Consider the following 45,102-nt stretch of genomic DNA (forward strand, 5'->3'; position numbering starts at 1 on the left):
CGCTACGGCGCTATGGGAAAGCGCGCGTGCGGCCAGCGGGGCTACCCGTCAGCTACACCACCGGCGGGGAAACGACCCTGACGGCCCTGACGATGATCGCGGAAAACGGTGGATCAGCACATGCGATCATGGCTTGGGGCGGTCACAAGACGCTCGCCGAGGCGCAGCGCTACACCCAAGCGGCAGCGCTTAAGAGGCTTGGTTTTGGGAATGGAACAGGACCAGAACGAAGCAAACCCGGCCCGGATTCCTGTAAACCGGCGATAAATCGCAGCACAAACAAAACTTTACACGGCGGATGGTAGGCCCGGAGGGACTCGAACCCCCAACCAAGGCGTTATGAGCGCCCTGCTCTGACCAATTGAGCTACAGGCCCGCCGTCCATGCCGGGTTAATCCGGCCGCGCAGGCGGGTCAAGCACCTCAGGCGTTGCCCCGCCGTCCGGCTTGGGCTATCGCGTGCGAAACTCAGCCGGGGGCCTCCATGACGAAGAACGGGATCAGCTATCGCGACGCAGGTGTCGATATCGACGCGGGAAATGCGCTGGTCGAACGGATCAAGCCGGCCGCCGCCGCGACTCGCCGCCCGGGCGTGATGGATGCGCTTGGCGGGTTCGGGGCGCTCTTTGATCTCAAGGCGGCGGGCTATGACGATCCGATCCTTGTGGCCGCGACCGACGGCGTGGGCACCAAGCTTCGTATCGGCATCGACACCGGCCAACTGGATGGGCTGGGGCAGGATCTGGTCGCCATGTGCGTCAACGATCTGGTCTGCCAGGGGGCAGAACCCCTGTTCTTTCTGGACTATTTCGCCACCGGCAAGCTGTCGGTCGATGAGTGCGCCCGCGTCGTCGAGGGCATCGCGCGGGGCTGCAAGGCCGCAGGCTGCGCGCTCATCGGCGGCGAGACGGCCGAAATGCCGGGCATGTATCACGACGGCGATTTTGACCTTGCGGGCTTTGCCGTCGGCGCGATGAATCGCGGTGCGGCGCTGCCCTCGGGCGTGGCCGAGGGGGATGTGCTGCTGGGGCTCGGCTCGGACGGGGTCCATTCGAACGGCTATTCGCTGGTCCGCAAGGTTGCGGAACGCGCAGGGCTGGGCTGGGCGGACCAGGCGCCTTTTGCCGACGCGACCCTGGGTGAGGCGCTGCTGGTGCCGACCCGGCTTTACGTCAGGCCCGTTCTGGCCGCGATCCGTGCAGGGGGCGTGCATGGGCTGGCCCATATCACCGGCGGCGGCCTGACCGAGAACCTGCCTCGTATCCTGCCCAAGGGTCTGGGCGCCGATATCGACCTTGGCGCCTGGTCGCTGCCGCCGGTCTTTGCCTGGCTTGCGCAGGCGGGCGGAATCGAACAGGCCGAGATGCTCAAGACCTTCAACAGCGGCATCGGCATGGTCCTTGTGGTCAGCCCCGACCGTGCGGACGCGCTGGCCGCGCTGCTGGCCGAGGCGGGCGAGAGCGTGCATCGTATCGGCCATGTCACGCTGGGCGCGGGCATCCGCTATTCGGGTCGCCTTGCGTGAAGCGCGTCGCCATCATGATCTCGGGGGGCGGCTCGAACATGCTGCGCCTGATCGAGGACATGAACGGCGCCCATCCCGCGCGCCCGGTCCTTGTGTTGTCGAACGATCCGCAGGCGGGCGGGCTGGCGCGGGCGCGCGCCCTGGGCGTACCGGTGGCAGCCGTCGATCACCGCGACTTTCCCCGCGACCGTGAAGGCTTCGAGCGCGCGATGCTCGGCCCGCTGCTGGCGGCCGAGCCCGACATCATTTGTCTGGCAGGGTTCATGCGGATCCTGACACCGGGCTTCGTGCAGCGTTTCGCGGGGAGGATGCTGAATATCCATCCCTCGCTTTTGCCGAAATATCCGGGGCTGGATACCCATGCCCGGGCCATCGCCGCGGGCGATGCCGAGGCCGGGTGCAGTGTCCATGAGGTCATTCCCGAACTGGACGCGGGCCCGATCCTTGGTCAGGCCCGCGTTCGGATCCTGCCGGGCGATGATGCGGCCAGCCTTGCCGCGCGGGTGCTGGTCGAGGAGCACAGGCTTTATCCTGCCGTGCTGCGCCGCTTTGCGGCCGGGGACCGCACGCCCATCCTGATCGGTCCCTGAAGGCGAAACCGCCCGCGTTTTCAGGCGGGCGGTTCGGTTCGGCATGACGGATGATCCCTGAGGTTCCTCGGATCAGGTATCCCGTTCAGGCGCCCTTGTAGATATCGACCAGCTTCTGCAGCATCTCCAGCGCATCCTCGCGCGAACGCTGGAAGCTGTTGCGGCCGATGATCGAGCCATTGCCGCCGCCGTCGCGGATCGCGCGGGCATCGTCATAGACCGCATCCGCGCCCTTGGCCGCCCCACCCGAAAAGACCACGATGCGGCGGCCGTTGAAGCTGGCCTCCATGCAGTGGCGCACGCGAGCGGCCGGGCTGGCGATGTCGATGCCCTTCTCCTCATAGACCTTCCTGGCCTCGGGCAGCATCAGGTGGTCGGTGGGCAGCTTGATCTTGATGATATGCGCGCCGATCAGGGCCGCGATCTGGGCGGCGTAAGCGGCCACGTCGATGGCGGTCTCGCCGTCCTTGGTGATCGCCTCGCCGCGCGGATAGGACCAGATCACGGTGGCCACGCCCTTGGCGGCGGCTTCCTTGCGCATGGCGACGATCTCTTCGAACATGTCCAGCGCCATGTCCGACCCCGGGTAAATGGTAAAGCCGATGGCTGCGCACCCCAGGCGCAGCGCATCATCGACCGAAGCCGTGATCGCCTGATTCTTGCCCGCCGTGCCCGACATCAGGCTGTTGGCGCTGTTGACCTTGAGGATGGTCGGGATCTGACCGGCGAATGTGTCCGCGCCCGCCTCGATCATGCCGAGCGGCGCAGCATAGGCGTTAAGCCCCGCGTCGATGGCCAGCTGATAGTGATAATGCGGATCATAGCCTGCCGGGTTCGGCGCAAAGGACCGCGCCGGGCCATGTTCAAAGCCCTGATCGACGGGCAAAATGATCATCTTGCCGGTGCCCGCCAGCTTGCCGGTCATCAGCATCCGCGCAAGCTGCGCCTTCACGCCCGGCGTCTCGCCCTCGTAATTGGCCAGGATGCGGCGCACCGTGTCGGTCATCTGCATGAAATCTCTCCTCTGACGTTGCGGCTGGATAACATGCGCGTCCCTTGTCGCAATGCTGGTTACGCTAACAGAATCAGCGGATTGACCCATGTTGCGCGATTGCCCGATGCCCACCGGCGCAGCAGTCGGGCGCTATCATTAAAGTGCTCATCATTTGGCGTTAGAAATATTGGCATTTTCTTAACATATCCGATGCGAGGGCCATATTCGAGAAAGGAGATGTCATGTTCATGACCACTACCCTCGCCCATTACCAGTTGCCGCTGTTCGGCATCGCCTCGCCCGCGCTCCAGACCGAGATCGGCGCTGATCAGCGCAGCCTGTTCCTGCGCCCGATCACCGCAATCGGGTCGCTGGCCGAACCGGCGGGGGCCAAGGTGATCTCGGACCCGCAAGAATCCATCCCTGCGGCGGAGTTCCGCACATGGCTGAAATCGTTGCAACGATACGAGAACAGCGCACGGAAATCCGACGACGGCTCCAAGCCTGCCGAAGCTGTTCCCTCAAGTTCCGGCGAGGACGGGGCAGAACCTCGGCACGATGCGGCTTCCCCGACTGCGTCAGCCCAGTCCGAGGCGGCATCCCGGCAATCAGCCAGATCAGAGAGCGCACGCCCCGCCGAGGAAGCCGCGCCCGCCCCGAACGGCAGCAGCCAGACCACATCGAGCGGCGAATCACCCCAAGGGCAACCCGGCCTTATCGGCCGCGTCATCCGCTTCTGAACGCACAAGGGGCGGGTCTGTGCCCGCCCCCTCTGCCCTTGACACACGGCCTCAGCAGCGGCCTCAGCGGCGCGCCGCTTCCAGCGCGGCAACGCCGGGCAGAATCTTGCCCTCCATCCATTCCAGGAAAGCGCCGCCCGCTGTCGAGATGAAAGTGAAATCCCCGGCCACACCCGCCTTGTTCAGCGCCGCGACCGTATCGCCGCCCCCCGCCACCGAGACCAGCGCGCCCGCCATCGTCAGATCGGCCGCCGTCTTCGCCGCGGCATTGGTCGCCGCATCGAAGGGATCGATCTCGAACGCGCCAAGCGGGCCGTTCCAGATCAGCGTCTTGCAGGCAGTCATGGCCTGGCGCAGCGCCTCGACCGTCGCGGGTCCGGCATCCAGGATCATCGCGTCGTCAGGGCATTCACCGACCGGCAGGGTCTGGCTTTCGGCGCCCGCCTTGAACTCGCGCGCGACGACGATATCGACGGGCAGATGGATCTGGCAGCCGGTTGCCTCGGCCTTGCCCAGAATCGCGCGGGCCGTGTCGGCCATGTCGCGTTCGGCCAGCGACTTGCCGACCTCGATTTCTCGCGCCACAAGGAAAGTATTCGCCATCCCGCCGCCGATCACCAGATGATCGACCTTGTCCACAAGGTTCATCAACAGGTCCAGCTTGGTCGAAACCTTGGCCCCGCCCACCACCGCCATGACCGGGCGCTGCGGATTGCCAAGAGCCGCGTCCAGCGCCTTGAGCTCGGCCTCCATCAGCCGGCCGGCGCCTGCGGGCAAGAGCCGCGCCAGCGCCTCGGTCGAGGCATGAGCCCGATGCGCGGCGGAAAAGGCGTCATTCACATAGGCCCCCCCAAGTGCTGCCAGCGAGGCCGCAAAGGTCGCGTCGTTCTGTTCCTCGCCCGCGTGAAAGCGCGTGTTCTCCAGCAGCGCCACATCCCCCGGTTGCAGAGCAGCCACCGCGCGCTTTGCAACGCCACCGATGCAATCATCGACAAAGACGACGCTCTGGCCCAGAGCGGCTTCCAGCGCGGGGACGATCTGGCGCAGGCTCATCGACTCGACGCGCTGGCCCTTGGGGCGGTCGAAATGCGCCAGAAGGACCGGGATGCCGCCTGCGGCCTGGATGTCCTTGACGGTGGGAACGATCTTGTCGATCCGCGTCGTGTCGGTCACCTGGCCATTCTCGACGGGGACGTTCAGATCCACACGGGTCAGCACGACCTTACCCTGCAGTTCCATGTCGTCGATGGTGTTGAACTTGGCCATGTCGCATCCTTCCGGGCAATGAGGGCGTTGTCTGATGGCTTGTCCCGCATGGCGGGCGGCGCGTCAACAGCGGCGAAAGCCTGCCGGGGCGCGCGGTCGGGCAGCACGTCACGGTTTCGCGCGTTGCCCTTGGGCGCGTCAACGCCTAGATCATGGGGCAAACCAGGCAAAGGAGGGCCGCATGGCCGAGATCAAGGATCCTGAAAACACCATCATCATCGAGTTGAAGGACGGTCCCGTCGTCATCGAGCTGCTCAGCGATGTGGCGCCCAAACATGTCGCGCGGATGAAGGAACTGGCCCGCGCAGGTGCCTATGACAATGTGGCCTTCCATCGCGTGATCGAGGGTTTCATGGCCCAGACTGGCGATGTGGCGCACGCGAACATGGAAAGGAATTTCGACATCCGCCGCGCCGGAACCGGCGGGTCGGATCTGCCGGACCTGCCGGCCGAATTCTCGAAGCTGCCGCATGACCGCGGCACGCTTGGCGCTGCGCGCTCACAGAACCCCGACAGCGCGAACAGCCAGTTCTTCATCAACTTCAAGGACAATCATTTCCTGAACGGCCAATACACTGTCTATGGCCGCGTGATCTCAGGGATGGAGCATGTGGACAAGATCGCCCGCGGCGAGCCGCCCGCCAATCCCGACCGCATGATCAGCGTCAGGGTGGCCGCCGATGCGTAAGCTCGCCCTGATTCCCGCCGTCCTGACCCTGACCGCCGGCATGGCGCTGGCCCAGACGAACCCCGAGGTCGAGGATGGTCCCGGACCGAACCTGGTGATTGAACTGGCCGATGCCGAGGGCAATCCCAAGGGAACGATGGTGCTGGACCTTTTCGAGGACGTGGCCCCCGCCCATACCGAACGCCTGGTCGAACTGGCGCGTTCGGGCGCCTATGACGGCGTCGTGTTTCACCGCGTGATCGAGGGCTTCATGGCCCAGACCGGCGATGTGCAGCATGGCCGTCAGGGCGGTGACATCTCGATGGCGGGCACCGGGGGTTCGGAACTGCCCGATCTGCCGGCCGAGTTCAGCGACCTTCCCTTTCAACGCGGCACGGTGGGCATGGCGCGTGCGATGGACCCTGACAGCGCCAACAGCCAGTTCTTCATCAATTTCGATCGCACGCCCTTTCTTGACGGGGAATACACGGTGGTCGGCCAACTGATCGAAGGCTGGGAGGTTCTGGACCAGATCCGTCTGGGGGATCCGTCCCGCGCGGGCAATGGCCGGGTCGATTCGCCCGACTATATGGCCAGCGTTACGGTCGTTGAAAGCGCCGAGTAAGACAACCTGCTGAAAAGACAGGTATAAGGGGGCTGCAGCCCCCTTATTTCGCAGTTGCGGCATGACCGGCGCCTTCGCTAGACTGCCGCGTCATGGACACGCGCATCACATCCGAGATCACCCTGATCACCCCCTCGGCCGGGATCGTTCGTGCGCGGCACGGATGGCGGGCGAAATGCCTGCAGCGGCTGATCCGCATGGATCTTCCGGTCCCGCGCAGCTTTGCCCTGCCCTGCGAGACGGTTAGCGCCATCGCAGCGGGTCGTCCTCTGCCGATCGCGGATCTGGGCAGGATCTTCGAGGAGGGCAGCGGGCTGGTCAGCGTACGCCCCTCGGCGGTCATGCCGGATTGGGGCGGGCCGGGCACGGTTCTGAACGTGGGCATCAACGATGCGCTTCATGCCGACCTGGCCGCGCGAATCGGCCGCGCCAATGCCGATGCGCTGTATCTGTCCTTCGTGCAATCCTACGCCATCAACATCGCGCGGCTTGATCCCGACATGTTCCATCACGAGGGCGAGGGCGCTCTGTCCCGCGCCCTTGCCGCCTTTGAATCCGAGATGGACGAGCCCTTCCCCCAGGACCCCGCGCGCCAGCTGGCCGAGGTTCTCCGCTCGATGGCGCGGGCCTGGGACGGGCCGACCGCGCGGCTTCTGCGTCAGGCCAAGGGGGCGCCCGCCGATGCGCCGCTTGGGTTGGTAATCCAGGACATGGCGCTTGCGCTTGGGCCGGGTCTTTGCGGGTCGGGCACGATCCAGTTCGCCGATCCGGTCACTGGCACGCCGCGCGTGACCGGCCGCTTCCGTGGGCAAAGCCACGGCACGACCGTCGGCACGGGCGCCGAGACGCTGTATCTGACCCGCGACGAACGCGGCCCTTCGCTCGAGGAGGTCTCGCCCCAGACCTTTGCCGATCTGATCCGCTTCGGCATTGCCGCGCGCGAAAGGCTGCGCGAAGAAATGCTGATCGAATTCGTGGTGACGGATGGCCGCGTCTCGGTCATCGACGCGACACGGCTGGCGCGCAGCTCGCGCGCAGACGTGCGCATCGCCGTCAGTCTGGCGCGCGACGGCGTGATCCCGCCCGAAGAGGCGCTGATGCGGATCGAGCCGCGCGCACTGGCCGATCTGCTGCATCATCAGGTCGATCCGCGCGCGCCCCGCGATCTGATCACGCGCGGGATCAATGCCAGCCCCGGCGCCGCGACAGGCCGGATCGCGCTGACCGCCGCCGCTGCCCAGGCTGCCAGTGCCCGCGGCGAGCCCTGTATCCTGGTGCGCCGCGAGACCGTGCCCGAGGATATTCGCGGAATGCACGCCTCGGTGGGGGTGCTGACAGAACGCGGCGGCACGACCAGCCACGCCGCCGTGATCGCGCGTGGTCTCGGCCTGCCCTGCATCGTGGGCGCGACCGGTATCCGGATCGATCTGCGCAACCGCACGCTGATGGCGGGCGGGCGCGAATTCCGCGAGGGCGACGAAATCACCATCGACGGCAGTTCGGGCGAGGTGCTGGCGGGCGCTGCTGCCCTGCTGCCCCCGGCGCTGGACGACAATTTCACCCAGCTTCTGGCCTGGGCCGACGAGGCGGGCGGGATCGGCGTGCGCGCCAATGCCGACACCCCCGAGGACGCGCTGGTCGCCCGCCGGTTCGAGGCGCAGGGGATCGGGCTCTGCCGGACCGAGCACATGTTCTTTGACGGCGAACGCCTGCCCGCCATGCGCGAGATGATCTTTGCCGACAGTGCCGACGACCGGCGGCTGGCGCTGGCGCGCATCCTGCCCATGCAGCGCGAGGATTTCACGCGCCTCTTCGAGATCATGGCCGGTCTGCCGGTGACGATCCGCCTGTTCGACCCACCCTTGCACGAATTCCTGCCCCATGACCGCGAGGGCCTGCGCGAACTGGCCGAATCGATGGACATGCCCTTGTCGGACGTGACCCGGCGGGTCGAGGCCCTGTCCGAATTCAATCCGATGCTGGGGATGCGCGGCGTCCGTCTGGGCATCACGATGCCCGAAATCTATGACATGCAGGCTCGCGCCATTTTCGAGGCCACGGTCGAGGCCAGCCGCAAGGGCGATCCCGTCGTGCCCGAAATCATGATCCCCCTGGTCAGCGCCATGCGCGAGGTGGAACTGGTCAAGACCCGAATCGACTCGGTGGCCTCGGCGGTGCGCAATGAAAGGCGGGCCGATTTCACCTACAAGCTGGGCGTGATGGTCGAGACACCGCGCGCGGCGTTGCGGGCGGGCGATATCGCGGCACATGCCGCCTTTCTGTCCTTTGGCACGAACGACCTGACACAGATGACTTATGGCCTGTCGCGCGATGATGCCGGGCGTTTCATGGGCACCTATGTCAATCAGGGCGTCTATGCCGAAGACCCGTTCCACGTGCTGGATCAGGATGGGGTCGGGGAATTGCTGCTGACAGGGGCGCAACGCGCGCGGCGTCAATCGCCCCATATCACCATCTCGGTCTGCGGCGAGCATGGCGGCAACCCCGAATCGATCGCTTTCTGCCACGAGGCGGGCTTCGATTACGTGTCCTGTTCGCCCTTCCGCGTGCCGATCGCGCGGCTGGCGGCGGCACAATCGGCCATCAGGGCTCGCTTGACGGGCGCTCTTGATTGATTCTGGCTGCAACAGCCTGAAAAAAGGTCCGAAATAGGCTCTATACAGGACCGGGCAGGCCAAAACCTGCCTTTTTTGCTGAAAAGGATTGGCGGATTCCCGCCGGTTTTCTCGCGAAACCGCACTTCAGCCCGACTCACGCCGATGTGGGATGGCCCATGCAGCCGCGAAAAACCTAGTCAGTCCCCCCGATACGGTGCCGGGGCTCTGCTCGTCCCGGTGACGTGTTCACGACCTGTCAACAGGTTGACGCTATACAGGACTGACCATGCCAAAGCTGCTTGAACGGCTGGCTTGCGCGCTTTTATGCGCCATAGCCGCCTTGCCACTTACGACAGAAAGCGCCGCCGCAGGGGGAAGCGGTTCGCTCTTCACATCCGATGCCGCGCTGTTCGGCCCCTCCGCGTCTGCCACGATGGCCGCGATCCGACTCGAAGCCTCGGCCCGTTCCCCGCTCCTATACGCCAATAGCGATGCTGTGAAGGTGAAAACCACGCCGTCCGCCAATCCCGAGGAACTTTCTCTGGCCAGTGCCGGGCCTGCTGTCCGGACAGTGTCCCAAGCCGATCTGGAATGCATGACCGAGGCGCTTTATCATGAAGCGCGCGGCGAAGGCGCGCGCGGCCAGCAGGCCGTCGCCGAGGTGATCCTGAACCGCGTGGACAGTCGCGCCTTCCCCTCGTCGGTTTGCGGCGTCGTGCGCCAGCCCAGCCAGTTCAGCTATCGCAATCGCGGCGTTCCGCCGATGAACAACCGCGCCGCCTATCAGCGCGCCCGCGCCATCGCCGAGGCCGCCCTGTCGGGCCAGCCCCGCACCCTGACCGGCGGTGCGACCTACTTCCACACACCCTCTGTGCGCCCCGCCTGGTCGCGCCGCTTCGAACGGACGACCCAGATCGGCAGGCACATCTTTTACCGCGACAATGCACGGCTGGCCTCGAACTGAGGTTGCGGCGCGACAGGGCTTGCCGTGGCGCCGGATTTGCTGTGAATGGCGGGTATGGAGCATCCCGACCGCATCTTTCTGCGCGATCACGTCGTTTCGGCCGAGATCGGCGCCTTCCAGTCCGAGCGTGGCCGCCAGCAGCGGCTGCGCTTCAACCTGCTGGTGGACCTGCGTCAGACGGTCAGCGGCGCCGACGATCATGTGGACGCGGTCCTGTCCTATGATGTGCTGACCCAGGCGGTCGCCACGGCGCTTGCCGATCAACGCTACAACCTGGTCGAGACGCTGGCCGAACGCATCGCCGCCGAGGTTCTGGCGCATCCCCGCGCCGCCCGGATCGAGGTGACGGTCGAAAAGCTGGACCGCGGCCCCGGCGCGCTAGGCGTCTCGATCACGCGCGATGCGGCACGGGTCTCGGCCACCGGCACCAGGACTGCCGCGCGTGTTCTTGTCTGGCTGGCGCCCGCGCCCGAACGCGACTCGCCCGCGATCCCGCGCCGGGGCGAGGCCGCGATCATCGTGCCGGACGCGCCGGGCCTGCCGCTGCCGCAGGGGGGCTGCCCCCGCCGGATCGCGCTTCTGGCGATGGACCAGGCTGCCTGGGCGCTGGCCGGCCTGACAGGGCTGGAGGTTGCGGGCACGCGGACCGAACTGGACGCCGCAATCCACGCGGAAATGCCCGTGATCTGGGCGCCTGCCAGGCTGGCCGCCGACACCCCCGAGGCCGGTTTGACGCCCGCACAGCTTGGCTTCTGGCTGGCGCGACGGATCGAGGCGCAGCGCGTCGATTTTGCCCTGCCGCCCCACACCTGCCTGCCTGACCCGCCCGACGGCGCCAATACGCCGGTCGGCCGGATCACGGTCTGAGCCGGCCCCGCGATGCGACGGGAATATTTCCGCCCCATACCCCAATCGCGGACGGGACGCTGGCGCCTTGCAGGGGGCTGGACGCATTTTGATCGGTTCGAGCGTCTTTGCCGTGACGCGCCCCCCCGGATCGTGGACGACGCGCCAGAGGATGTGATCGCCGCCCTGACCGCCCCTCGCGCGTCGCTCATGGGGCTTGCGATGGACCGGCCCCGTATCATGGGTATCGTCAACGCCACGCCCGACAGTTTTTCCGATGGTGGCCGCTATGATCCGGTCAGCCATGCGCTGGCGCTGGCCCGCGCTGGCGCCGACATTCTGGATATCGGCGGCGAATCCACCCGGCCCGGTGCGCTCGAGATTCCTGCCAGCGACGAAATCGCCCGCATCATGCCAGCAATCCGGGCCGCATCGGCGGTGGCGCCGGTCTCGGTCGATACGCGCAAGGCGGCCGTCGCCGGCCCCGCGCTCGAGGCGGGTGCGGGAATGGTCAACGATGTGTCAGGGCTTGATTTCGATGCGGCCCTTGCGCCTCTGGTCGCCGATCGGGGCGCGGCACTCTGCCTGATGCACGCGCAGGGTCTGCCGCAAACGATGCAGGATGACCCGCGCTACGGCGACGTGCTGCTGGACATCTATGATGCGCTGGCCGAACGGATTGCGCGCGCCGAAGCGGCGGGCATCCCCCGCGCACGAATCCTGGTCGATCCCGGCATCGGTTTCGGCAAGACAGAGGCGCATAATATTGCGATCCTGCGGCGGATTTCGCTGTATCATGGGCTGGGCTGCCCGATCCTGCTGGGCGTCTCGCGCAAGCGTTTCATCGGCACGATCGGCGGGGCCGCGCGGGCCGAGGATCGCGGGCCGGGCACGCTGGCGCTGACGATGATGGCGCTGGAACAGGGCGTGCAGCTGCACCGGGTGCATGACGTGGCCGATCACGTGCAGGCGCTGCGGCTTTGGGCTGCGATCAACGACGAAGAAGGAGCAGGCGCATGAGCCGGAAACTCTTTGGCACCGACGGGGTGCGCGGGCGGGCGAACAGCCATCCGATGACCGCCGAGATGGCCCTGCGCTTGGGCGCCGCCGCCGGGCGCTATTTCCGCCGGGACGGGCGGAACCGCCATCGCGTCGTGATCGGCAAGGATACGCGGCTTTCGGGCTACATGCTGGAGAACGCGCTGACCGCAGGCTTGACCAGCACGGGGATGAACGTGCTGCTGCTGGGCCCGTTGCCCACGCCTGCGGTGGGATTTCTGACGCGCTCGATGCGGGCGGATCTGGGGATCATGATTTCGGCCAGTCACAACCCGGCCGAGGATAACGGCATCAAGTTCTTCGGCCCCGACGGCTTCAAGCTGTCCGACGAGGCCGAGGCCGAGATCGAGGCCATCGTCGCAGGCGAGATCCAGCCCGCCCAGCCCGCCAATATCGGCCGCGCGAAGCGGATCGAGGACGGGCGCGGGCGCTACATGGAATATGCCAAGACCACTCTGCCCGGCGGGCTGCGGCTGGACGGGCTGAGGGTGGTTCTGGATTGTGCCAATGGCGCGGCCTATCGCGCCGCCCCCGAAGTGCTGTGGGAACTGGGCGCCGACGTGATCCCTCTGGGTGTCGAGCCGGACGGGTTCAACATCAATGACGGCGTGGGCAGCACCCACCCCGAGGCCTGCGCGGCGGCCGTGCGCGACCGTGGCGCCGATCTGGGCATCAGCCTTGACGGTGACGCGGACCGGGTGGTGATCGTGGACCAGCATGGCGCGATTGCCGATGGCGACCAGATCATGGCGCTGCTGGCCGGGCGTTGGGCCGAGCAGGGGCGGCTGGCCCGTGGCACTCTGGTCGCCACGGTGATGTCGAATCTGGGCCTGGAGCGGTTCCTGAACGGACGCAACCTGCGGCTGGAGCGCACGAAGGTCGGCGACCGCTATGTGGTCGAGCGGATGCGCAAGGGCGGCTTTAATCTTGGCGGCGAGCAATCGGGCCATATCGTGATGACCGACCATGCGACGACGGGCGACGGTCTGATGGCCGCAATGCAGGTTCTGGGCGCGATGGCCGAGACAGGCAGGGATGCCGCAACGCTGGTGCGGCAATTCGATCCCGTGCCGCAGATGCTAAGAAATGTGCGCTATGCGGCAGGGGCCGATCCGCTGGCGGCCGATCCCGTGCGGCGCGTCATCGCGGATGCCGAAGCGCGGCTGGCCGGGTCTGGGCGTGTGCTGATCCGCCGCTCGGGGACCGAGCCGCTGATCCGGGTCATGGCCGAGGCCGAGAACGAGACGACCCTGCGCGAGGTCGTTGAGGGGATCGTCGCGGCGGTCGAGGCCGCGGCCTGATCGCCCCTGGCGAAAGCGGCGGGGGCCAGCCCCCGGACGCCCGGGATATTGGGACCAAGGCAAAGGATCAGGGGGTCTCTGCGGTCGGGTCGTGGTCGTAGAGCCAGTCGAAGCGTGAGGGCATCAGTTTTGGCGCAAGGCGACCGATCATCCTGAGTGCGTTATGGCCGATGAGGCGCCGCGCGCCCGAAAGGTGGTAGTTTCTGGCATTGGCATTGGCGGCCGCGACGATGCGGCGGCAGCGCGGCTCGCGCAATGCCTGATAGCGGGTCATCGCGGCGGCGGGATCGGGGTCTGCATCGAGGCAGGCGGCCAATGTCCAGGCATCCTCGATCGCCATGACGCCGCCCTGGGCGAGGAAGGGCAGCGTGGGATGGGCTGCGTCTCCGACGAGCGCGACGCGGCCATCCTGCCAGATCCGCGCAACATCGTGGCGGAAGAGGCCCCAGAGATGCGCGGTCTCGACCCGCGCCAGCCAGTCGGGGACCGGACCCCTCAGGGCGGCAAAGGCATTGCGCATGGCCTGCGGGTCGCCGGGCTGGGACCAGCCCTCGTCCTGCCAGTCGCGGCGTTCGAGCACTGCAACGATGTTTCTGAGTCCATCTGCCAGCCGGTAGCTGACCAAGTGCCGTCCCGGCGCCATGTAGAGCCGCGCCGTGGTGGGGCCGGTGCCGTCATCGGGGATGACCGCGCGCCAGGCCGTGTGGCCGGTAAAGAAGGGCACTTCGCGGCCATTCAGCACCTGACGGGTCACGCTGTGAAGTCCGTCGGCGCCGATCACGAGGCCATCGGCCGGGATGGCCCTTGCCGGCTGGCCGAGTTTCAGCCTGACACCCGCCTGCCCGGCGGCGCGGGCCAGGCATTCGATCAACCGGGCGCGATGGATGACACGGAAATCCGCATCCGGTCTGCGGGCCCGGAAATCGAGCCGGATGACGGGCCTTGCCCATTGGTCGTTCAGTTCGACCGCGAGGCTTGGCAGCGAGGCGGCGCGAATCGCCTCGCCCAAGCCGAGCGCGTCGATGACACGCATCCCGTTCGGGGAAAGCTGGATGCCGGCGCCGATTTCGGTCAGTTCCGGGGCGCGTTCGAGAATCGTCACCTCGGCGCCGCGCCGGGCAAGGGCGATGGCGGCGGTGAGGCCGCCGATGCCCGCCCCGATCACGCTGATCCCTTGCCCCGCCAGATGGCCCATGCCCCGCCCTCCGTCGCAGCGGCCGCCAAGGGGCGGCTTTCGGTCAATCGTCGCGGTGCACGCGTTCCTTGCGTTCGTGACGCTCTTGCGCCTCGAGCGTCATGGTGGCGATGGGACGTGCGTCGAGGCGGCGCAGGCTGATCGGCTCTCCGGTCATTTCGCAATAGCCGTATTCGCCGGTCTCGATCCGGCGCAGGGCGGCGTCGATCTTGGCGACCAGCTTGCGCTGGCGATCGCGCGTGCGCAACTCGATGGCGCGGTCGGTTTCCTCGCTGGCGCGGTCGGCCAGGTCGGGCACGGCGCGGGCGCTGTCTTGCAGGCCTTCCAATGTCTCGGCCGAGAGTTCCAGCAGCTCCTGTTTCCAGGCTTCCAGCTTGCGCCGGAAATATTCGAGCTGACGCTCGTTCATGAAGGGCTCGTCCTCGGCAGGGCGATAGTCCTCGGGAAGGAAGGTCTGGGCTTTCATACGTCCTCCGGCGGCGCCGGGCGGATCAGAAATTCCGGCACCTTGCGCGTCCCCATAAAGTATGACGTGTAGCTTGTCACTAGGCTGGGAACTGTGTTGATGCGTATTGTGCAAATCTGTTCCGGTCCCGCACGCGCCCCAAGCCGAACCCAGTCCGCAGAGGAGAAATTGGATGCAATTTGCTGGCACCGCCCGCTATGTCGCCCCGCCGGAACTGGCCCTGGCCGTGAATGCCGCCGTCACGCTGGAACGCCCGCTGCTGGTCAAGGGCGAGCCCGGCACCGGCAAGACCGAACTGGCCCGCCAGGTCGCCGCCGGGCTGGGCCTGCCTTTGATCGAATGGCATGTGAAATCCACGACCCGCGCCCAGCAGGGGCTTTACGAATATGACGCGGTCAGCCGGTTGCGCGACAGTCAGCTTGGTGATCCACGCGTCCATGATGTCGCGCATTACATCCGCAAGGGCAAGCTGTGGCAGGCCTTCGAGGCCGAAAGCAGGGTCGTCCTGCTGATCGACGAGGTGGACAAGGCCGACATCGAGTTTCCCAATGACCTGCTCCAGGAATTGGACCGGATGGAGTTTCATGTCTATGAAACCGGCGAGACCGTGCGTGCGCGTCACCGGCCCGTGGTCATCATCACTTCGAACAACGAGAAGGATCTGCCCGACGCCTTCCTGCGCCGTTGCTTTTTCCACTTCATCCGCTTTCCCGATGCTCAGACCCTGCGTGCCATCGTCGAGGTGCATTACCCCGGCGTGAAGCCGCGCCTGCTGGACGAGGCCCTGCGGCAATTCATCGAACTGCGCGAGGTGCCGGGCCTGAAGAAAAAGCCCTCGACCAGCGAATTCCTGGACTGGCTGAAGCTGATCCTGGCCGAGGATCTGGCGCCCGAGGATCTGGCCCGCGATCCGGCCACGATGCTGCCGCGCCTGCATGGCGCGCTGCTGAAGAACGAACAGGATGTGGCGCTGTTCGAGAAGCTGGCCTTCATGGCCCGGCGGCAAGGCCGCTGAGGCGGGCCGGCGCAAGGTCCAGGGGAATGCAGCCGCGATTTTCCTCCCCAGCAGGGGCTTTGCCGTTGCCCGGCGCGCAGCGGGGGCATTAGGGTCGGGCTGCTTGCCGCGAGGAGGACAGAATGAGCGACAAACAGGGTTTCGACACTTTGGCAATCCATGCGGGGGCCGCGGCCGATCCCGCCACCGGTGCCCGGCAGGTGCCGATCTACCAGACCACCGCCTATGCGTTCCGCGACGCCGACCATGCCGCGCGGCTGTTCAACCTGCAGGAGGTGGGCTATATCTATTCGCGCCTGACCAATCCCACGGTTTCGGCCTTGCAGGCGCGCATCGCCGCGCTGGAAGGGGGTGCCGGTGCGGTCTGTTGTTCCTCGGGCCATGCGGCGCAGATCATGGCGCTGTTTCCGCTGATGGCACCGGGGCGCAACATCGTCGCCTCGACGCGACTTTACGGCGGCACGGTCACGCAGTTCAGCCAGACGATCCGGCGCTTCGGCTGGTCGGCCACCTTCGTCGATTTCGACGATCCCGACGCGCTGCGCGCCGCGATCAATGAGGATACGCGCGCGATCTTCTGCGAATCGATCAGCAATCCGGGCGGCTATGTCACCGACATTCCGGCCGTGGCGGCCATTGCCGACGCGGCGGGTATCCCGCTGATCGTGGACAACACGCTGGCCACGCCCTGGCTCTGTCGCCCGATCGAGATGGGCGCCACGCTGGTCGTGCACAGCCTGACGAAATACATGACCGGCAACGGCACCGTCACCGGCGGGGTTGTCGTGGACAGCGGCAAGTTCGACTGGTCGGCCAGCGACAGGTTTCCCAGCCTGTCAGCGCCCGAGCCCGCCTATCACGGGCTGGTCTTTCACCAGACCTTCGGCGCGCTGGCCTTCACCTTTCACGGCATCGCCGTCGGCCTGCGCGATCTTGGCATGACGATGAACCCGCAGGGCGCGCATTACACGCTGATGGGGATCGAGACGCTTGGCCTGCGGATGGAGCGTCATGTCGCGAATGCACTTGCCGTGGCCAGATGGCTGGAAAACGACCCCCGCGTCGAATACGTGACCTATGCCGGGCTGGAAAGCTCGCCCTGGAACGCAACGGCGAAGCGGCTTTATCCGCGCGGGGCGGGGGCCTTGTTCACCTTTGCGGTGAAAGGAGGCTACGAGACTGCGGTCAAGGTCGTGGGCGCGCTGAAGCTGTTCAGCCATGTCGCCAATCTGGGCGATGCGCGGTCGCTGGTGATCCATTCGGCTTCGACCACGCACCGCCAGCTGACCGAGGCGCAGCAGCGCGCCGCAGGCGCTGCGCCCGAGATCCTGCGCCTGTCGGTGGGTCTTGAGGATGTCGCGGATCTGATCGCGGACCTGGATCAGGCGCTGGCCGCCGCGACGGCGTGAACCGGCAGGGCGCGCGGCGTGATCCGCGCGCCCATCCTCCGCGCGCCTGTTCTCCGCGCGCCCGTCCGTCCTGACAAATCAATCCAGCGGCGTGCAAGCGCCGTCGCCGATCAATGCGTATTCGATCTCGACCGCGGCCTGCATGGTCAGCTCGCCCGGTTGGACGGGGGTTGCGACATTGTCCATCGCCGCCTCCATCCGCATCATCGGGCGCGGACCGTCATGGCCACGCGGCTGATCGCGCAGCGACAGGACGGGGCCAAGCGTCAGGCCTGCGGCCTCGGCCAGGATCTCGGCCTTGCGGCGGGCATCGGCGACCGCGTCGCGGCGCGCCTCGTCCACGGCGTCAAGCCCGTTCTCGCGGCTGAACTCGATGCCACGGATTTCGTTCGCGCCGGCCTCGACGATGGCGTCCAGCACGCCGCCCAGCCCGGCAAGCTCGGTCACGCGGATCGCCACGACATTGCTGGCCTGATAGCCGGTCACGCGCGGCGCCTGACCGTCGCGGTAATCCATCAGCGGACTGAGATTCAGCCCCGAGGTCTGGATGTCGGCATCGGCCAGACCCGCGCCGCGCAGCGCCTCGATCACGGCGTTCTGCTGGCTGGCGTTCTGGCGCATCGCCTCGGCGGCGCTGTCCGCTTGCGTCGTCACACCCAGATGGACGGTCGCCAGATCGGGCGCGATGCGGGCCTGTCCCTCGCCCCAGACGGCAAGCCGCGACGGGCCGTGATCGGCCCCGCAGGCCAAGGCGGGCGCCTGCGCCAGGGCCGGCACGGCCAGCGACAGCGCAAGCGCAGCGACGGACAGAGGCAGAGGCCGGAAGAACTGCGACATGGATTGGTCCTTTTCGTTCACAGGCAGGAATGGCGACACACTGCCGCATTGGCTTGGGACATGCCAATCACGGAACCGGGAAAAGCCATCACGGGCACGGCAGTTCTGCTTTCCCAAAAGGCGGAATTGGGCTACTCATGAGAGACAGAAACGACGGGTGCGTTCATCGAGGCGCCCCGCAGATGAGCAGCGAAACAGACGATGAACCAGCACGCCGCCGCACCGGAATTTGCCATGAGCTTCACGGAAGAGGCCGTGATGCTGGAAAAGCGCGAGGGGCGCGACTGGCGCCCTTTGGGTCAGGCGCGCTTTTCCGGGGGCGATCTGGCCTTTGTGCTGAACGCCCTGCGCGACGAGGCGGGCGGACAGGCGGGTGAACTGGACACCGTGCTGGTCATCCCCGACGATCAGATACTCTATACCACGCTGACGGTGCCCTTCGGGTCGGATACCAAGGCCACGATCGCCCGCGCGCTGGAAGGGATGACCCCCTACCCCGCGGAAGATCTGGCCTTTGACTGGTGCCCCGCCGCCAATGGCGACATCGAGACACTGCGCGTGGCCGCCGTGACGCGGCGCACCCTGGACGAGGCCGAGGATTTTGCCCGCGCGCAGGGCTTCCGCCCCTCGGGGTTTCAGGCCCGTCCCGGCGATGATCGCTTTGACGGCTGCCCCGATTTTGGTCCCTCGCGGCTGGCGGCGGAACAGTTCGACCGCCGCCCCTTCAGCGTGCCCGACCTGATGCAGGCCCGAGTCACCGCCCCGGTGATCGAGCTGACGGACGAGCCCGCCCCCCCGCCGGTGACGATTTCGCGGGTGACGCCGCATGTCGTCCCGTCCGTCATGCCAGCGCCGGCCCGTGACAAGGCCCCCGCCGCCAGCACATCAACTGAGGCTGTCGGCGCGCGCCCGGAAGGACGCACACCGCCCGTGATCCGTCACGGCCAGAAAGAGGCCGCCCTGTCACCGCGCGCGCGGGCCGTCCACGAACGTGCAGCGCGTGCGCGCAACCTGCGCGCCGAAACGCTGCCTCGACGGCCCGATGACAGACGGTCCTGGTTGGCCGCCCTGCCCCGGATCGACCTGGCGCGTCTGGACCTGACGCGCCTGCCGGTGATGGTGGGTCTGCTTGTGGTGGCGATCCTGACAGCGCTCTGGGTCTGGGGCCGCGACAGCGACGCAACCGATCAGCGCCAGGTGGCCGCGGCGCAACCTGCGTCGGATCCGGCGCGCGCCCAGCCCCAACCCGAACCCCAACATCAGCCCGAGGCCGCGACGGCCGAGGCGTTGCCGGAACCGGCGCGCGCCCTGCCCGAGACGCAGGAGCCCGCCGAGGCAACCGCCTCGGTCGCGCCCCGGCCGGCCGAAGCCGATGCGCTGGCCCGCGCGCTGAACGAGGCACTCGCCGCTGCCGCCGAGCTTCCTCCAGCCGAGCAGGAGGTTCCGTCCGAGACTGCATTGGCGGCGCTTTCCGCGATCGCCAACGCCCCGACGGCCGCGACCGAAGCGCCGACCCAGGTCGCAGGCCCGCAGACGGCCGCACTCCAGCCGACCGGACCGGCAACAGCCAACCCCGCCGCGGCCGATCCTGCTGCCTCGACGCCGCCTGCCGCGGCACCGCGTCCTGCACCTGCGCCGGCCGATGGCTTTGCCCCGACCGGACAGCCGAGGACTGCGCCGCAGACCGCGCCCGCTGCTCAGCGTCCAGGCCCGACACTCTCGCCGCTGAACAGCTCGCAGCGACCGCCACGCGCCGCGCCCATGCGTGCCGCTGCACCGCCGAGCCCCGATCCCAGCCCGGCCATTTCGGCCGAGCCGCCGGCCGCCGTCGCCGCACCCGCGCGTCCCGCCGCCAGTGCCCGCCCGCCTGCACGCCCGGCCACGCCCCCCCGCCCCACGGCAACCGCCAGCCCGACGCCCGCTGCCGGCGCGCAGGAAATCCGCCCCGCCGGCGCTTCCGCAGCGCCACCTGCACCCGCCTCGTCGCGACCGCCCGGCAGGCCCGCAAATCTCTCGATGCTGGACGAGGGCAGCGCCCTCGAAGAGGCGCCGCGCCGCCTGACCGAGGCCGAGATCGAGGCTCTGCACCGCCAGTTGCGCGACCTGCGGACCGCCCAAATCGGGGCCACCGGCCTTTCCGAAGCCGAACGCGATCTGATCTTTCAGATCGCGGATGCGCGGCCAATACGCAAACCCGTCGCGTTGCGCGGGCCCAGTCAGGACGCCGTCCGCTCGGCCCTGTCCGAGGCCGTCGGCAGCGACCGCCCGCAACCCCGCAGCACCGCCCCGACACCCGCTGCCCCGACACCCGCTGCCCCGACAACCGCTGCCCCGACAACCGCTGTCACGAACGCGCCGGGCGCATCCCTGGTGTCGCTGGCGCGTTCGACCCGGCCACGGGCCAAGCCGCGCGGCGGCGGCGCTTCGCTCAGCCCGGCCGCTGTGGAAGAGGCGATCGCCGCGGCCGTTGCCTCGTCGCCGGTCTCGCCGGGGGCGGTCGCGCTGACCGGGCTGACCTCGTCCCAATTGCCGCCGCGCCGCAGCAGCGCGGCCCGGTCCGGCGCCATCGGCTCGACCGTGACCAGCAACGCCATGGCGGCTTCGACCGCCGCGCTGGCCGCGCCCGCTGGGGTCGTCAGCGCAGCCGCTGTGCCCTCGGCGGACGAGTTGCGCGCGGCAGCCGAGGCACAGGCCGCCGAAGCCGCCTTGGCGGAACAGCGCCGGCTTGATGCAGAATTGCAGGCTCAGGCCGAGGCCCGCGCCCGCGCCCAGGCCGCCGCCGACGCCCGCGCCGAGGCCGAGGCACGCGCCCAGGCCGAAGCCCGCGCCCGCGCCCAGGCCGAGGCCGAGGCCCGCCAGGCCGCCGCGCGCAACCAGCAATACAAGCCGCCGGAAATCGACAACGAACCCGATGTCGTTGCCGCGATCCCGCAAGGCGCCATCGGCAATGCCGCCGCAACAGCGACGGTGAAGGACGGCATCCGCCTGAACAGCACCCAGATCATCGGCACGATCGGCGCAGGCCAGGCAAGCCGCGCTCTGGTGCGGCTGTCGAACGGGCGCATCCTGACGCTGCGGATCGGCGACCGCGTGAATGGCGGCACCATCACCGAAATCCGTGACAGCCGCATCCTCTATAACCGCAACGGCCAGATCCAGGCGCTTGGGGTGCTGAATGGGCAATAGCCCGGTCAGTCATCCAGGCGTGTGATCGCGAACCCCTCGGCGGCAAGCAGATTCAGGACACCCGCCTCGCCAGGCAGGTGCAACGCGCCGAAGGCTGCGACGACATGGCCACCCTGATCCGCGGCTTCGTTCGCCGCCTCCAGCAGAGGGGTGATCCAGGCGCGGTTGCGGCGGTCCATCAGACGGTCCTGCATCAGTGCGATCTGCGCGTCGATCACGGCAGAGTCCAGTCCGGAATGGGCATGGGCATCGTGACGGGCCAGTTCCCAGATCTTCCAGACATCGCCCTGGAAATAGCTGTCCGTCAGGGTGACGGCGTAATCATCGGCCAGCATGGCCGATGGCAGGTTCGCGCGGATCATGTCCAGTTCCTGCTCGGGGGAAAGGTTCTCGAAAAGCGTGAAGATCGTATCCCACGGCTCGAGCGAGAGGACCGGCAGGCCGCGCGCCCGGGCCTCGTCCATCATCAACTGGTCGAGCCCGCGCACCACCCCGCCCGATTCCGCCGCCTGGCGCAGCATACAAGGGGACAGGCCCAGCATCATCGACAGATACCAGGGCCGCATCCGCGAGGCCATGATCGCCGGAATGCCCCGATCCGACAGGGCCGATGACAGCCTGGCCCATTCCTCGGGCGACAGCCGCTCGGGCAGGGTCGGGCCGGTGGCATCGACCATCAGATTCGGGTCGGCGGCCAGCGCCGCGGCAAGACGTGCCTGCTCCTCGGGGCCCGATTCGACCAGCAGCGCGGTCGCGCCCTGCCATTCCGGGCGCACCAGATCCAGCGTGTCCGCGTGGCGCGGGTCATCGAAGTGATAGGTTCCCACCAGAACGATCCGCAGATCGTCGCGCCTGGCATCAAAGACCAGGCCGCGCCGAAAGGGCACGCCCTCGGTCGCGGCCTCGATGGCTGCCGCATCTTCGGCCGGCATCGTCTCGAAGAGGTTCCGCCCTTCGCAGATCGTGGCCGCCTGCGCCGACAGACCCATTCCGGCCAGCAATGCCAATGCCCATGCGATCCTGCCCGCCATGTCACCCCCTCGGATCCGTCTGCGGCGCAACCTTGGCATGGACCCCGTCCGGATACCAGTTCGGCGCGCAAGCTGCCCGTTGACAGATCCGCGAGACTTGCCTACATGGCTGCCATTGGCACTCGCATTCGGTGAGTGCCAACAGCGAAACACTGCAACCTGAAATATCGGAGTGTTCACCAATGGCATTCAAACCGCTGCATGACCGCGTGCTCGTCCGCCGCGTCCAGTCGGAGGAAAAGACCAAGGGCGGTCTGATCATCCCCGACAGCGCCAAGGAGAAACCGGCCGAAGGCGAAGTGATCGCCGTGGGCGAAGGCGCACGCAAGGATTCGGGCGAGCTGATCACCCCCGCCGTCAAGGCTGGCGACCGCGTGCTGTTCGGCAAATGGTCGGGCACCGAGGTCACGATCGATGGTGAAGAGCTGCTGATCATGAAGGAAAGCGACATCCTGGGCATCATCGCCTGATCGTCTGACCCTTCCTTCAACGATAAATTCAGGAGATTCAAATGGCTGCGAAAGAAGTCAAGTTCAGCACCGATGCCCGCGACCGGATGCTGAAAGGTGTGAACATCCTTGCCGATGCCGTGAAGGTGACGCTTGGCCCGAAAGGCCGCAACGTCGTCATCGACAAGTCCTTCGGCGCGCCGCGCATCACCAAGGACGGCGTCTCGGTCGCCAAGGAGATCGAACTGTCCGACAAGTTCGAGAACATGGGCGCCCAGATGGTCCGCGAAGTCGCTTCGCGCACTAACGATGAGGCCGGCGACGGCACCACCACTGCCACCGTCCTGGCCCAGGCTATCGTGAAAGAGGGCATGAAGGCAGTCGCCGCCGGCATGAACCCGATGGATCTCAAGCGCGGCATCGACCTGGCCACCTCGAAGGTTGTCGAGGCCATCAAGGCCGCCGCTCGCCCGGTGAATGACAGCGACGAAGTCGCTCAGGTCGGCACCATCTCGGCCAACGGTGAAGCCCAGATCGGCCGCTTCATCGCCGACGCGATGCAGAAGGTCGGCAACGAGGGTGTCATCACCGTCGAAGAGAACAAGGGGATGGAGACCGAGGTCGAAGTCGTCGAAGGCATGCAGTTCGACCGCGGCTACCTGTCGCCCTACTTCGTCACCAACCCCGAAAAGATGGTCGCGGAACTGGAAGACGCCTACATCCTGCTGCACGAGAAGAAACTGTCCTCGCTGCAGCCCATGGTTCCGCTGCTGGAAGCCGTCATCCAGTCGGGCAAGCCGCTGCTTATCGTGGCCGAGGATGTCGAGGGCGAGGCTCTGGCCACGCTGGTCGTCAACAAGCTGCGCGGCGGTCTGAAGATCGCGGCCGTCAAGGCGCCGGGCTTCGGCGATCGCCGCAAGGCCATGCTGCAGGACATCGCCATCCTGACCGGCGGTCAGGTCATCAGCGAAGACCTGGGCATGAAGCTCGAGAATGTCGGCATCGACATGCTGGGCCGCGCCAAGAAGGTCTCGATCAACAAGGACAACACCACCATCGTCGATGGCGCCGGTGAGAAGTCCGAGATCGAGGCACGCGTCGCCCAGATCCGTCAGCAGATCGAGGAAACCACCTCGGACTACGACCGCGAGAAGCTGCAAGAGCGTGTGGCCAAGCTGGCCGGCGGCGTGGCCGTTATCCGCGTCGGCGGCATGACCGAAGTCGAAGTGAAAGAGCGCAAGGACCGTGTCGATGACGCTCTGAATGCGACCCGCGCGGCGGTTCAGGAAGGCGTCGTGGTCGGCGGCGGTGTGGCCCTGGTGCAGGGCGGCAAGGCTCTGGAGGGTCTGACCGGCGCGAACAGCGACCAGAATGCGGGTATCGCCATCGTGCGCCGCGCTCTGGAAGCGCCGATGCGCCAGATCGCGGAAAACGCCGGTGTCGATGGCGCCGTCGTGGCCGGCAAGGTCCGTGAATCCACCGACAAGAGCTTTGGCTTCAACGCCCAGACCGAGGAATATGGCGACATGTTCAAGTTCGGCGTCATCGACCCGGCCAAGGTCGTGCGCACCGCTCTGGAAGATGCGGCCTCGGTTGCCGGCCTGCTGATCACCACCGAAGCCATGATCGCCGAGAAGCCCGAGCCCAAGGCTGCGGCTGGCGGCGGGATGTCCGACATGGGCGGCATGGGCGGCATGATGTAATCATCCACCTGCCCGACAGGCAGACGGAAAAGGGCGCCCCTTCGGGCGCCCTTTTTTGCGCGCCGACCCGCTGCCCGGCGCCATGGAGAGGCTCGCGGCGCCTTAACCGCCCTGCCCCCCGTCATATGTCTGAACCGGACGCACCGCGCCCGGGCGGCGCAGCAGCGACTGGACCGTATAGACTAGGATCGCCACGCCGATCGCGCCTATTGCCGCCACGATCAGCAACACGATCACATCAATCGGCCCGCCAATGTCGCGGAAATGCGAATTGGTGACGGCCTGCGTGAGCAGGACAGCGGCCACCGCGCCTAACGGCATCGACAGCTGCGCCCAGAGAAATCTCCGCATCGAAAGCGACCGGTCGCGGATCAGAACATACAGATAGGCCAGCGTGATGATTACGGCCGCCGCCAGCATCAGCCAGAACAGGGTCGCGCCGAACATCTCCTGAAAAACCGCCAGCAGGGTTTCGAATGTCAGTTCCTTCATGGCGCCCTCCTCAGGCCTTGCCGCGCAGCATCGCGTTATAGGTGGCCTTCAGCGCCACCTCCTTCATCAGCCAGCTGATCCACAATTCCTCGAGCGGCGCGATGAGGCCCGGGAAGGACGGGACCAGATTGTCCTTGTAGTCGAACTCGACCAGCATTGCGCGGCCAACACGCGTGATCAGCGGGCAGGACGTATAGCCGTTGTAGGTCTCGGTCCCCGCGCGGCCTTCGATGGCGGCGACAAGATGATCCTCGACCACCGGAACCTGCCATTTGACCGATGCCGCGGTCTTGCCCTTGGGCACGCCCGCCACGTCGCCCAGGGCGAAAACCTCGGGATAGCGCAGGTGGCGAAGCGTCTGCTGGTCGCATTCGACCCAGCCCTGGTCGGTCCATTTGTCCGCCCAGGACAGCCCCGATTCCCGAATCACCTGCGGCGCGCGCATGGGCGGGATGACGTGCAGGTAATCGTAATCCATATCCACCTGCGACACGCTTTCCGCGCGCGTCACCGGGTCGATGGTCGTCACCTCGAAACGCGCCTGCTTGCGGCCTGGCTCGATCGAGATCAGCTTGTGGCGCAGATGCGTTTCGATGCCGCGCTCGGCATAGAGCATCCGCACCTTTTCCGCCACGATCGGAACAGAGAACAGCGCGCCCTGCGGGGCCGTATATTGAAACGAATGGCGCCCGGCGGCAGGGCTGCGGCTGGCGATGTCCTCGATCAGGAATGTGTGCTTCAGCGGCGCGCCCGCGCATTTCATCTCGGTCGCGGGGCGGGTGAAGACGCCGACGCCGCCGGTCTCGATGAAATGGCTGGCGGCCTGCCAGGTGCGTGCGGCGTAATCCGGACCCGCGTAAAGCGCGCCGATGCCATCCCGGCCGACCATATCCAGCGAGAAGCCGGGGATCGCATCGTGATCCAGCACCAGGCCCGGCGCCACGATCAGGAAGTCGTAATCAAGCCGCGTGCCGCCCTCGGTCTCGACTCGGCGCGCCTCGGGGTCGATGGCGGCGGCGCGCTCGGCCAGCAGCGTCACGCCGCGCGGCAGCCAGTCTGTCGTGCGAGAAACGGTATAGGAGGCCGGTTTCAGGCCCGCGGCGACCAGCGACAGGCCAGGCTGGTAATAATGGTCGGTGCGCCCGTCGATCACGGTGATCTGCGCGCCCTCCAGACGCTGCACCAGCCGATTGGCCAGCGCCGTCCCGGCCGCACCCGCGCCGATGATGACGATGCGGGCGTTCGTCGTCACCGAGGCACGCGCCGGGCCTGCACCCCGTGCAGTGACCGCGGCCGCCAGGCCCGCGGCGGCCAGGCCGAAAAAGCCGCGGCGGCTGGATGATAATGGATTGGTCTTGTTCACGAAAGATTTCCCCCCATGGACGGCACCCGCCTGCGCGGGCATCTTGAAGCGTTCGGGAAAGACCTGCGCCGTCAGGCGCGACCGCCGCAATCCTGGCGATCGGGCCCGCGACAAAGCCCTGACGGGCCCGGCTTTCAGGCCCAGACATTCCCTTATCGGAATGTATATCAATCAGGAGCGACGCGCCACTTCAATATATATCGATGTTGTTATGTATTCGCGCAGGTGGTCACGAGATGACGGCTTCGACGCCCATCGCCTCGGCAAGCGAACGGAAGCGGCTGCGCGCCACCTCGCCCATCAGGTCGCGCCCGGTGCCGGTAAGCTTCAGTTCGATCCGCTTCCCGGGCACATGGACCAGCAGACCCGCGTCCGAAGGATCGTCGATGGCGAACATCGCGCCAAAGCGCATGGCCTTGCCAAGGATCTCGGCTTCGCGCAGCCGGGACTTGTCCAGCAGCTGAAACAGCGGCGCCATGGGCGATTTCGCGCGGCTGTTCTTGTAGCGGTGCAGCAGCGCAACGCCCAGAAAGACACGCTCGGGATGGCTGAGCGCAGCCAAGTTCGCGCGGGTGACGTTATCAAAACAGGCCTCGGCCCGGTAATCGGGATGCGCGCGCCAGGCCGTATCGTGCAACAGGCAGGCCGCGCGCACCAGCCGTTCGCGTTCGGGCGGCATGTCGGGAAACAGCGGCAGCAGGAAGTGATAGAGCTTCTTGCCGAAGCCAGGCAGCCGGGCCATCTGCTTTTCGGTGAAGCGTGCAGCTTCCAGCAGCGGGTCGCGGCGGCGTAGATCGCGCGACATATGTTCGTAGAGCAGCCCCTCGCGGATGCCGTAGCTTGAGACGTTCAGTTCCCGGGGCTGAAAGACGCGCACCAGCCGCGACAGGACGCGCCCCGCCAGCGGGACCAGGTCCATCCGCGAGGTCGAGATGCCTGTCCGCGCGCGCAAGGCCGCCAGATCGTGCTGGCCGATCCATTCGACCGTCGCCAGCACATCTTCAGGAGTCATGCGGTATTCGTGCAGCACCGTCATCGGGTAGTTGCGGCGCTCCATGTCCAACCGGGCGATGGCCCGCCACGAGCCGCCGACCAGATAGAACCGCTTGTGATCCCGGCCCATCGCCGCCAGCAGATCTGCCAGGATCGCGTCGATATGGCCTTTCAGCGCGGCTTCGGGCACCTGTTGCAGCCGGAACGGCCCCAATGGCGAGGTCGCGCGCCGCCCGACCTTGCCCCCTTGCAGTTCCGCAAGCTCCATCGAGTTGCCGCCGATGTCGCAGACCAGCCCGTGCGCCTCGGGCCAACCCAGCAGCACGCCCTGTGCCGACAGCCGCGCCTCTTCGGGGCCGTCGATCACATGCAGCTTCAGCCCGGTCTCTCGTTCGACCTGTTGCTGAAAGGCGGGACCATCCTCGGCCTCGCGGACGGCGGCGGTGGCCACGCAAGTCAGGGGTTCGATACCCATGCTGCGCGCAAGAGCCGCGAAACGGCGCAGCGCCGACAGGGCACGATTGATCCCCTGGGGGTTCAGTCGTCCGGTCCGGGCCATGTCCTGTCCCAGCCCCGCCATGATCTTTTCGTTATAGAAATAGGCCGGCGAGCGTGCGGCCCCGTCGAACACGACCAGCCGGATCGAGTTCGAGCCCACATCGACCACGCCCACCCGGCGCAACGCGCGCTTGGGCAGCTTGCGAAACGTGGGTCCGAAGGGCGCGACTGTCTCGCCCGACGTGGTTCTGACACCGTTCATCCCTGATCATCCTTGCGCCGCAGCGCGCTGTTCCGCCGAATGGGTCAGCGCCGGGACATCCCGCGCGCCCGCTGTTCCTCGCCCGGAAAGAGACGGGTTCTCCATGAAGAACCGGTGACAGTTGAACAGGTCGTCACGCCCCTCGGGAAGGTAGCGCACATAGCGACCATCGGGTTGCAAGAGCCAGCTCTGCGCCTCGTCGGCCATGTTGGCGGCCATGATCTGGCTGACGATCTGAGCCTTCACCGTCTCGTTGTGGCATTCCAGCAGCGTCTCGACCCGGCGATTGAGATTGCGGTCCATCCAGTCCGCCGAACTGAAGAACACCCGCGCCTTGGCCGAGGGCAGGCCATGCCCCGACCCAAAGCAGACGATGCGTGAATGTTCCAGATAGCGCCCGACGATGGATTTGACGCGGATATTGTCTGACAGGCCCTTGATGCCGGGGCGCAGGCCGCAGATGCCACGCACGACCAGGCTGATGAGCACGCCCGCCCCACTGGCTGCGTAAAGCGCGTCGATCACGTCCCTTTCGATCAGCGCGTTCATCTTGGCCCAGATCTCGGCGGGACGGCCCTGCCTTGCATATTCGGCCTCGCGCGCGATCAGTTCCAGAAGCCGCGATTTCAGGTCGATGGGTGCGATGGCCAGGTTTTCCAGCCCGGCGGGCTGCACATAACCGGACAGGTAGTTGAACACCTTGGTCGCGTCGCGGCCAAGCGCAGGATCGCAGGTGAACAGGGACAGGTCCGTATAGATGCGCGCGGTGATCGGGTGATAATTGCCCGTGCCATAATGGGTGTATGTGACCAGCGTATCGCCCTCGCGCCGGACGACGGTGCTGATCTTGGCATGGGTCTTGTAGTTGACGAAGCCATAGACGACATGCGCGCCCGCGCGTTCCAGACGGCGCGACTGGCGGATATTCGCCGCCTCGTCAAAGCGGGCCTTCAGCTCGACCAGCGCCGTGACGGACTTGCCCGCCTCGGCCGCCTCGCAGAGCGCGTCCACGATGGGACTGTCGCGCGAGGTGCGGTAAAGCGTCTGCTTGATCGCCAGCACGTCGGGATCGCGCGCCGCCTGCGCGAGAAAGCGCACCACCATGTCGAAGGTCTCATAGGGGTGGTGCAGCAGCATGTCCTTCTGGCGGATCGCGGCGAACATGTCGCCATCATGGTCCTGCACCCGTTCCGGCACGCGCGGCGTGAAGGACGGCCACAGAAGGTCGCGGCGATAGTCCAGCACCAGTTCGCGCAGATCGGCCACGCCCAGCAGCCCCTCGACCTCGACCACCTCGTCGGGGCCGACCTCAAGCTCGTCCATGATCAGGCGGCGCAGGCGGTCGGGCGCGCCGGCGGTGATCTTCAGCCGGATCACGCTGCCCCGCCGCCGTCGCTTCAGCGCGGTCTCGAATTCGCGGACCAGATCCTCGGCTTCTTCCTCGACCTCCAGATCGCTGTCGCGCAGCACCCGGAAGCTGCAATGGCCCGCATCCCGATAACCGGGGAACAGGCTGGACAGGTGCATCAGCAGCAAATCCTCGAGCTTCAGGAAACGCTCGCCCCCCGGCAGCGCGACAAAGCGCGGCAATTGCGCGGGGATCGGCAGCAGCGCCTGCATCTGGCGGCCATCCGTCTCTCGGGCAAGTTCAAGCGCCAGCGAGAAACCGGTATTCGGGATGAACGGAAAGGGATGGGCCGGGTCGATCGCCAAGGGCGACAGGACCGGAAAGACCCGCGTTTCGAAATAGTCGCGCAGCCATGCCTCTTCGGCGCGCGTCAGTCGCTGGCGGGACAGGATCACGATGCCCTCGCGTTCCATTTCATGCCGCAAACGGTTCCAGACGCTTTGCTGCGCGCTCATCAGGCGCCGTGCATCGGCGTTGATCATCGCCAGCTGCTCGCCTGGCGTCAGCCCGTCATCGGACAGGCTGGAATTGCCCTCGCGCATCAATTCGCGCAGTCCGGCCACGCGGACGGTATAGAATTCGTCAAGGTTCGTCGCGCTGATCGAGACGAAGCGCAGCCGCTCCAGCAGCGGGACACGGGGGTTGCGGGCCTCGTCCAGAACGCGCCAGTTGAAGGACAGCCAGCTCAGTTCGCGATTGAAGAACCGCGCGGGGCCTTCGGGGGGGCCGCCCTCCAGCGACTGTGCTTCGGGAAAGGGCGTTCTGAGGAAATCGGCGAGAGTCATGGTCATCACTTTGCCAGGATGGCGCGATCATGCCCGCTCGGCCGAGAGATTGTCCAGCAGGTCGGCGGCGATCCGGCGGGTCACGGGGCCTTTTTCCGCCATCGCGGCGCGGTCCATCGCCGCGACCAGCCGCCGCGCCAGACCCAGATCGCGGTCCATGTGCAGGACCAGCCAGTCGATCAGCCCGGCCGAGACCGAAAGCTGCCGGTCCGCGAACAACTTGACCAGAACGGCGGCCAGCAATGTCTCGTCGGGCGGGCCCAGATGGACCTGCGGCATCGCATCCATCCGCGACCGCAGATCGGGCAGGACCAGACCCCAATCGCGCGGCGCCTGGCGCGCGGTCAGCAGCAACAGGCAGTCGCGCGGCCCGCAGAGGTTCCACAGATGGAACAGCGCCTGCTCGGCCCCGGCCGCGAAGCCGGCATGATCGGCATCCTCGACCACCACCGCCCCGCCCTCGGCCGCCAGCAGGTCGGCCGCATCGGGGCGCAGGGCGGCGGCGCTGATGCGGCGCGCGCCGTTTTCGGCCGCCCAGAAGGCCGCCATATGCGTCTTGCCCGAGCCTTCCGGGCCGATCAGCAGCATCCTGCCCTGCGGCCAGGACAGGGGCTGGTCCAGCACGCGAAGCGCGGCCTCGTTCGCGGGCGCGGCCAGAAAGTCGGCGCGCGCATGGGCCGGGGGCGTGGTCAGGTCCAGCGTCAATTGGCGCGAGGTCGCAAACAGCGTCATGCGGCCGGACCCTGCCCGCCGGGAGACGGCGTCTCGGGCGACAGTGGCACCAGTTCGACCCGCAGGGGGGCGGCGGGTTCAGGCGCGGCGCCCTCGCCGGTATAGAGCCCGCTGGCCAGATAGCGCCCCGTCAGAAAGCGCGCCAGAACCCCAAGCGCCGCCGCCATCGGCACGGCCAGCACCAGCCCGACAAAGCCGAACAGCGAGCCAAAGACCGACAGCGCCAGCAGCAGCCAGACCGGGTGCAGCCCGACATGGTGGCCCACGATCTTGGGTTGCAGGTAATTGCCCTCGACGATCTGGCCGATGGCGAAGATCGCGATGACCGCGCCGATCCAGAGCGGGTCGCCCCAGAAGCTGAACAGCGCCACTCCGATCGCCGTCGCGCCCCCGATCAGCACGCCGACATAGGGGATGAAGGACAAAACCGCCGCCATGATCCCGATGAAGAATCCAAAGGGCAGCCCGACCAGCATCAGCATGACCGCATACCATGTGCCGAGGATCAGGATGACCAGCGCCTGCCCGCGCAGGAAACCGGCCAGGGCGGCGTCGATCTCGGTCGCCAATTGCCGGATGACCGGGGCGTGTTCGCGCGGCAGCAGCGCATCGACGCGGGCGACCAGATGGTCCCAGTCCAGCAGCAGGTAGAAGGCCACCACCGGCACGATGACCAGCAGCGCGACCGTGCCCACGAACCCCCGGACCGAGCCCAGCACCCGGCCTGCCAGCGTGCCCGCCTGTTCGCGGAGCGCCGCCGACATCTCGGCCAGGGTCTGGCTTGCCTGACCGGCATCGGGGATCAGCGCGGGAAAGCGCGTCTCGACAAACAGGCGGGCCTGTTCATACATCTGCGGCGCGGTCTCGATCAGCGCGCCCGCCTGGCGCAGCGCCAGAGGCACGATCAGCAGCACGACCGTGACAAAGGCCAGCACCATCGCCAGCGTGATCACGACAACGGCCATGGTACGCGACAGGCCCGCGCGCTCCAGCCGGTCGGCCAGCGGGTCCAGCAGATAGGCGACGCCCGCGCCCAGGATGAAGGGCAGCACCGCCTGCCCCAGCAGCCACAGCGAGACCAGCAGGACCAGCGCCGCCAGCCCCCACCAGATCAGTTGCAAACGGACCGGAACACCCATTGCGCAAAAACCCCTGCACCGCACAGCATCTATCTGCCCGCGCGCGGGCCTCATGACAAGGCCGGGCCTTGCATCGCAGCCGGCTTTGGCCCAAGACGACCCTGCAAACCCTGCCAGATACGAGATCGCCCATGCGTCTGTCGCGTTATTTCCTGCCCGTCCTGAAGGAAGACCCCAAGGAGGCGCAGATCGTCAGCCACCGCCTGATGCTGCGCGCGGGGATGATCAAGCAGCAGGCCGCGGGGATCTATTCCTGGCTGCCGCTTGGCTACAGGATCCTGCGCCGGATCGAAACCATCGTGCACGAGGAACAGGCCCGCGCGGGTCACATCCCGATGCTGATGCCGACGCTGCAACCTGCCGATCTGTGGCGCGAAAGCGGCCGCTACGACGATTACGGCGAAGAGATGCTGCGCCTGAAGGACCGCCACAAGCGCGACCTGCTCTATGGTCCCACGAACGAGGAGATGATCACCGACATCTTCCGGGCCCATGTGAACAGCTACAAGGATCTGCCGCTGACGCTGTATCACATCCAGTGGAAGTTCCGCGACGAGATCCGTCCGCGCTTCGGCGTGATGCGCGGCCGCGAATTCCTGATGAAGGACGGCTACAATTTCGACCTGACCAAGGAAGCCGCGCTGCACGCCTATAACCGGCATCTGGTCAGCTATCTGCGGACCTACGAACGCATGGGCCTGCAGGCCATTCCGATGCGCGCCGATGGCGGCCCGATCGGCGGCGACTATACGCATGAATTCCTGGTCCTGGCCGAGACCGGCGAATCCGAGGTCTTCTATGACAGCGAGATCACCGACCTGACCTTTGGCGACCGCCAGATCGACTACGACAGCGTGGAACAATGTCAGGCCGTGCTGGAAGAATTCACCAGCCGCTATGCCCGCACCGACGAGACCCATGACGAGGCCGTCTATGCCCAAATCCCCCAGGAACGCCGGCGCAAGGCCCGCGGGATCGAGGTCGGGCAGATCTTCTATTTCGGCACCAAATATTCCGAACCGATGGGCGCCACGGTCGTGGGCCCCGACGGCGCGCGCGTGCCCGTGCACATGGGCAGCCACGGCATCGGCGTCTCGCGCCTGCTGGGCGCCATCATCGAGGCCAATCACGACGACCGCGGCATCATCTGGCCCGAGGGCGTGACCCCCTTCCATGCCGGGATCGTCAACCTGAAACAGGGCGATGCCTCGACCGACAGCGCCTGCGAGGCGCTTTACGCGGCGCTGCGCGCGCAGGGTCTGGACCCGCTTTATGACGACCGCGACGAACGGGCGGGGGCGAAATTCGCCACGATGGACCTGATCGGCCTGCCCTGGCGGATCACGGTCGGCCCGCGCGGACTGGCCGCCAACAAGGTCGAGCTGACCGAACGCCGCAGCGGCGAAAGCACCGAGGTGACCCCCGAAGAGGCCGTGGCCCGGCTGGCGCGCGTCTATGCTCCGGTCCTGGCGCAGGCCTATCCCATCGCCTGAGGGACGCATGACCTGACCCGGCGCTGCCCCGACGGGGCGGCGCCTCGGCGTCACGAATCTGTGACAGGACAGCATTAGGCTGGCGGCTCGTTCAACAGCCGCAAGAGTGCTCAATGACCGCCCGCCTGTCCTGCCTGTGCTCGGCCCTGGCCCTTCTGGCCGCATCGCCCGCCCTGGCCGAAAGCCACTTCAACCGCATCGCGACCTTCCCCGTCACCCGCAACATGGCCGAGGGCGAAGACCTGTCCCGCGAAAGTTCGGCCGAGATCATCTCGGCCTCGGAAGACGGGATGATGCTGGTCTATACCGACAGCCCCCTGGGCGTGATCGGCCTGATCGACATCACCGATCCGAAAGCCCCCGGCGCATTGGGCAGCATCGACATGGAGGGCGAGCCAACCACCGCCGTCTTTGTCGGCACGACGATCTTTGTCGGCGTGAACACGTCGGACAGCTTCGCCAACCCCTCGGGGCGTCTGGTCGCAGTCGATCCCGCCGCCATGGCGATCACCGCCGCGTGTGAACTGGGCGGTCAGCCCGACGCGGTGTCGCGCGCGCCCGATGGCAGCTTTCTGGCCATCGCCATCGAAAACGAGCGTGACGAAGGTCTGGGCGATGGCGGCCTGCCGCAGATGCCTGCGGGCCATGTCGTCAAGCTGCCCATCGTCGACGGCGCGCCCGATTGCGACGCGATGCAGGTCATCGACCTCACGGGGCTGGCCGACATCTTCCCCGAAGACCCCGAGCCCGAATTCGTCGATGTGAACGCGGCGGGCGAGATCGTCGTCACGCTTCAGGAAAACAACCACATCGTCATCATCGGCGCCGATGGCACGATCCAGTCGCATTTCTCGGCGGGCGAAGTCGCGCTGGAGGGCATCGACACCCGCCGCGACGGGGCGCTGGATTTCTCGGGCAGCAAAGCCGCCGCCCCGCGCGAACCCGACGCGGTCAAGTGGCTGGACGACCAGCACATCGCCATTGCGAACGAGGGCGACTGGCAGGGCGGCACCCGCGGCTGGTCGATCTTTCACCGCGACGGCACGCTGGTCTGGGATTCGGGCGCCTCGCTGGAACATGCCGTGATCGAGCTGGGCCACTACCCCGAGCATCGCAGCCATTCCAAGGGCATCGAGCCCGAGGGGCTGGAGATCGGCACCTTCGACGGCCGGCCGATGGCCTTCGTCGCGCTGGAGCGCGCCTCGCTGATCGCGGTCTATGACGTGTCGGACATCGCGGCGCCGCGTCTTCATCAGTTGCTGCCCTCGGGGATCAGCCCCGAGGGCGCGGTGGCGATTCCCGCGCGCGGGCTTCTGGCCACGGCCAACGAACTGGATGCGCGTGCCGATGGCGGGGCGGGCAGCCATGTGATGATCTACGAATGGCAGCAGGCGCCCGCCGCCTATCCGATGATCACCTCGGCCGGTGCTGACAGCCTGATCGGCTGGGGCGCGCTGTCGGGCATGGTCGCCGATGCCACGATCCCCGGCAGGCTTTATGCCGTCTCGGACAGCGTCTTCGGGATGCAGCCCGCGATCTTCACCATCGACGCCACCCAGAACCCGGCGCGCATCACCGACAAGATGGTGGTGACGCGGTCCGGCCAGCCCGCGCAAAAGCTGGATCTGGAAGGCATCGCGCTGGCGCCGGACGGGGGCTTCTGGCTGGCCTCGGAGGGGCGGTCTGACCGGCTGATCCCCCATGCCATCTATCGCACCGACGCAAAGGGCGAGATCCGCGAGGAAATCGCCCTGCCCGCTGAACTGGCCGCGCACGAGACCCGCTTCGGTTTCGAGGGGATCGCCGTGCAGGACCAGACCCTGTGGCTGGCCGTGCAGCGCGAATGGCGCGACGATCCGGCGGGGATGGTCAAGCTGGTGGCCTATGACACGGCGGACAAGAGCTGGGGCGCTGTCCATTATCCGCTGGACAGCCCGGCCGAGGGCGCGTGGATGGGCCTGTCCGAGATCACGATCCATGGCGATTGGGCCTATATCGTCGAGCGCGACAACCTGATCGGAGAGGCGGCGAAAACAAAGCGGCTTTACCGCGTGGCCCTGTCGGCGCTGGACCCTGCGCCTTTGGGCGGGCCGCTGCCGGTCGTTGACAAGGAAGAAGTGCATGACTTCATCCCCGACCTCATGGCGCTGAACGGCTACGTGCAGGACAAGGTCGAGGGCTTCGCCATCGACGCCGCAGGGGAAGCCTGGGTCGTGACCGACAATGACGGCGTGCAAGACGCCTCGGGCGAGACATTGTTCTGGACCATCGGCCGGATCGACTGATCCCGCGCGGCAGCACGAAGGCGGCAGGCGACACGCTCGCCTGCCGCGCCCGCCTCAGACCCAGCCCATCAGGATGGCCGCCAGGATCAGCCCCGCCAGAACCAGGCTCTGCCCGATCAGAAGCGCGATGGCGCCCGGCCCCACCTCGACCAGTCGCGCCAGCGAGGTCTTCATCCCCACCGCCGCCACCGCCGCGACCAGGATCGCGCGCGAGACGACCGAGGCCGCATCGGTGATCATGTCCGGGACCAGATGCGCCGAATTCAGCCCCGCCAGAACCAGGAAGGCCAGCACGAAGCCCGGCAGGATCGGCGTCCTCGCCCGCCTTTGCCCCGCCTGCCGCAGGATCAGCGCCGCGACCAGCACGACCGGCGCCAGCAGCGTCACACGGATCAGCTTGACCACCGTGGCGGTGTCGCCGGCCTCGTCCGACAGCGAATAGCCTGCGCCCACGACCTGAGCCACATCGTGAATCGTGCCGCCAAGGAACAGCCCCGCCTGATGCATGTCCAGCCCCAGCAGCGTAGCCAGCGCCGGATAGAGAATCATCGCCAGGGTGGACAGCGCCGTGACGGTGATCACCACGAAGGACAGGTCGCGTTCCGTCGTCGGGCGCGGCGGCAGGACCGAGGCGATGGCCATGGCCGCCGAGGCGCCGCAAATCGCAACCGATCCCCCCGTCAGCAGACCGAAAGCCCTGTCACGTCCCAGCCGGTGCATGATCCCCACCGACCCCAGGATCAGCGCCGCCATCGAAGCCGCGATCAGCGCGACGAAGGGCCAGCCGATCAGCGCGACCATTTCGACCGAGACGCGCAGCCCCAGAAGCGCCACACCCAGACGCAACAGGCCCCGCGCGGCAAAGTCGATGCCGGGGGTGGCGCGGGAATCCTCGGCCGTGAAATGCAGCGGCATCCCCAGCAGGATCGCCATCAGCATGACCGGCGCCCCGTAATGGGCCGACAGGAACTGTGCCGCCAACGCCACGATCACGGCCAGCGTGACACCGGGGCCCAGCAGGCGCAGCCGGGCGATGTTCATGGGCAGCATGGCTGCATCCCTTGCAAAAGGGGCCTTGCGGCCCCTTTCCTGTCACCGGGAATGATGGTCACTGGATATCCCTTGCCCGCTCCTCGTTCACGGCCGCCTCGGCCTCGGCCACGGCATCGCGGAACCGCGCCAGGATTTCCTCGCCTCCGCTGACGGTGGACGTGAACCATGCATAGACCGGCTCGGCCGCTTCGGCGAAGGCGGCCCTTTCCTCGGGCGTGGGGACATAGACTTCGCCCCCGGCGGCGGCAAAGGCCTCGTAGGCCGGGATCGACTTGCGCTTGGGCGAGGCGAAGGTTGCCTGTTGCAGCGCATAGAAACCGTCCACGACGATCTGGCGCATGTCCTCGGGCATGGCCATGAAGCTGTCATTCGACATCCACCAGTAAGCGCCCATATAGGCGTGCTGGTCCAGCGTCAGATAGCGCAGCCCGGCCTCGGGGAAGCGCATCGACATGATGTCGGTGATGCCGTTCGCGGTGCCCTCGACCACGCGCGTCTGAAGCGAGGTGAAGAGTTCCGGCCACGGGATCGGCGTGGGCGAGGCGCCCATCGCGCGGGCCAGTTCCTGCGGCAGGTCCGCCACCACGGTCCGCATCTTCAGCCCGGCCAGATCGGCAGGCGTCTGCACGCGACGCTGCGTGTTGGCATAGCTGCGCCAGCCGCCGGTATTGCCGATGGTCATCAGCCGCAGCGTGTTGCCGCTGTCCTCAAGCGCGCGGTCGCGCAGATAGCGCATGAAATCGCCCGACAGCACCCGTTCCGCGACGCGGTCGTCGGCCATCAGATAGGGCATGTCCAGCACCTGGAAATAGGGAAACAGCCCGGCCGCCCCGTCCAGGGTCGAGATGTAAACGTCGATCGAACCATCGGCCACGCCTTGCAGGCACTCGGCCCCGTTCGAGCAGAGCTGCGTGCCCATGTAGATCTCGACCGCGATGGCGCCGTTCGAGGCCGCCTCGACATGGGACTTGAAGACCTGCAACCCGTCGTAATCCTCGTCCTCCTCGTTCGAGTTGGCGACGGCGCGGATCGTGTAATCCTGCGCCAGGGCGGGCGCGGCCAGCGCCAGGGCTGCCGCAAGGGTCAGGACGGTTTTGAACATGGTGGTTTCCTCCCGGGTTGGTGTTATCGGTCAGTCCGCAAAGCCGGTCAGGCGCGGAATGGTCATGGACAGGGCGGGAAAGTAGGTGATCAGGAAGATCACCAGGATCTCGACCGCCAGAAAAGGCAGGATCGCGCGGGCGATGGTGGTGACGCGCTCGCGCGAGACGGCGGCCGCCACGAACAGCACCAGCCCCATCGGTGGCGTCGCCAGACCCACGGTCAGGTTGACGCACATGATGATCGCGAAATGCACGCTGTCCACACCCATGCCTTCAAAGACAGGCGCCAGGATCGGCGCCAGGATGATGATGGCGGGCCCGGCATCCAGGAACATGCCGACCACGAACAGCAGCAGGTTGATCAGGAACAGCAGCAGCAGCGGGTTCGCTGTCAGCCCCAGGATGAAATCGGCCATGATCTGCGGCGCGTGCGACAGCGACACGACCGTCTTGAAGGACATGGCCGCCCCCACCAGCAGCAGCACCACCGCCGATGTCAGCGCCGCCCGGCCCAGCACGTCGGGCAGCTCGGCCACACGCATCGTCCTCAGCACGAAAAGCGAAATGATCATCGCATAGACGACCGCGACGGCGGCGGCCTCGGTCGGGGTGAAGATGCCGCCAAGAATGCCGCCCAGAATGATGACCGGCGTCAGCAGCGGCCAGAACGCCCTGAGGCTGGCGCGGCCGCGCGCGGCCCAAGGCTGGCGGGCCGAGGCGACGGGAAAATCGTAGCGGTCCGCCATGATCTTGATGACCACCATCAGACCCAGCCCGACCATCACGCCCGGCACGATGCCCGCCAGGAACAGCGCCGCCACGCTTTCGCCCATGACATAGGCATAGATGATCATGATGCCCGAGGGCGGGATGATCGGCCCGATGACCGAGCTGGCCGCCGTGATCGCGGCGGCGAAGCGGCGGGTATAGCCCTGCTTTTCCATTGCAGGGACCAGCATCGAGCCAAGCGCCGATGTGTCTGCCACCGCCGAGCCCGAAAGCCCCGCGAACAGCATCGAGCTGAGCACGTTCACATGCGCCAACCCGCCCCGCAGATGGCCCATCAGCGCCTGCGCGAACTCGACCAGCCGCAGCGTGATGCCGCCGCGATTCATCAGTTCTCCGGCCAGCATGAAGAACGGGATCGCCATCAGCGGAAAGCTGTCCATGCCATTATAGAGATTGCGGTAGAGCAAGGTCAGGTCGCGTTCCTGACCGTTCAGCCACAGGATGATGCCCGGTGCGGCCAGCATCCCGAAAAAGACCGGCAGGCCCAGCATCAGGAACAGAAGGAACAGCGGCAGGAACCAGATCAGCATCAATCGACCCCCCGCGCGCCGGTCTCCATGTCATCCCCGGTGGGGATCGGCGGCAGGTCGCGCAGACCTGCAAGCCCTGCCAGATTGCGCAGGATCAGTTCGACATTGACCACGATCAGCATTGCCAGACCGACCGGTATCGAGGCCATCATCCAGGACCGCGGCACGCGATACCATTCCGACAGGTCCAATGAGACCGGCACGAACAGCGAGGCGCTGGCAAAGCGCCCGCCAAGGCCCGTTACCTCGCGCCATCCGATCTGCAGCGCAACGACCAGCACGGCCAGCGACACCAGCAGCAGCACGATGTTCAGAAGCCGCGCCAGCAGTGCGGGCAGCAGCATGGGCAGGAAGTCGATCGCGACAAATCCGCCGCGGCGGAACGCCGTCGGCGCCATGAGGCCGGTCATCCACATCATGCAGAAGCGCGCCGCCTCATCCGGCCATGGCAGCGCGTTGTTCATGATGTAGCGCTGAAAGACCTGCAGAATCGTCACCGCGACCATGATCGCCATGGCGACGATGCCGCCCGCGCGGGCCAGCTTCAGCACTGCCTCGTTGACCCGGGACAGGGGCCGTATCACGGCCTCGAACAGGCTCATTCTTGTTCCCCCCTCTGCCACCGCGCCTCCCCGCGCGAGGCGTTTCACTTGACCGAGATGTCGGCGATCCGCCCGCCGTAGAAGGCCAGCGGCGCGCCCTCGGTCAGCGTCGCCTGAAGCACGCGGCCCACGACGATGGCGTGATCCCCGGCCTCATGCAGCGCAAAAAGCTGGCAGTCGAAGCGCGCCAGGCAGCGATCCAGGATCGGCACGCCCTGCCCGTTACGCCCCGCCAGATCGCAGAGCGCGTCGCGGTTGCGCGCGACCGCCCAGGCCAGATCGGCCTGATCGGCGGACAGGACATGGATCGCGTAATGCTGCGCCGCGGCAAAGACCGGATAGCGGGTGCTGGCGCGGGCGGGCGACCACAGGACCAGGGGCGGCTCCATCGAGACCGAGGAAAAACTGTTGGCGGTGATCGCGATACACTCGCCCGCCAAGCCCTTGGCGGTCACGATCGTGACGCCGGTGGCAAAGCGCCCGAAGGCATCGCGCAACTGGCGGCCATTCTGCGGATCTGGAACAAAGCTGGCAGGGTCGTTCATCTGCATCACGCGACCTCTCGCCCCAAGGCCGCCTCGTAAAGCTGGAACCACTCGATCCGCGACAGGCTGATCTTCAGCGCATCCCCGATGGCGGCGATGCGGGACAGTGCATTCGTGCCCATGATCGGAAGGATCTGCGCAGGGTGGCGCAGCAGGAAGGCCACCGCCACCGCCGCCCGGTCAACGCCATGCGCCGCCGCGATCCGGTCCATGACCTGCACGACCGGACCGCCACCCGTCATCAGGCTACCGCCGCCCAGAGGCGACCAGGCCATGACCGGATCGCGGCGACGCTGGTGAAAGGCCAGGTCGCCATTGGTGAAGGGCTCGATCCGGGCCAACGAAATCTCGATCTGATTCGTCGCCAGGGGCGTCTGCATCGCCGATTGCAGCAATTCGACATCCCAGGGGCGGAAGTTCGAGACGCCCACCGCGCGAACCTTGCCTTGGGCCACCAGCGCGTCCAGCGCACGGCCCGTCTCGTCATGGTCCATCATCGGATCGGGACGGTGGATCAGCAGCAGGTCGATCCGGTCCGTGCCCAGATCGCGCAGGGACGCCTCGACCGAGGCGTGAATATGCGCCTCGGACGTATCATAATGCTTGCAGGGTGCGGCAGAATGCCGGCCCATCGGCGCGACGATACCGCATTTCGTCACGATCTCGATCCGGTCGCGCAGGCCGGGGCTTGCGCGCAGCGCCGCGCCAAGGAACGCCTCGGCCGTATAGCCGCCATAAATGTCGGCCTGATCCATCGTGGTAATGCCCTGGTCCAGACAGGTCTCGATCTTGGCCTGCACATGGGCGGGCGAGGTGTCGGCATCATCGCCGATGCGCCACATGCCGTAGACCAGCCGCGACAGGGTGACACCGCCCTTCAGTTCCACACGATCCATCGTCAGCGCCTTTCGCCTGCGGCCAGCGGGGTCGCAGGGGGACGTTCCGGCACGCGGCCCCAGACCCGGTTCAACTGGCAGGTGTTCATCTGCGGCAGGACGCGGCTGCCGAAATGGCAGGCCTCGTCCTTGTGCGGATAGCCGGACAGGATGAAGGCACGGATCCCCATCCTGCGCAACTCCTCCAGCTTGGTCAGAACCTGATCGGTCGAGCCGACGATGGCCGCCCCGCAGCCCGAGCGCGCGCGCCCGATACCCGTCCAGAGATTGGGCTCGATGTAACCTTCCTCATCGGCCAGTTCGCGATTGCGGGCCTGTCGGCTGACGCCAAGCGATCCGGCATCCAGGGCGCGCTCGCGGATGGCCCGTCCTGTCTCGTCATCCAGCTGGCTGACCAGTTCGCGGGCATATTCGCGCGCCTCGGCCTCGGTGTCGCGGACGATGACATGGGCGCGGAAGCCGTAATCCAGCGTCCGGCCGTATTTCGCGGCAGCCGCATGGGCGGCGCGCATCCGGTCGGCGATGTCCTCGGTCTTTTCGGGCCACATCAGATAGACATCGCAATGCTGGCCGCACAGATCCAGCGCATCGGGCGAATAGCCCCCGAAATACAGCATCGGCCCGCCCTGCTGATAGGGCTTGGCGGGATCGGTGGTCAGGCCGGAGAAATCATAGACCTCGCCCCGATAGTCGATCTGCTCGCGGTTCCAGGCCTGCTTCAGGATCTCGACCACCTCGCGCGAACGCTGATAGCGATAGGGGCTGGGCTCTTGCTGGCCGGGGAAGTCGCTGCTGATGATGTTGATCGTCAGCCGGCCCTTCAGCATGTGGTCCAGCGTGGCGATGGTGCGCGCCAGCATGATGGGCTGCATCTCGCCGCAGCGCACGGCGGCCAGCAGGTTGATGCGCTCGGTGATCGGCGCACAACCTGCGACGAAGGACAGCGTGTCCTGCCCGACCTGGTAGCTGGAGGGGCACAGGATATTGCCGAAACCTTGCGCCTCGGCGGTCTTCACGATGTCGCTGCAATGATCCCAGGACGATCGCAAATCGCCGTCAGGCACCCCCAGGTGGCGGTAATCGTCAGAGCACAGCGCTGCGAACCAGGCGACTTCGACGGCCTTCAGATCGGCCGATGTGACGGGAACGACGGTCATTCTCTCCTCCCTGACTCGCCTGCGGTTTCCTCTTGCATACAATTGTCCTTGATGTAGATCAATGGTGCATCAATTTTTCGCCGGAGGGGGGAGGCCATGGCAGAAAAGCAGCGCGCTGACGCCTTGCCCATCCATATGCAGATCAGCGAGATGATGATTCGCGACATCGCGGCGGGCCGGCTGGTCGATGGCCAGAAATTGCCGCCCGAACGCCAGATGGCCGAGGCTCATGGCACGACCGTGCGAACCCTGCGCAAAGCCTTGGCAGCGCTGGCCGATCAAGGCCTGCTGGAACGGCGGCAGGGTTCGGGAAACTATGTCCGCGCGGGCGGTCAGGCGGTGTCGGTCTATTCGATGTTCCGGCTTGAACATGCGCGCGGCGGAGGGGGTCTGCCCAATGCGCGCATCCTGTCTGTTGATGTGTTGCCCAAGGATGCAGACCAGCCCGAATATGGGGTGGCGGACCAGGCGACGCGCTTCCGGCGGCTGCGCTTTCTGGATCATGTCCCCATCGCTGTCGAAGAGATCTGGCTGGATGCCGGCGCGGGCCGCATCCCGCGCGATCAGGTCCAGGATTCGCTCTATCTGACCTACAAGCGGGTGCTGAAACTGTGGATCACGCGGGCCGAGGATCGCGTGGGCCTGGGCACGGTTCCGGACTGGGCTCCGGACGATTTCGGGCCCCGCCCTGGCGCGACCTGCGCCTATATCGAACGGCTGTCCTGGGCGCAGGGCGCGCAGGCGGTCGAGTTCTCGCGCACCTGGTATGACCACGAAAAGGCGCTTTACGTCCAGCGCCTCATCTGAGGAGATCTCCATGACTATCCAGACCCCGCCCACCGCCGGCAGCCGGCTGATCACCTATGGTGTGATCGGCTGCGGCATGATGGGGCAAGAGCATCTGCGCAACATCGCCCTGCTGCCCGGCACCGCCATCGGCGCGATCCTGGAACCAGATGCCGCGATGCGGCAGGCCGCCGCGGCTCTGGCGCCGCGTGCGGCGTTCTGCGACAGCCTGGACAATTTGCTGGACTGCCCCGACCTCGACTGCCTGCTGATCGCCAGCCCCAATTTCCGCCATGTCGAGCAGTTGCAGGCCATTGCCGCACGCCGCCCCCTGCCCGTTCTGGTCGAAAAGCCGCTGTTCACCGACCCTGCTGATCTGGCCGCGCTGGACCATCTTGCGCAGACCTATCCGGCTCCGATCTGGGTGGCGATGGAATACCGCTACATGCCCCCGGTCGCGCATCTGCTGGCGCAGGCGCAAGAGGCGACCGGCGGAATCCGGATGCTGTCGATCCGCGAGCATCGCTTTCCCTTCCTGGAGAAGGTCGGCGACTGGAACCGCTTCAACCGCTATACTGGCGGCACCTTCGTCGAGAAATGCTGCCATTTCTTCGATCTGATGCGGCTGGCCATCGGCACGGATCCGGTGCGCGTGATGGCGATGGGGGGTCAGGCGGTAAACCATCTGGACGAGCGCTATCAGGGCCAGACGCCGGACATCCTGGACCACGGCTATGTCGCCGTCGAATTCGCCTGCGGCACGCGCGCGATGCTGGAATTGTGCATGTTTGCCGAAGGCGCGCGCTGGCAGGAAGAGATCAGCGCCGTCGGCCCCAAGGGCAAGATCGAGGCTTTCGTGCCCGGCCCGACCCGATTCTGGCCCAGGGATCTGGGCGATCCTCCGGTCGCGCAGGTCGTCGTTTCGCCGCGCGACCCCAAAGGGCCCCGCGTGCTGGAGATCCCGGTCGATCCGGCGTTGCTGGAAGCGGGCGACCATAACGGCTCGACCTTCTATCAGCATCAGGGTTTCCTGGAACTGGTGCGCGGGCAGCGCAAGGCGCCCGATGTCAGCCTGTCCGACGGGCGTTGGGCGGTGCTGATGGGTCTGGCCGCGCAGCGCTCCATCGCCGAGAGCCGGATGGTCGAGATGGCCGAACTGCTGATCTGATCGCGACCGGACGCTGTGATCGCGGATGCAGGCATGACATTGCTGCATCCGCAAAGGCGGCCAGTCTGTGTCCATCATCTCGATCAGAATGCTTGCATCGGCTCGCTTCCGAAACTATCGTCAATCGACGATAAACGAAGGATAGGCCATGGCGCCCGAGGATGACGCGCTTGCCGCGCTGGCCAAGGCGCTGGCGCACCCCGCCCGCATCCGTATCCTGCGGCTGCTTCTGGCCACGCCCGGCTGTATCGGCGGCGACATCGTCGAGGCCGTGGGCCTGGCACAATCCACCGTGTCCGAGCATTTGCGGTTACTGCGGGCGGCGGGCATCATTCGTGGCCGGATCGACGGGCCGCGCATCTGCTATGCGCTGAACCCCGGCGCGCTGGAGCCTCTGTCCACATTTCTCGGCAGCCTTGTGCCGCCCGAACGCGATGTCTGCTGCCTGCCAGGGGCAAGGGAAGCTGCGTAATGGGCCAGTCAAGCTGCTTTGCGATCAGGATCGAAGGTTTCCCGACGCTGGAGCATGGTCCAGATC

The 45,102-nt window shown here is 66.7% G+C and carries 39 protein-coding genes, 1 tRNA gene and 1 pseudogene; 21 read left to right on the plus strand and 20 right to left on the minus strand.

Annotation, left to right across the window (positions count from 1 at the left end; all coding sequences use genetic code 11):
* Nucleotides 1–305, plus strand: a pseudogene (locus KY389_RS12115) (hypothetical protein); the annotation flags it as partial.
* On the opposite strand, the gene KY389_RS12120 reads toward KY389_RS12115, so the two are convergent.
* A tRNA-Ile gene (locus KY389_RS12120) sits at nucleotides 300–376 on the minus strand. The pseudogene KY389_RS12115 and the gene KY389_RS12120 overlap by 6 nt on opposite strands.
* A 107-nt stretch (nucleotides 377–483) precedes the next feature.
* On the opposite strand from KY389_RS12120, the gene purM reads away from it, so the two are divergent.
* Together purM and purN are read left to right on the plus strand one after the other, a co-directional pair.
* Nucleotides 484–1,524, plus strand: a complete 1,041-nt coding sequence (gene purM / locus KY389_RS12125) for a phosphoribosylformylglycinamidine cyclo-ligase (RefSeq protein ID WP_219831256.1) — start codon at nucleotides 484–486, stop codon at nucleotides 1,522–1,524.
* Nucleotides 1,521–2,114, plus strand: coding sequence for a phosphoribosylglycinamide formyltransferase (gene purN / locus KY389_RS12130; RefSeq protein WP_219831257.1), 594 nt, complete (start codon nucleotides 1,521–1,523; stop codon nucleotides 2,112–2,114). The genes purM and purN overlap by 4 nt, the downstream gene beginning before the upstream one ends.
* An 85-nt stretch (nucleotides 2,115–2,199) precedes the next feature.
* On the opposite strand, the gene KY389_RS12135 is transcribed toward purN, so the two are convergent.
* Nucleotides 2,200–3,126 (minus strand): class I fructose-bisphosphate aldolase, encoded by a 927-nt coding sequence (locus tag KY389_RS12135; RefSeq protein WP_219831258.1) that lies wholly within the window; start codon nucleotides 3,124–3,126, stop codon nucleotides 2,200–2,202.
* Between the two features lie 224 nt (nucleotides 3,127–3,350).
* On the opposite strand from KY389_RS12135, the gene KY389_RS12140 reads away from it, so the two are divergent.
* Nucleotides 3,351–3,848, plus strand: coding sequence for a hypothetical protein (locus KY389_RS12140; RefSeq protein WP_219831259.1), 498 nt, complete (start codon nucleotides 3,351–3,353; stop codon nucleotides 3,846–3,848).
* Between the two features lie 63 nt (nucleotides 3,849–3,911).
* Here KY389_RS12140 and KY389_RS12145 read toward each other — a convergent pair whose 3' ends face one another.
* Nucleotides 3,912–5,114, minus strand: coding sequence for a phosphoglycerate kinase (locus KY389_RS12145; protein WP_219831260.1), 1,203 nt, complete (start codon nucleotides 5,112–5,114; stop codon nucleotides 3,912–3,914).
* 181 nt (nucleotides 5,115–5,295) lie between these two features.
* Here KY389_RS12145 and KY389_RS12150 point away from each other — a divergent pair, with 181 nt between their 5' ends.
* The 7 genes from KY389_RS12150 to glmM all read left to right on the plus strand — a co-directional run bounded on the left by KY389_RS12150 (nucleotide 5,296) and on the right by glmM (nucleotide 13,194).
* On the plus strand, nucleotides 5,296–5,802 hold the full coding sequence (locus KY389_RS12150; protein ID WP_219831261.1) for a peptidylprolyl isomerase: 507 nt from the start codon (nucleotides 5,296–5,298) through the stop codon (nucleotides 5,800–5,802).
* On the plus strand, nucleotides 5,795–6,406 hold the full coding sequence (locus KY389_RS12155; RefSeq protein WP_219831262.1) for a peptidylprolyl isomerase: 612 nt from the start codon (nucleotides 5,795–5,797) through the stop codon (nucleotides 6,404–6,406). Before KY389_RS12150 ends, KY389_RS12155 begins: the two co-directional genes overlap by 8 nt.
* A 92-nt stretch (nucleotides 6,407–6,498) precedes the next feature.
* A complete protein-coding gene (locus tag KY389_RS12160) occupies nucleotides 6,499–9,042 on the plus strand; it encodes a putative PEP-binding protein (RefSeq protein WP_219831263.1) in 2,544 nt (847 codons plus the stop codon).
* Between the two features lie 484 nt (nucleotides 9,043–9,526).
* Nucleotides 9,527–9,988 carry a cell wall hydrolase gene (locus KY389_RS12165; RefSeq protein ID WP_343222953.1) on the plus strand — a complete coding sequence of 154 codons (462 nt, stop codon included), beginning with the start codon at nucleotides 9,527–9,529 and terminating at the stop codon, nucleotides 9,986–9,988.
* 45 nt (nucleotides 9,989–10,033) lie between these two features.
* Entirely contained in the window at nucleotides 10,034–10,855 is an 822-nt protein-coding gene (locus KY389_RS12170) for a dihydroneopterin aldolase (RefSeq protein ID WP_246588098.1), read from the plus strand.
* 12 nt (nucleotides 10,856–10,867) lie between these two features.
* Nucleotides 10,868–11,854, plus strand: a complete 987-nt coding sequence (folP, locus tag KY389_RS12175; protein WP_219831264.1) for a dihydropteroate synthase — start codon at nucleotides 10,868–10,870, stop codon at nucleotides 11,852–11,854.
* Nucleotides 11,851–13,194, plus strand: a complete 1,344-nt coding sequence (glmM, locus tag KY389_RS12180) for a phosphoglucosamine mutase (RefSeq protein ID WP_219831265.1) — start codon at nucleotides 11,851–11,853, stop codon at nucleotides 13,192–13,194. Before folP ends, glmM begins: the two co-directional genes overlap by 4 nt.
* Nucleotides 13,195–13,261: 67 nt before the next feature.
* Here the strand turns inward: glmM and KY389_RS12185 are convergent, their stop codons facing one another.
* Nucleotides 13,262–14,389, minus strand: a complete 1,128-nt coding sequence (locus KY389_RS12185) for an FAD-dependent monooxygenase (protein WP_219831266.1) — start codon at nucleotides 14,387–14,389, stop codon at nucleotides 13,262–13,264.
* 43 nt (nucleotides 14,390–14,432) lie between these two features.
* Nucleotides 14,433–14,855 carry an RNA polymerase-binding protein DksA gene (dksA, locus tag KY389_RS12190; RefSeq protein ID WP_219831267.1) on the minus strand — a complete coding sequence of 141 codons (423 nt, stop codon included), beginning with the start codon at nucleotides 14,853–14,855 and terminating at the stop codon, nucleotides 14,433–14,435.
* Between the two features lie 172 nt (nucleotides 14,856–15,027).
* Here dksA and KY389_RS12195 point away from each other — a divergent pair, with 172 nt between their 5' ends.
* Nucleotides 15,028–15,870 carry an AAA family ATPase gene (locus KY389_RS12195; RefSeq protein ID WP_219831268.1) on the plus strand — a complete coding sequence of 281 codons (843 nt, stop codon included), beginning with the start codon at nucleotides 15,028–15,030 and terminating at the stop codon, nucleotides 15,868–15,870.
* Between the two features lie 122 nt (nucleotides 15,871–15,992).
* Nucleotides 15,993–17,279, plus strand: coding sequence for an O-acetylhomoserine aminocarboxypropyltransferase/cysteine synthase family protein (locus KY389_RS12200; protein WP_219831269.1), 1,287 nt, complete (start codon nucleotides 15,993–15,995; stop codon nucleotides 17,277–17,279).
* Nucleotides 17,280–17,357: 78 nt separating this feature from the next.
* Here KY389_RS12200 and KY389_RS12205 read toward each other — a convergent pair whose 3' ends face one another.
* Nucleotides 17,358–18,116 carry an SIMPL domain-containing protein gene (locus KY389_RS12205; protein WP_219831270.1) on the minus strand — a complete coding sequence of 253 codons (759 nt, stop codon included), beginning with the start codon at nucleotides 18,114–18,116 and terminating at the stop codon, nucleotides 17,358–17,360.
* A gap of 234 nt (nucleotides 18,117–18,350) precedes the next feature.
* On the opposite strand from KY389_RS12205, the gene KY389_RS12210 reads away from it, so the two are divergent.
* Complete coding sequence (locus KY389_RS12210) at nucleotides 18,351–21,302, plus strand: hypothetical protein (RefSeq protein ID WP_219831271.1); 2,952 nt, start codon at nucleotides 18,351–18,353, stop codon at nucleotides 21,300–21,302.
* A gap of 5 nt (nucleotides 21,303–21,307) precedes the next feature.
* On the opposite strand, the gene KY389_RS12215 is transcribed toward KY389_RS12210, so the two are convergent.
* Nucleotides 21,308–22,333 (minus strand): TraB/GumN family protein, encoded by a 1,026-nt coding sequence (locus tag KY389_RS12215; protein WP_219831272.1) that lies wholly within the window; start codon nucleotides 22,331–22,333, stop codon nucleotides 21,308–21,310.
* 182 nt (nucleotides 22,334–22,515) lie between these two features.
* Here KY389_RS12215 and groES point away from each other — a divergent pair, with 182 nt between their 5' ends.
* Both groES and groL read left to right on the plus strand, forming a co-directional pair.
* Nucleotides 22,516–22,803 (plus strand): co-chaperone GroES, encoded by a 288-nt coding sequence (gene groES / locus KY389_RS12220; protein WP_219831273.1) that lies wholly within the window; start codon nucleotides 22,516–22,518, stop codon nucleotides 22,801–22,803.
* A gap of 41 nt (nucleotides 22,804–22,844) precedes the next feature.
* Entirely contained in the window at nucleotides 22,845–24,485 is a 1,641-nt protein-coding gene (gene groL, locus KY389_RS12225; RefSeq protein WP_219831274.1) for a chaperonin GroEL, read from the plus strand.
* A 102-nt stretch (nucleotides 24,486–24,587) separates the two neighbouring features.
* On the opposite strand, the gene KY389_RS12230 is transcribed toward groL, so the two are convergent.
* From KY389_RS12230 to KY389_RS12255, 6 genes are all read right to left on the minus strand, one after another.
* The gene (locus tag KY389_RS12230; RefSeq protein WP_219831275.1) at nucleotides 24,588–24,977 is read right to left on the minus strand and encodes a DUF5368 domain-containing protein; all 390 of its coding nucleotides are present in this window, start codon (nucleotides 24,975–24,977) and stop codon (nucleotides 24,588–24,590) included.
* 10 nt (nucleotides 24,978–24,987) lie between these two features.
* Complete coding sequence (locus KY389_RS12235; RefSeq protein WP_343222954.1) at nucleotides 24,988–26,340, minus strand: NAD(P)/FAD-dependent oxidoreductase; 1,353 nt, start codon at nucleotides 26,338–26,340, stop codon at nucleotides 24,988–24,990.
* A 229-nt stretch (nucleotides 26,341–26,569) separates the two neighbouring features.
* A complete protein-coding gene (locus tag KY389_RS12240; protein ID WP_219831276.1) occupies nucleotides 26,570–28,093 on the minus strand; it encodes a Ppx/GppA family phosphatase in 1,524 nt (507 codons plus the stop codon).
* Between the two features lie 6 nt (nucleotides 28,094–28,099).
* On the minus strand, nucleotides 28,100–30,286 hold the full coding sequence (locus KY389_RS12245) for an RNA degradosome polyphosphate kinase (protein ID WP_219831293.1): 2,187 nt from the start codon (nucleotides 30,284–30,286) through the stop codon (nucleotides 28,100–28,102).
* A gap of 27 nt (nucleotides 30,287–30,313) precedes the next feature.
* Nucleotides 30,314–31,018, minus strand: a complete 705-nt coding sequence (locus KY389_RS12250) for a P-loop NTPase family protein (protein WP_219831277.1) — start codon at nucleotides 31,016–31,018, stop codon at nucleotides 30,314–30,316.
* Nucleotides 31,015–32,157, minus strand: a complete 1,143-nt coding sequence (locus KY389_RS12255; protein WP_219831278.1) for an AI-2E family transporter — start codon at nucleotides 32,155–32,157, stop codon at nucleotides 31,015–31,017. Before KY389_RS12255 ends, KY389_RS12250 begins: the two co-directional genes overlap by 4 nt.
* Before the next feature lie 131 nt (nucleotides 32,158–32,288).
* Here KY389_RS12255 and proS point away from each other — a divergent pair, with 131 nt between their 5' ends.
* Together proS and KY389_RS12265 are read left to right on the plus strand one after the other, a co-directional pair.
* Nucleotides 32,289–33,650 (plus strand): proline--tRNA ligase, encoded by a 1,362-nt coding sequence (gene proS, locus KY389_RS12260; protein ID WP_219831279.1) that lies wholly within the window; start codon nucleotides 32,289–32,291, stop codon nucleotides 33,648–33,650.
* Nucleotides 33,651–33,763: 113 nt separating this feature from the next.
* Entirely contained in the window at nucleotides 33,764–35,935 is a 2,172-nt protein-coding gene (locus tag KY389_RS12265; RefSeq protein ID WP_219831280.1) for an esterase-like activity of phytase family protein, read from the plus strand.
* 54 nt (nucleotides 35,936–35,989) lie between these two features.
* Here the strand turns inward: KY389_RS12265 and KY389_RS12270 are convergent, their stop codons facing one another.
* From KY389_RS12270 to KY389_RS12300, 7 genes are read right to left on the minus strand one after another with little or no spacing between them, the layout of a single operon-like run.
* Entirely contained in the window at nucleotides 35,990–36,985 is a 996-nt protein-coding gene (locus KY389_RS12270; RefSeq protein WP_219831281.1) for a YeiH family protein, read from the minus strand.
* A gap of 58 nt (nucleotides 36,986–37,043) precedes the next feature.
* Nucleotides 37,044–38,090 carry a TRAP transporter substrate-binding protein DctP gene (gene dctP / locus KY389_RS12275; protein WP_219831282.1) on the minus strand — a complete coding sequence of 349 codons (1,047 nt, stop codon included), beginning with the start codon at nucleotides 38,088–38,090 and terminating at the stop codon, nucleotides 37,044–37,046.
* A gap of 30 nt (nucleotides 38,091–38,120) precedes the next feature.
* Nucleotides 38,121–39,410: a TRAP transporter large permease gene (locus KY389_RS12280; protein ID WP_219831283.1), complete on the minus strand. Its 1,290-nt coding sequence runs from the start codon at nucleotides 39,408–39,410 to the stop codon at nucleotides 38,121–38,123.
* Nucleotides 39,410–40,012, minus strand: coding sequence for a TRAP transporter small permease (locus KY389_RS12285; RefSeq protein ID WP_219831284.1), 603 nt, complete (start codon nucleotides 40,010–40,012; stop codon nucleotides 39,410–39,412). Before KY389_RS12285 ends, KY389_RS12280 begins: the two co-directional genes overlap by 1 nt.
* Nucleotides 40,013–40,056: 44 nt before the next feature.
* On the minus strand, nucleotides 40,057–40,557 hold the full coding sequence (locus KY389_RS12290) for a flavin reductase family protein (protein ID WP_219831294.1): 501 nt from the start codon (nucleotides 40,555–40,557) through the stop codon (nucleotides 40,057–40,059).
* A 5-nt stretch (nucleotides 40,558–40,562) separates the two neighbouring features.
* A complete protein-coding gene (locus KY389_RS12295; RefSeq protein ID WP_219831285.1) occupies nucleotides 40,563–41,453 on the minus strand; it encodes an aldo/keto reductase in 891 nt (296 codons plus the stop codon).
* 2 nt (nucleotides 41,454–41,455) lie between these two features.
* Nucleotides 41,456–42,610 (minus strand): LLM class flavin-dependent oxidoreductase, encoded by a 1,155-nt coding sequence (locus KY389_RS12300; protein ID WP_219831286.1) that lies wholly within the window; start codon nucleotides 42,608–42,610, stop codon nucleotides 41,456–41,458.
* A gap of 96 nt (nucleotides 42,611–42,706) precedes the next feature.
* Between KY389_RS12300 and KY389_RS12305 the strand changes: the two genes are divergently transcribed.
* The 3 genes from KY389_RS12305 to KY389_RS12315 all read left to right on the plus strand — a co-directional run bounded on the left by KY389_RS12305 (nucleotide 42,707) and on the right by KY389_RS12315 (nucleotide 45,036).
* Entirely contained in the window at nucleotides 42,707–43,417 is a 711-nt protein-coding gene (locus KY389_RS12305; protein WP_219831287.1) for a GntR family transcriptional regulator, read from the plus strand.
* A 10-nt stretch (nucleotides 43,418–43,427) separates the two neighbouring features.
* Complete coding sequence (locus KY389_RS12310) at nucleotides 43,428–44,564, plus strand: Gfo/Idh/MocA family protein (RefSeq protein WP_219831288.1); 1,137 nt, start codon at nucleotides 43,428–43,430, stop codon at nucleotides 44,562–44,564.
* Nucleotides 44,565–44,712: 148 nt separating this feature from the next.
* Complete coding sequence (locus KY389_RS12315) at nucleotides 44,713–45,036, plus strand: ArsR/SmtB family transcription factor (RefSeq protein WP_219831289.1); 324 nt, start codon at nucleotides 44,713–44,715, stop codon at nucleotides 45,034–45,036.
* Nucleotides 45,037–45,102: the final 66 nt, after the last annotated feature.

This window comes from Paracoccus bogoriensis (genome assembly GCF_019431455.1).
Taxonomy (GTDB): Bacteria; Pseudomonadota; Alphaproteobacteria; order Rhodobacterales; family Rhodobacteraceae; genus Paracoccus; species Paracoccus bogoriensis.

Bases quoted from the DNA above. Each gene is read 5' to 3' on its own strand.
- KY389_RS12145 (WP_219831260.1), bottom strand. From the start codon at position 5,114: ATGGCCAAGTTCAACACCATCGACGACATGGAACTGCAGGGTAAGGTC.
- KY389_RS12315 (WP_219831289.1), top strand. From the start codon at position 44,713: ATGGCGCCCGAGGATGACGCGCTTGCCGCGCTGGCCAAGGCGCTGGCG.
- dksA (WP_219831267.1), bottom strand. From the start codon at position 14,855: ATGAAAGCCCAGACCTTCCTTCCCGAGGACTATCGCCCTGCCGAGGAC.
- KY389_RS12250 (WP_219831277.1), bottom strand. From the start codon at position 31,018: ATGACGCTGTTTGCGACCTCGCGCCAATTGACGCTGGACCTGACCACG.
- proS (WP_219831279.1), top strand. From the start codon at position 32,289: ATGCGTCTGTCGCGTTATTTCCTGCCCGTCCTGAAGGAAGACCCCAAG.
- KY389_RS12195 (WP_219831268.1), top strand. From the start codon at position 15,028: ATGCAATTTGCTGGCACCGCCCGCTATGTCGCCCCGCCGGAACTGGCC.
- KY389_RS12155 (WP_219831262.1), top strand. From the start codon at position 5,795: ATGCGTAAGCTCGCCCTGATTCCCGCCGTCCTGACCCTGACCGCCGGC.
- KY389_RS12295 (WP_219831285.1), bottom strand. From the start codon at position 41,453: ATGGATCGTGTGGAACTGAAGGGCGGTGTCACCCTGTCGCGGCTGGTC.
- purM (WP_219831256.1), top strand. From the start codon at position 484: ATGACGAAGAACGGGATCAGCTATCGCGACGCAGGTGTCGATATCGAC.
- KY389_RS12300 (WP_219831286.1), bottom strand. From the start codon at position 42,610: ATGACCGTCGTTCCCGTCACATCGGCCGATCTGAAGGCCGTCGAAGTC.
- groL (WP_219831274.1), top strand. From the start codon at position 22,845: ATGGCTGCGAAAGAAGTCAAGTTCAGCACCGATGCCCGCGACCGGATG.
- KY389_RS12185 (WP_219831266.1), bottom strand. From the start codon at position 14,389: ATGGGCCATCTGGCGGGGCAAGGGATCAGCGTGATCGGGGCGGGCATC.
- glmM (WP_219831265.1), top strand. From the start codon at position 11,851: ATGAGCCGGAAACTCTTTGGCACCGACGGGGTGCGCGGGCGGGCGAAC.
- KY389_RS12245 (WP_219831293.1), bottom strand. From the start codon at position 30,286: ATGACTCTCGCCGATTTCCTCAGAACGCCCTTTCCCGAAGCACAGTCG.
- KY389_RS12205 (WP_219831270.1), bottom strand. From the start codon at position 18,116: ATGTCGCAGTTCTTCCGGCCTCTGCCTCTGTCCGTCGCTGCGCTTGCG.
- KY389_RS12290 (WP_219831294.1), bottom strand. From the start codon at position 40,557: ATGAACGACCCTGCCAGCTTTGTTCCAGATCCGCAGAATGGCCGCCAG.
- folP (WP_219831264.1), top strand. From the start codon at position 10,868: ATGCGACGGGAATATTTCCGCCCCATACCCCAATCGCGGACGGGACGC.
- KY389_RS12230 (WP_219831275.1), bottom strand. From the start codon at position 24,977: ATGAAGGAACTGACATTCGAAACCCTGCTGGCGGTTTTTCAGGAGATG.
- KY389_RS12160 (WP_219831263.1), top strand. From the start codon at position 6,499: ATGGACACGCGCATCACATCCGAGATCACCCTGATCACCCCCTCGGCC.
- KY389_RS12215 (WP_219831272.1), bottom strand. From the start codon at position 22,333: ATGGCGGGCAGGATCGCATGGGCATTGGCATTGCTGGCCGGAATGGGT.
- KY389_RS12240 (WP_219831276.1), bottom strand. From the start codon at position 28,093: ATGAACGGTGTCAGAACCACGTCGGGCGAGACAGTCGCGCCCTTCGGA.
- KY389_RS12305 (WP_219831287.1), top strand. From the start codon at position 42,707: ATGGCAGAAAAGCAGCGCGCTGACGCCTTGCCCATCCATATGCAGATC.
- KY389_RS12280 (WP_219831283.1), bottom strand. From the start codon at position 39,410: ATGCTGATCTGGTTCCTGCCGCTGTTCCTTCTGTTCCTGATGCTGGGC.
- KY389_RS12140 (WP_219831259.1), top strand. From the start codon at position 3,351: ATGTTCATGACCACTACCCTCGCCCATTACCAGTTGCCGCTGTTCGGC.
- KY389_RS12270 (WP_219831281.1), bottom strand. From the start codon at position 36,985: ATGCTGCCCATGAACATCGCCCGGCTGCGCCTGCTGGGCCCCGGTGTC.
- groES (WP_219831273.1), top strand. From the start codon at position 22,516: ATGGCATTCAAACCGCTGCATGACCGCGTGCTCGTCCGCCGCGTCCAG.
- KY389_RS12170 (WP_246588098.1), top strand. From the start codon at position 10,034: ATGGCGGGTATGGAGCATCCCGACCGCATCTTTCTGCGCGATCACGTC.
- KY389_RS12150 (WP_219831261.1), top strand. From the start codon at position 5,296: ATGGCCGAGATCAAGGATCCTGAAAACACCATCATCATCGAGTTGAAG.
- KY389_RS12135 (WP_219831258.1), bottom strand. From the start codon at position 3,126: ATGCAGATGACCGACACGGTGCGCCGCATCCTGGCCAATTACGAGGGC.
- KY389_RS12255 (WP_219831278.1), bottom strand. From the start codon at position 32,157: ATGGGTGTTCCGGTCCGTTTGCAACTGATCTGGTGGGGGCTGGCGGCG.
- KY389_RS12285 (WP_219831284.1), bottom strand. From the start codon at position 40,012: ATGAGCCTGTTCGAGGCCGTGATACGGCCCCTGTCCCGGGTCAACGAG.
- KY389_RS12210 (WP_219831271.1), top strand. From the start codon at position 18,351: ATGAGCTTCACGGAAGAGGCCGTGATGCTGGAAAAGCGCGAGGGGCGC.
- KY389_RS12265 (WP_219831280.1), top strand. From the start codon at position 33,764: ATGACCGCCCGCCTGTCCTGCCTGTGCTCGGCCCTGGCCCTTCTGGCC.
- dctP (WP_219831282.1), bottom strand. From the start codon at position 38,090: ATGTTCAAAACCGTCCTGACCCTTGCGGCAGCCCTGGCGCTGGCCGCG.
- KY389_RS12310 (WP_219831288.1), top strand. From the start codon at position 43,428: ATGACTATCCAGACCCCGCCCACCGCCGGCAGCCGGCTGATCACCTAT.
- KY389_RS12200 (WP_219831269.1), top strand. From the start codon at position 15,993: ATGAGCGACAAACAGGGTTTCGACACTTTGGCAATCCATGCGGGGGCC.